The sequence below is a fragment of the Streptomyces sp. NBC_00239 genome, from assembly GCF_036194065.1.
Taxonomy (GTDB): domain Bacteria; phylum Actinomycetota; class Actinomycetes; order Streptomycetales; family Streptomycetaceae; genus Streptomyces.
This window is the reverse complement of record NZ_CP108095.1, coordinates 1601642-1659312: the sequence shown is the minus strand read 5'-3', so window position 1 is coordinate 1659312 and position 57671 is coordinate 1601642. Positions and strand designations below refer to the sequence as shown.

General features: G+C 70.9%; 55 protein-coding genes and 2 pseudogenes (2 of these 57 running past the window's edge). 31 read left to right on the top strand and 26 right to left on the bottom strand.

Going from position 1 to position 57671, the window contains the following annotated elements; genetic code table 11:
- The 5 genes from OG764_RS07220 to OG764_RS07200 form a co-directional block, all read right to left on the bottom strand.
- A protein-coding gene (locus OG764_RS07220) for an SCO6880 family protein (protein ID WP_328967556.1) crosses the window boundary here: on the bottom strand, positions 1–317 show its beginning. Its footprint begins 1141 nt before the window's first position; only the first 317 of its 1458 coding nucleotides appear in the window; the start codon lies at positions 315–317; its stop codon lies beyond the left edge, outside the window.
- Between the two features lie 74 nt (positions 318–391).
- Positions 392–1708 (bottom strand): SCO6881 family protein, encoded by a 1317-nt coding sequence (locus OG764_RS07215; protein ID WP_328967555.1) that lies wholly within the window; start codon positions 1706–1708, stop codon positions 392–394.
- Between the two features lie 33 nt (positions 1709–1741).
- Positions 1742–2422: a hypothetical protein gene (locus OG764_RS07210; RefSeq protein ID WP_328967554.1), complete on the bottom strand. Its 681-nt coding sequence runs from the start codon at positions 2420–2422 to the stop codon at positions 1742–1744.
- Positions 2419–2721 (bottom strand): DUF6112 family protein, encoded by a 303-nt coding sequence (locus OG764_RS07205; RefSeq protein WP_443056188.1) that lies wholly within the window; start codon positions 2719–2721, stop codon positions 2419–2421. Before OG764_RS07205 ends, OG764_RS07210 begins: the two co-directional genes overlap by 4 nt.
- A gap of 170 nt (positions 2722–2891) precedes the next feature.
- Positions 2892–4004, bottom strand: a complete 1113-nt coding sequence (locus OG764_RS07200; RefSeq protein ID WP_328967553.1) for a C40 family peptidase — start codon at positions 4002–4004, stop codon at positions 2892–2894.
- Positions 4005–4844: 840 nt separating this feature from the next.
- On the opposite strand from OG764_RS07200, the gene OG764_RS07195 reads away from it, so the two are divergent.
- The 17 genes from OG764_RS07195 to OG764_RS07115 all read left to right on the top strand — a co-directional run bounded on the left by OG764_RS07195 (position 4845) and on the right by OG764_RS07115 (position 19974).
- Complete coding sequence (locus tag OG764_RS07195; protein WP_328967552.1) at positions 4845–5600, top strand: DNA-methyltransferase; 756 nt, start codon at positions 4845–4847, stop codon at positions 5598–5600.
- A 168-nt stretch (positions 5601–5768) separates the two neighbouring features.
- Positions 5769–6398, top strand: a complete 630-nt coding sequence (locus OG764_RS07190) for a DUF4913 domain-containing protein (protein ID WP_328972908.1) — start codon at positions 5769–5771, stop codon at positions 6396–6398.
- Positions 6395–6898, top strand: a complete 504-nt coding sequence (locus tag OG764_RS07185) for a hypothetical protein (protein WP_033221546.1) — start codon at positions 6395–6397, stop codon at positions 6896–6898. The genes OG764_RS07190 and OG764_RS07185 overlap by 4 nt, the downstream gene beginning before the upstream one ends.
- On the top strand, positions 6895–7533 hold the full coding sequence (locus tag OG764_RS07180; protein ID WP_328967551.1) for a DUF3631 domain-containing protein: 639 nt from the start codon (positions 6895–6897) through the stop codon (positions 7531–7533). The genes OG764_RS07185 and OG764_RS07180 overlap by 4 nt, the downstream gene beginning before the upstream one ends.
- Complete coding sequence (locus OG764_RS07175; protein ID WP_328967550.1) at positions 7530–8204, top strand: hypothetical protein; 675 nt, start codon at positions 7530–7532, stop codon at positions 8202–8204. Before OG764_RS07180 ends, OG764_RS07175 begins: the two co-directional genes overlap by 4 nt.
- Positions 8205–8266: 62 nt before the next feature.
- Positions 8267–9001: a hypothetical protein gene (locus OG764_RS07170; RefSeq protein WP_328967549.1), complete on the top strand. Its 735-nt coding sequence runs from the start codon at positions 8267–8269 to the stop codon at positions 8999–9001.
- Positions 9002–9162: 161 nt separating this feature from the next.
- Entirely contained in the window at positions 9163–9468 is a 306-nt protein-coding gene (locus OG764_RS07165; RefSeq protein WP_328967548.1) for an SH3 domain-containing protein, read from the top strand.
- 40 nt (positions 9469–9508) lie between these two features.
- Positions 9509–9952 (top strand): hypothetical protein, encoded by a 444-nt coding sequence (locus OG764_RS07160; protein WP_252310303.1) that lies wholly within the window; start codon positions 9509–9511, stop codon positions 9950–9952.
- Complete coding sequence (locus tag OG764_RS07155) at positions 9949–10392, top strand: hypothetical protein (protein ID WP_328967547.1); 444 nt, start codon at positions 9949–9951, stop codon at positions 10390–10392. The genes OG764_RS07160 and OG764_RS07155 overlap by 4 nt, the downstream gene beginning before the upstream one ends.
- On the top strand, positions 10393–10815 hold the full coding sequence (locus tag OG764_RS07150) for a hypothetical protein (protein WP_328967546.1): 423 nt from the start codon (positions 10393–10395) through the stop codon (positions 10813–10815).
- 51 nt (positions 10816–10866) lie between these two features.
- Positions 10867–11724 (top strand): winged helix-turn-helix transcriptional regulator, encoded by an 858-nt coding sequence (locus tag OG764_RS07145; RefSeq protein ID WP_328967545.1) that lies wholly within the window; start codon positions 10867–10869, stop codon positions 11722–11724.
- A gap of 93 nt (positions 11725–11817) precedes the next feature.
- Complete coding sequence (locus OG764_RS07140) at positions 11818–13083, top strand: MFS transporter (RefSeq protein ID WP_328967544.1); 1266 nt, start codon at positions 11818–11820, stop codon at positions 13081–13083.
- Positions 13084–13165: 82 nt separating this feature from the next.
- Complete coding sequence (locus OG764_RS07135; protein WP_443055863.1) at positions 13166–14431, top strand: MFS transporter; 1266 nt, start codon at positions 13166–13168, stop codon at positions 14429–14431.
- A gap of 38 nt (positions 14432–14469) precedes the next feature.
- Positions 14470–15678: a hypothetical protein gene (locus OG764_RS07130; protein ID WP_328967543.1), complete on the top strand. Its 1209-nt coding sequence runs from the start codon at positions 14470–14472 to the stop codon at positions 15676–15678.
- Between the two features lie 29 nt (positions 15679–15707).
- Positions 15708–16550, top strand: a complete 843-nt coding sequence (locus tag OG764_RS07125; RefSeq protein WP_328967542.1) for a DUF317 domain-containing protein — start codon at positions 15708–15710, stop codon at positions 16548–16550.
- A gap of 19 nt (positions 16551–16569) precedes the next feature.
- Positions 16570–18846 (top strand): MSCRAMM family protein, encoded by a 2277-nt coding sequence (locus OG764_RS07120; RefSeq protein WP_328967541.1) that lies wholly within the window; start codon positions 16570–16572, stop codon positions 18844–18846.
- A 225-nt stretch (positions 18847–19071) separates the two neighbouring features.
- Positions 19072–19974 (top strand): MSCRAMM family protein, encoded by a 903-nt coding sequence (locus tag OG764_RS07115; RefSeq protein ID WP_328972906.1) that lies wholly within the window; start codon positions 19072–19074, stop codon positions 19972–19974.
- Between the two features lie 144 nt (positions 19975–20118).
- Here OG764_RS07115 and OG764_RS07110 read toward each other — a convergent pair whose 3' ends face one another.
- Entirely contained in the window at positions 20119–21834 is a 1716-nt protein-coding gene (locus OG764_RS07110; RefSeq protein ID WP_328967540.1) for a hypothetical protein, read from the bottom strand.
- A 248-nt stretch (positions 21835–22082) separates the two neighbouring features.
- On the opposite strand from OG764_RS07110, the gene OG764_RS07105 reads away from it, so the two are divergent.
- The 3 genes from OG764_RS07105 (at position 22083) to OG764_RS07095 (ending at position 23706) form a co-directional block, all read left to right on the top strand.
- Positions 22083–22448, top strand: coding sequence for a DUF317 domain-containing protein (locus tag OG764_RS07105; protein ID WP_443055862.1), 366 nt, complete (start codon positions 22083–22085; stop codon positions 22446–22448).
- A 166-nt stretch (positions 22449–22614) separates the two neighbouring features.
- Positions 22615–22911 carry a hypothetical protein gene (locus OG764_RS07100; RefSeq protein WP_328972905.1) on the top strand — a complete coding sequence of 99 codons (297 nt, stop codon included), beginning with the start codon at positions 22615–22617 and terminating at the stop codon, positions 22909–22911.
- A 15-nt stretch (positions 22912–22926) separates the two neighbouring features.
- Complete coding sequence (locus OG764_RS07095) at positions 22927–23706, top strand: DUF317 domain-containing protein (protein WP_328972904.1); 780 nt, start codon at positions 22927–22929, stop codon at positions 23704–23706.
- A 187-nt stretch (positions 23707–23893) separates the two neighbouring features.
- On the opposite strand, the gene OG764_RS07090 is transcribed toward OG764_RS07095, so the two are convergent.
- The 10 genes and pseudogenes from OG764_RS07090 to OG764_RS07045 all read right to left on the bottom strand — a co-directional run bounded on the left by OG764_RS07090 (position 23894) and on the right by OG764_RS07045 (position 32027).
- Positions 23894–24253, bottom strand: a complete 360-nt coding sequence (locus OG764_RS07090) for a hypothetical protein (protein ID WP_328967538.1) — start codon at positions 24251–24253, stop codon at positions 23894–23896.
- A gap of 35 nt (positions 24254–24288) precedes the next feature.
- On the bottom strand, positions 24289–24963 hold the full coding sequence (locus tag OG764_RS07085) for a hypothetical protein (RefSeq protein ID WP_328967537.1): 675 nt from the start codon (positions 24961–24963) through the stop codon (positions 24289–24291).
- A gap of 95 nt (positions 24964–25058) precedes the next feature.
- Positions 25059–25490, bottom strand: a complete 432-nt coding sequence (locus tag OG764_RS07080; protein ID WP_266949433.1) for a hypothetical protein — start codon at positions 25488–25490, stop codon at positions 25059–25061.
- 101 nt (positions 25491–25591) lie between these two features.
- A complete protein-coding gene (locus tag OG764_RS07075) occupies positions 25592–27304 on the bottom strand; it encodes a relaxase/mobilization nuclease domain-containing protein (RefSeq protein ID WP_328967536.1) in 1713 nt (570 codons plus the stop codon).
- A 15-nt stretch (positions 27305–27319) separates the two neighbouring features.
- Positions 27320–27847, bottom strand: coding sequence for a MobC family plasmid mobilization relaxosome protein (locus OG764_RS07070; protein ID WP_328967535.1), 528 nt, complete (start codon positions 27845–27847; stop codon positions 27320–27322).
- A gap of 248 nt (positions 27848–28095) precedes the next feature.
- Complete coding sequence (locus tag OG764_RS07065) at positions 28096–28287, bottom strand: hypothetical protein (RefSeq protein WP_266578827.1); 192 nt, start codon at positions 28285–28287, stop codon at positions 28096–28098.
- Between the two features lie 601 nt (positions 28288–28888).
- A pseudogene (locus OG764_RS41705) lies at positions 28889–29300 on the bottom strand (DUF2637 domain-containing protein); the annotation flags it as partial.
- A gap of 91 nt (positions 29301–29391) precedes the next feature.
- Complete coding sequence (locus OG764_RS07055) at positions 29392–30024, bottom strand: WhiB family transcriptional regulator (RefSeq protein ID WP_328967533.1); 633 nt, start codon at positions 30022–30024, stop codon at positions 29392–29394.
- 111 nt (positions 30025–30135) lie between these two features.
- On the bottom strand, positions 30136–30891 hold the full coding sequence (locus tag OG764_RS07050; protein WP_328967532.1) for an ATP-binding protein: 756 nt from the start codon (positions 30889–30891) through the stop codon (positions 30136–30138).
- Entirely contained in the window at positions 30888–32027 is a 1140-nt protein-coding gene (locus tag OG764_RS07045) for a hypothetical protein (protein ID WP_328967531.1), read from the bottom strand. The genes OG764_RS07050 and OG764_RS07045 overlap by 4 nt, the downstream gene beginning before the upstream one ends.
- 1034 nt (positions 32028–33061) lie before the next feature.
- On the opposite strand from OG764_RS07045, the gene OG764_RS07040 reads away from it, so the two are divergent.
- Both OG764_RS07040 and OG764_RS07035 read left to right on the top strand, forming a co-directional pair.
- Entirely contained in the window at positions 33062–34408 is a 1347-nt protein-coding gene (locus OG764_RS07040) for a helix-turn-helix transcriptional regulator (RefSeq protein WP_328967530.1), read from the top strand.
- Positions 34409–34635: 227 nt separating this feature from the next.
- Entirely contained in the window at positions 34636–35061 is a 426-nt protein-coding gene (locus OG764_RS07035; protein WP_328967529.1) for an acyl-CoA thioesterase, read from the top strand.
- 434 nt (positions 35062–35495) lie between these two features.
- On the opposite strand, the gene OG764_RS07030 is transcribed toward OG764_RS07035, so the two are convergent.
- The 9 genes from OG764_RS07030 to OG764_RS06990 form a co-directional block, all read right to left on the bottom strand.
- Positions 35496–36482: a thiopeptide-type bacteriocin biosynthesis protein gene (locus OG764_RS07030; RefSeq protein ID WP_328967528.1), complete on the bottom strand. Its 987-nt coding sequence runs from the start codon at positions 36480–36482 to the stop codon at positions 35496–35498.
- A gap of 72 nt (positions 36483–36554) precedes the next feature.
- Positions 36555–37751 carry a lanthionine synthetase C family protein gene (locus OG764_RS07025; protein ID WP_328967527.1) on the bottom strand — a complete coding sequence of 399 codons (1197 nt, stop codon included), beginning with the start codon at positions 37749–37751 and terminating at the stop codon, positions 36555–36557.
- Positions 37748–40717 (bottom strand): lantibiotic dehydratase, encoded by a 2970-nt coding sequence (locus OG764_RS07020; protein ID WP_328967526.1) that lies wholly within the window; start codon positions 40715–40717, stop codon positions 37748–37750. Before OG764_RS07020 ends, OG764_RS07025 begins: the two co-directional genes overlap by 4 nt.
- 144 nt (positions 40718–40861) lie before the next feature.
- Positions 40862–41041, bottom strand: coding sequence for an FxLD family lanthipeptide (locus OG764_RS07015; protein WP_328967525.1), 180 nt, complete (start codon positions 41039–41041; stop codon positions 40862–40864).
- Between the two features lie 2 nt (positions 41042–41043).
- Complete coding sequence (gene fxlM / locus OG764_RS07010; protein WP_328967524.1) at positions 41044–42288, bottom strand: methyltransferase, FxLD system; 1245 nt, start codon at positions 42286–42288, stop codon at positions 41044–41046.
- A gap of 184 nt (positions 42289–42472) precedes the next feature.
- On the bottom strand, positions 42473–43579 hold the full coding sequence (locus tag OG764_RS07005) for a hypothetical protein (RefSeq protein ID WP_328967523.1): 1107 nt from the start codon (positions 43577–43579) through the stop codon (positions 42473–42475).
- A complete protein-coding gene (locus OG764_RS07000; protein WP_328967522.1) occupies positions 43576–44484 on the bottom strand; it encodes a lactate/malate family dehydrogenase in 909 nt (302 codons plus the stop codon). The genes OG764_RS07005 and OG764_RS07000 overlap by 4 nt, the downstream gene beginning before the upstream one ends.
- Positions 44481–45632 (bottom strand): phosphotransferase, encoded by a 1152-nt coding sequence (locus tag OG764_RS06995; RefSeq protein WP_328967521.1) that lies wholly within the window; start codon positions 45630–45632, stop codon positions 44481–44483. Before OG764_RS06995 ends, OG764_RS07000 begins: the two co-directional genes overlap by 4 nt.
- A gap of 126 nt (positions 45633–45758) precedes the next feature.
- Complete coding sequence (locus OG764_RS06990) at positions 45759–46163, bottom strand: hypothetical protein (protein ID WP_328967520.1); 405 nt, start codon at positions 46161–46163, stop codon at positions 45759–45761.
- Between the two features lie 163 nt (positions 46164–46326).
- Here OG764_RS06990 and OG764_RS06985 point away from each other — a divergent pair, with 163 nt between their 5' ends.
- The 7 genes and pseudogenes from OG764_RS06985 to OG764_RS06960 all read left to right on the top strand — a co-directional run bounded on the left by OG764_RS06985 (position 46327) and on the right by OG764_RS06960 (position 55117).
- Complete coding sequence (locus tag OG764_RS06985; protein ID WP_328967519.1) at positions 46327–47706, top strand: hypothetical protein; 1380 nt, start codon at positions 46327–46329, stop codon at positions 47704–47706.
- A 262-nt stretch (positions 47707–47968) separates the two neighbouring features.
- Positions 47969–49330 (top strand): tetratricopeptide repeat protein, encoded by a 1362-nt coding sequence (locus OG764_RS06980; protein ID WP_328967518.1) that lies wholly within the window; start codon positions 47969–47971, stop codon positions 49328–49330.
- Positions 49327–50217, top strand: a complete 891-nt coding sequence (locus tag OG764_RS06975) for a glycosyltransferase family 2 protein (RefSeq protein ID WP_328967517.1) — start codon at positions 49327–49329, stop codon at positions 50215–50217. The genes OG764_RS06980 and OG764_RS06975 overlap by 4 nt, the downstream gene beginning before the upstream one ends.
- Before the next feature lie 131 nt (positions 50218–50348).
- Positions 50349–50540 (top strand): annotated as a pseudogene (locus tag OG764_RS41700) (sodium-independent anion transporter); the annotation flags it as partial.
- A 716-nt stretch (positions 50541–51256) separates the two neighbouring features.
- Positions 51257–52612 carry a dsDNA nuclease domain-containing protein gene (locus OG764_RS06970; protein ID WP_328967516.1) on the top strand — a complete coding sequence of 452 codons (1356 nt, stop codon included), beginning with the start codon at positions 51257–51259 and terminating at the stop codon, positions 52610–52612.
- Positions 52609–53181, top strand: coding sequence for a hypothetical protein (locus OG764_RS06965; RefSeq protein ID WP_328967515.1), 573 nt, complete (start codon positions 52609–52611; stop codon positions 53179–53181). Before OG764_RS06970 ends, OG764_RS06965 begins: the two co-directional genes overlap by 4 nt.
- Position 53182: 1 nt before the next feature.
- On the top strand, positions 53183–55117 hold the full coding sequence (locus OG764_RS06960; RefSeq protein WP_328967514.1) for a hypothetical protein: 1935 nt from the start codon (positions 53183–53185) through the stop codon (positions 55115–55117).
- A 697-nt stretch (positions 55118–55814) separates the two neighbouring features.
- On the opposite strand, the gene OG764_RS06955 is transcribed toward OG764_RS06960, so the two are convergent.
- A complete protein-coding gene (locus OG764_RS06955) occupies positions 55815–56750 on the bottom strand; it encodes a hypothetical protein (protein WP_328967513.1) in 936 nt (311 codons plus the stop codon).
- A gap of 188 nt (positions 56751–56938) precedes the next feature.
- Here OG764_RS06955 and OG764_RS06950 point away from each other — a divergent pair, with 188 nt between their 5' ends.
- Both OG764_RS06950 and OG764_RS06945 read left to right on the top strand, forming a co-directional pair.
- Complete coding sequence (locus OG764_RS06950) at positions 56939–57226, top strand: heavy-metal-associated domain-containing protein (RefSeq protein ID WP_328967512.1); 288 nt, start codon at positions 56939–56941, stop codon at positions 57224–57226.
- Positions 57227–57304: 78 nt separating this feature from the next.
- A protein-coding gene (locus OG764_RS06945) for a heavy metal translocating P-type ATPase (RefSeq protein ID WP_328967511.1) crosses the window boundary here: on the top strand, positions 57305–57671 show its start. 1895 nt of this gene lie beyond the right edge of the window; only the first 367 of its 2262 coding nucleotides appear in the window; the start codon lies at positions 57305–57307; the stop codon falls past the right edge of the window.

Genomic DNA, 57671 nt, shown 5'->3' with positions numbered 1-57671 from the left:
CCCTCGACCTGGGGGCGGGAGACGGGCCGGGCCCGCCACATGGTCTGGCCAGTACGGCGGCGGTGGGCGTAGCGGGCCACCAGCGGCGCCCAGTCGATCAGGGACCGCCCTTCCCGGCGCACCCCGACCAGGACGGCGGTGGTGATCCAGACGGGGGCCAGTGCGACGGCGCCCATCAGGCCGACGGTCAGCACGGCGACCAGCAGCAATGCCAGGGTCGAGGAGACGAGAACGAGCTGCGGGAGGGAGAGGCCCAGCAGGATCCCGCGCCGTGACCGGGTGGGGAATTTGACGGTGAGGGGGAGGACTTCGGACAAGGACGGTTCCCGGGGCGGGTCGGCCCGGGGCAGGGAGTGTGGTGGCCCTGCCCCGGGGTGGGCTGGCGGAGGGACTACAGGCCGGTCGGCGAGCCGGACTGGGAGGCGCTGTCACCGGTGGCCGGAGCGCCGTGAGCCGGAGGCATCGGATCGGCGGGCGCACTGGTGCTCCACCCGCTCTGCTGGGACCCGGGGCCGCTCCAGCTCGGCGGACCGTCTGCCTGGCCGGTGTCCTGGCCGCCTCCGGTCCTGGCCTGCGGGGGCGCGGACTGCTCCATCAGGTCGTGGAAACCCCCGCCGGAGCTGCCGCCGGAGTCGCCCTTGCCCATGTCCATGCCGCCGGTCGGGTTGGACGCGATGTCGCCGGGGAAGCCCCCGCCGCTGCCCGCAGCCTCGGCACCACCACCGGCAGCACCGGCTCCGGCCGCCGCACCGCCGGTGGCCGCCGCAGCAGCCTTGCGCGCCGCGTTCTCGGCATGCTGACGGGCAACCGTCGCGCCGGCGCCGCCGGCGCGGTGGAGGGCTTCGCCGTCAGTTCCCTCAGCGGCCCAGTGCACGAACTTGAACGTCATGTACGGGCACAAAAGGATCATGAGCATGATCACCATGCCTGCGGCGACGTCCGCGAGGGCGGCGACGCCGTCCTTGGCTTCGGTCTTGCCCATGGCCGCGATGCCGAGCACGAAGATGATCGTCATCAGCAGCTTGGAGACGACGAGGGTGGCGGTGGCCTCGATCCAGCCGCGGCGCCACCGTCGGGCGACTTCCCACCCGCCGCCGGCTCCGGCGAAAATGGCCAAAGTGACGAGGATCAGGATGCCGACCTTGCGGACCATCATCACGCCCCAGAACAGGAACGCTCCGATCGCGCTGCCGAGGGCCGCGACGACTGCGACGAGCCAGCCCATTCCGGCGATGGAGCTGATCTGCTGGACCTTGACGATCCTGCGCACGGCGGAGGCGATGTCCGTCCCGGAAGCCGCGAACAGCCCGTTGGACAGGGCGTCGACGACTTCGATGGCGACCGTGGTGAAGGCGATGGCGCAGAAGGCGAACAAGACGCCGGAGGCCGTTCCGGTCACCGCCTGGGCGAGGGCTTGGCCGTCGCGTTTGATCGCGGCTCTCACCAACTGCGCACAGAACGTCGCGACGAGCATCAGCAGGCCAATCGGCAGAATCGTCTCGTAGTTGTCGCGGAACCACCCCGCGCCGAGGTCGATGTTGGTGGTGCGGTCGATGGCCTTGGACGCGAGGTCCGCTCCTGCGGCGGCGACGTCACCGGCACTTTCCGCCATCCACTTCCCGATCGCGCCGACGGGATCGGAGGCGAAGTCGATCACATCGCCGGCCTTGCAGAGGTAGCCGGCGACAGGCAGGTCACAAAAGCCCACGTCGGGCGTCCTTTCGGGAGGTACAGGCGGTGGCTACGGGGCGACGCGCGGGGCTATGGCGACCAGGCGGCAGTCCTTGCCGGGTCGGCACTGGACGGCGAGGGTGATCTGGCGGTCTTCGGCACCGCCTCCGCCGCCGTTCCAGGCGAGCTGGGTTTTGCCGCGCACCGTGACGGCGTAGATGTACGCCTCGGTGATGGCTTGCGGATTGTCGGCCAGGGCCTGCTTGAACGCAGACGGAAAGTGCGCCTCCGACGTGGTGGCGCTGGCGTGCTGGCCGTTGTCCTTCAGCCGTGACCACAGCACCGGGTCGGGGATTTGGGCCTGGACGGAGTCCCAGTCCGCGTATGCGGACTCGCGGGTCATCCAGCTGTGCATGCCGGCGAGCTGGGCGTCGCGGCTGGTAGTGCGGGCGTCGAAGGTCCACAGCATTACCGCGCTCGCCCGGGCGAACGCGAGCGGATCAGAGATCGGCGGCGGCCCGGCGACCGTGGACCCTCCTGCGGGCGCTGTCGGCACGGGAGCGGAGGGGGCCTTCGGTGCACCGGTCGGGCTGGTCTGCTTGCCGGATGCCTCGGGGCTCTGGTGGCTCCCGGTCCACCAGGCGACGGCGCCGGCGAGGACCAGCAGCGCGGCCAGTACACCGGCGAAAAGCAGGACGCGCCGGGGTGGCTGCCAGCCCAGGCCGAGCACGTCGAGGGAACGTTTCCTCATCGGACCTGCTGGCCGAGCGCGCTGAAGAACGCCACGATGCCGTTGGCCGCGCCCAGGCCGAGGGCCGAGGCCGCGGCTACGACCGCGCCCTTCTTGCCGTTGGCTTCGGCCTGGTGGCCGCCGGAGTGGTGGCCCCAGGCCCAGACGCCGAGGCTGACGGCCAGGGCGCCGACCACGGCCACGATCCCGAACAGGTTGATGCTGTTGACGACGGTGCGCAGGACGTCGAGGCCGGGCAGGCCGCCGCCCTTGGGCGAGACGCCCGGGTCGTAGGCAAGCAGGGTGAGGCGTTCGGACAGGGGTGGGGTGAGATTGGCGGGGGAGATGGTGGTGCGCTCCTTGCGTGCGCAGGACACGACGGGCCCTGCCGGGGAACAGGAAGGAAAGGGGGGAGGGGGAAGGGGCGCTCTGCGGCGCGAAGGTGGTCCGGTCCGCCCGGTGCCTCAAGGGCTGGCCGGGCGGACCGGTGTCACGGGAGACGGCGTGCGCTGTGGGCGGCGTAGTCGGCGAGGGTGCTGAAGCGGACCGGCTTTGTGGTGCGCGGGGCCTCGATGACGTAGCCGTGGCCGGCGTAGATGCCGACGTGCTCTGGGACCGCCGGGGTGCCGCGGCTGAACACCAGGTCGCCGGGGCGAAGTTGGTTCAGCGGGACGGCGTTGCCTTCCTTGACCTGGGTGTACGTGGTCCGGGTCAGGGTGATCCCGGCCTTCTTGTACGCCTGTTGGGTTAGCGAGCTGCAGTCGCAACGGCCCATCGGGTCCGGACCGTGCGGAGCCAGGCACGAGCCGCCCCACTGGTAGAGGGTGCCGAGCTGGTTCATGGCCCAGGTGATGGCCGTCTTGGCGCGGGGGTCGGCGTCGACGGGGATCGAGTACCCCTTGGGGACCGCCCCTTCGGGGATCGGTCCGGAGCCGCTGCCGTCTTCGCCCGGAGCGCATGGGTCCGTCGTCGGGATGCCCGGGGTGTGGCCTTCGGTGGGCGGCCCGGAGCCCTTCAGCGTCGGGACGATGGCCTGCTGCAGAGCGCGGGCGAGAGGCTCCCACTGGGCGTAGGCGTCGGGGAATCCGCTCAGCTGGACGGCCTGCGCGGCCTGGGTGACCGTCATCTGCTGCCAGCCGGGAACCTTCAGCAGGCCCTGGTAGAACTTCGTGCTGGCGTAGACGGGGTCGCGGACCTGGGCGGGGGTACCCCATCCCTGGCTGGGCCGCTGCTGGAAAAGGCCCAGCGAGTCGCGGTCGCCGTAGCTGAGGTTGCGCAGCCGGGATTCCTGGATGGCGGTGGCCAGGGCCACGATCTGGCCGCGCTCGGGCACTTCGAGCGTGATGCCGGTGGCGACGATGGTCCGGGCGTGGGGAATCTGCTCGGCGGGCAGGTCCAGGCCCTCGACGTGGACGTTCTGAGCACCTGACCCGCCGAGGACGGCGGCGACCTGGCGCCGTACGGCGTCGGTGTCGACCGAGTCGGTGACGCAGGAGGTGCCCGGGCTCGAGGAGTGGCTCGCGGCTGCGGCGAGGACGGCGGTGCCAGCCAGCAGCGCGGGGGAGAGGCAGAGCACGCCGATCGCGGCGGCGATGCCTTTCACTCCCGGGCGGCCTCCGGCCGGCGGGCTGCGGGGATGTCACGTGGCGATGGAGAGGAAGGGGTCACGGGGAGGTCCTCGGGGTGGGCCCCGGCCGCACGGTGTGAAAGGGGAAGGGCCGTGCGGCCGGAGCAGTGGAGGTGGGCGAAGTGCCCCGGCTCGGGTGCGTGTTGCCTCACACACCCGGTGGGACGGGGGAGGTTACGGGCGGAACATGGGTGTGCCTCCTGGGACGTTCAAGGAGTGGCCCGCAGCGGCGGGCTGGTGAAGAGCGGGACGGCGGGGCGTCTTACGGGCGGAACATCAGCGAACTCCTGGAGGGGGGGCCGGGGCGGGAAACCCGGGATCGAACTGGGGTGCCAGATGGGCGTTGCCTCGCCCACCAGAGCGGAAGGGGATTACGGGCGGAACATGAATGGCACCTCCTCGGCCAGCGCAGTTGCGGGGAACACGGGCGAGGTCAGCAGGGGCGGTACATGGGCGGCCTCCCTGTCAGGGTCTGCGGCGGGCGGGCAGGGAACGGCGAGGCAGCGGGCGATGGCTGCGTGCGGGGTCACGGACGGAACACAGGGGCCTCCTGCGGGAGAGGGATAAGCGGGGAAGGGTCGCCATCAGCGGTGTCCGCCGGGCAGTGACAAGACAGTAAGCCCGAATCCCCGGTCACCGAAATCACGGACGGAATCCGCGTGATTTCCGGGGTTCTTGGTCGGCGATGCGTCTCAACCGGGAATCGTCACCTACAGTTTGGGACCTCCCCGCGCCGCCTGCCCGCATGTCTTGCGATGGCCGCCGCACGGTCTGGAGCCTTCCCGTCTGCATCCCTCACCGAATTGGGGTTCCTCTTTGTCGTTTTCCCTTCACCAGGGCGACGCGCTCAGCGTGCTCGCGACTCTGCCCGACGGCTGCGCCGATTCCGTCATCACCGACCCGCCGTACAACAGTGGCGGCCGAACCGCCAAGGAGCGCACGAGCCGCTCTGCCCGCCAGAAGTACGTCTCCGCGGACGCCCAGCACGCGCTGCCGGACTTTGTCGGCGAGAACATGGACCAGCGCTCGTACACGCTCTGGCTGACCCAGATCATGACCGAGGCCCACCGGGCCACCAAGGTCGGGGGCACGGCGCTGCTGTTCACCGACTGGCGGCAGCTGCCGGCGACCACGGACGCGCTCCAGGCCGCCGGATGGCTGTGGCTGGGCGTCCTGACCTGGCACAAGCCGCAGGCCAGGCCGCAGAAGGGTAAGTTCCGGCAGGACTGCGAGTTCATCGTCTGGGGCGCGAAGGGCAAGATCGACGCCGCCGCGAACCCGGTCTACCTGCCCGGCTTGTACAGCGCCTCGCAGCCCTCGGGCAAGGCTCGTCGGCACATCACGCAGAAGCCGGTTGAGGTGATGCGGGAGCTGGTGAAGATCGCCCCTCTCGGCGGCACCGTGCTCGACTTCTGTGCCGGATCGGGCAGCACCGGGGTCGCCGCGCTGCTGGAGGGTCGCGACTTCATCGGCATCGAGAAGACGAAGGAGTACGCGGCTGTTGCCTCCGAGCGCCTCACCGATACGGCCCATCAGGTGCATTCCCAGGACGATTTCGCCCTGACCTCCTGACCGAGCTGCACAACAGCCCGATCCCGTGGCAGGCGGAATATAGCGGCAGATCCCCGGTTTCCGAAACCGGGGATTCTCCGGACCATCAGGGCCATCGAATTCACGGCCCTCGCTGCAAGGAGAACCCCTTTCGTGTCCGAATCTGCCGAGCCCCGCCATGGCGGGGAAATGGAGCCGGTCCGTCTGCCGGACGCTGACCTCGAATCGATCGAGGCGTCCGTCCGCAAGCTGCTCGACCAGTCGGCCGAGCAGGCCCGCATGATCGACACACTGGCCTCCGCGCCGCCTGCGGACCCGATGGCCGCGAGCATGCCCTTCGCCGGGTTCCCCGGCATGCCGTCGTTCACCGCCCCCACCCCGCCGCCGGACCCCAAGCCGATCTTGGAGCTGGAAGGCGAGGAGTACGAGGACGAAATCGCTGCGCTGACCGACTGGGTGGACGACCACCTCATGGACGTCTACGGCGCCGAGATCACCACTGCGGCGCCATGGTGTGAGCAGTGGCAGGAGCACCTCGACGTCGTCGCGTGGCTGCACGCGCTGTGGATGGCCTACCACCAGCACAAGGACCCCGAGGCCGGCCCCAGTGGCGCGTTCGTGTGGCACCGGGACTTCCTCACCCACTGCATGGCTTACGTCCGTGCCCCCGGCGGCCCCCTGAGCGCCTGCCAGACCGACCCGGACCGTGCCGAGCATCGCCTGCTGCGCGGGCCGGGCCCCTCCGCACGGTCCGCCGCCCGCGAGTCGGAGGCCCAGACGACCGGCGGCACCCTGGCCCCGGACGGGGCCGCGTTGTGACGCACCCACCGCAGCCTCCGCCGGCGTTCGGCCTCTCCTTTCACCCCGATGCCCTCAACGACCTGCTCGCCGCTCCGGGCGACATGCGCGACCTCGGGCTTGCCCTCATCCAGGACGTCGTGCGCGCCCAGGTGAGAGGGCCCGAACTCACCGCCGAGCTGACCGGCTACCGCAAGCTCTACCTCGGCTCCCGGGTGCAGTACCGCATCGTCTACGACTACCGCCCGGCCCCGCCCGGCTCCAGCCACCGCACCAACGTCCACATCGTCGCCGTACGCCCCCGCGCCAAGCACGACATCTACGACACCGTCCGGGCCCGCGTCGGCCGCCCCCGTCCTGCGGCCGGGCCCCGCGCGTACGCAGCTCGTTCCCTCTCGCCACAAGTCCGGCCGCGCCCTGCCTTCACGCCGGCGCCTCCAGCCGCGGCGTTCCCGGTCCCCGGACTCCCCGCACCCGCCCGCATCGCCACCACGAATTCCCCGAAGGGTCCTTCGCGATGACCAACCTCACCGTCCAGTCCTCCTCCCTGCTCCAGGCTCTGATGACGGCCCTCCTCGAGCCCCGGCCGGCTCCGCACCCGCGCCACCAGGCCCTGCTGGATGCTCGCGAGCGTCAGCTGGAGGTGGAGGCGGAACTGAGCGCCTGGGCCAGCCGACCGCAGCCCACCACCGAAGCCGCCCAGGATAAGGAACTCGACGACCTGAGCAATCTGCTGGTCGAGCATGCGCAGGCGGGGCGACAGGTCTCGTACCTCCTGGGCGCCGACACCTGCTGCCCGCCGTGCGCCGACTCCGAGCAGCCGCCGACCGTCCTGAGCTGCACCGCCGACAATGCGGTCTCCGCCTTCGCCGCCCCATGCATCCTGGCCGCCTGCCTGGACGCCTTCGCCTTCCACGGCAGCCCGGACGCACTGTCCTCCGCCGACCTCGTCGCGGAGCTGCGCACCCTGCCCGGCATCGCCGAGGGCCGCTGGCCGTACGCCGAACTCACCCAGACCCGCCTGGCCACCCTGCTGCGCCCGTACGAAGTGGCCAGCCGAGACATCACCCACGGCGACGGCCGGCGCCGCAAGTCCTACCGCCGCTCAGCCCTTCTGGCCGCCATCCCGGCCGACTGCGACTGCCGACCGTCGTGACCGCCCGCGAATCCCCGGCAACCGCCCTGGACGCCGCCATTGAGCAAGTCGTCGGCGACCTGACCGTTCTGCATCACGACCATCTCCGCGGGCTGCTCCTAGCGGAGCGGGCCGCGCTCGCTGCCGTGCACCGGGAACTGGTGAATGCCGAGGGCGCGGTCGCGTACCACCGCAACGTACTGAAGCGCCTGTCCTCCGGCAGCTACCCCGTGGATACCCCGCTCCTGGACCGCCTGCGCCGGACTGTGCACGACCTGGCCCAGGCCACGGCCGCCCGCGACCGGCTGCAGGAGGGTGTCGCTGCCGCACTGGACGCGGTCAAAGCCGCGACCCCCGCCTCCGCCCCCGCTGACGACGAGCTGACGGCGCACGACTTCGCCGCACTGCTCTCCCTCGCCGGCGGCGGCACGATGCGCGAACACCTGCTCACCCACCGGGTCTCCGTCCGCACAGTCCAGGGCCGTCTGATTGACCTTCCGGCGTTCCAGCGCCTGGAGGCTCACGGGCTGGTCACCCGGGATACCTCCCGGGCCCTGACCGTCGGCCAGCCGGTCACCCTGACCGACACCGGCCGGACCGCGCTGCTCGGCACGCGCCGCCCGTCCGTCCCGCAGGCCGCCTTGGCCGCCCGCCCGGCAGGTGCGTGGCCGAATCCCGCCCGAGTGCGCTGACTTCGTGGCGCCGGCCTTGCCCACCCATGCAGTCCGCTCCTCCTGACGAAAGCCACCTCCCCGTGCCCTACCCCGACCTCCCTGAATTCGACCTGGACGAATTCGAGCCCGTCGACGCAAGTCATGAGAGGCACTACCACCGGCTTCTCATCCAGGACTTCAAGGTGCTGGGCGAGCACCACACCCCTACCGACACCTACTTCATCGTTCACGACGAGGGCGCAACCTGGGGAGTGCCTGGCACAGCCCAGCTCAGGGCCATCCACGTGTCCCGCGACCTGGACGCCGGCACCTACGAGGTCGACTCCAGTCCTCTCCCGCTCTACCCGATGGCTGAGTCGTATCTGATCGCCCGCGGCTGCCCTGCCGAGGCCCTCGCAGCCTCGGGCGACGTCCACACGCCCGCCGACGACATCACCCGAGCCCTGGAGGCGCGCGTCCGCGGCGACGGTGACCACTTCGCCCTCCTGGCCGGCTATACGGACGACCTACGCGATACCCCGCAGACGGTGGTGATGCTGCGCTCCCTCGACCCCAAGGCAGTCCCGGAATTCCGGATCTTGCTGGAGGAGTTCGACCAGGACACCTACACCCACACCCTGCGGGAGGGTGGATTCGCAACGTACGAGGCGGCCACTGCCTGGTGGGGGGCCTGGGCGGACGGCGAGGCCCCGGCGCTGCCTTCGCCCGCCCTCGCTGCAAGCCCGGGACCCGCCCTCGCTGCAAGCCCGGGACCCGCCCCCGCTGGCCCGGTCTCGCCCGCGCTGGCGACGGCCCGACGGCCGCAGGGCCGCTGAACACGACCTCCGCTCGGACCCGTTCCTGCTGATCGCGGCGCGCAATATAGCCGCCGATCCCCGGTTTCGGAAACCGGGGATTCTCCGGACCCTTTGCAACACCACCGCCCCACTGAGGGCGGTCACTTCCTGTTGTTCTGCCTGGTCTGGAGCCATCCGCTGTGTGCCACACACCCGCGTCCATCACCGCCACCGTCCTGAGCGGCACCCCATCCCGTTCCGCCGCCACCGCGGTAGTCAGCCCCGTCACGCCCCTTTCGGCTCGGCGGGCCGAGCCGGTGCTCGCCGTCGCCGTCCATGCCCGTGCCGACGGTGACTCCACGGCCGTCGGTGTGCTGCGGCGCGGGGAGCCGTTCACGGCTTCGGTCACCGACGGCGCCTGGCTGCACGTCACCACCGCCTCGGGCATCACCGGCTGGGTTGACGACGGTGACCTCCGTCGCGACGGCAGCCTTCGCCCGAACTGACCCGCCCGTACGTTCCCCTTCCTTCCAGGAGCCCCCTTTCGTGTCCGACATCCCCGACGTCTTCGACGGCGACGTGCTCGGCTTGTTCGCCGAGCGGATCGAGGCCCAGTTCAGCCTGGGTCTGCCCGAACTGGCCCAGGCCGTCCAGGCCGCTCCGCACGCCTACCCCAGTGCCACCCAGGTGGTCCGCTGGTACGCGCTGCTCACCGAGGCGCAGCAGGGAGTGGAGACGGCAGAGGATGCTCTGGTCTCCGCGCTGGAGACGGCGCCGGGGGACGTGCTGGACGACCCGGTGATGGAGTTGGCCCACCGTGTGAACTACGCGGTTGCCGCCCGTGACGGTCGGGCGCAGGTCCTCCGGTTCCTCTTGGAGTCCCCCGTCGAGCAGGCCCGCATCCAGCGGCGCTTCGGACCCCGGGTGACAACGACCCTGCCCACTGCCGTCCCGGCACAGCCCGCGCGGATCAGGGGCGGTGCCCGATGAGCGACGCTCGCAAGCCCAGTACCCAAGACGCCCGCCTGGAGCAGGTGTTCGGCGGGCCCTTGGACCAGCTGCACCAGCGCGCGGTCCGCCCCGGCAGCTCGCCCGCCCTGGTACGGGCCCTGGAACTGCGTGCCTTCCTCGCCTTGGCCGAGGCCCAGGTCGTACGCGTCCGCGACCGTGTCCACGCGGCCATGGCCCCCGACGCCGAGCTGGACTCGCTGTCCTCGGACATGCTCCGGTTCGACGCCGAGTGGCTGGAGGCCGCACTGGCCGGCCGCACCGGCTACCGCATCGCGCTGGAGAAGCTGCTCTCCGCGATGCCGCCGCCAGCCGCCCGTCCGCCGGCTGCCCCCTTCCAGGTCCGGTCCGCCGTCGTGGGCAGCGGCCTACGGCCCGCGCCCACCGGCGTCGAGGACGTGGCGGCGGCCCGGGGACGCTGAGTGCCCGATCCGTACGCTGCCTCCCGGGCGGCGGGCGAGCAGATCGAAGCGCTCTACGGCCGCCCGGTGACCGGCCTCGCCGCGGACGCCGTGCCCGGCAGCATGCGCTATGCCCTGGTCAACAGCTTCGACGCCCTGCACTACGCCGACCGCGCCGTCGCCTTCCACACCGAGCAGCTCCACCGGCTGACTCACCCCGACCGCACGATCGAATCCGTGGATGTCGGCCACATCTCCGACGCCACCCGCCGCCTGGCACACGCAGTCACCGTCCGCGACTCCCACGCCCAGGTTCTCGGCGACGTTCTGAACAGCCTGGCTCGTGTCCCCGACACCGAGTCCCCGGTGCCCGCCTCCCAGGCCACGGCCGTCACACCGGCCATGCCGCCGGTCGCGTCTGACGGGCCTGCCCGCTCGCGCTGACCCCCCCTTCTCCTTCTTCTCGTCCACCCCGCGCCGTCTGGAGTTACCGCCTTGGCTGCTGCCCGCCTGCCTTCCAACGACCTGCCCCGCGTTGCCGAAGCGCTGGAGATGATCACGCCGCGCTGGAGCGTGTGGGTGCTGATGACGCTGGCCTCCCAGCCTGGTCCGCTGCGCTACACCAAGCTCAAGGAGCACCTGCCGTGGCTCGGCGACGGCCAGCTCCACCCGCGGCTGCGGGCGCTCTCGGATGCCGGGCTCGTCGAGCGCACCGCGCAGACCCGACTGCACGTCACCTATGGCCTGACTGCCCGCGGACGGGAGTTGATGCCGTCGCTGACCGCCCTGGCGGGCTGGGGCGACGGACAGCTGGAGAAGAACCTCGTCCTCAACCGAGTCACCGGGAAGACGGAGCCGGAGCGGATATCGGCTGCGCAGAACGCCGAGGACACCCTCGCCGTGATCGGTCACCGCCACGCCACCGTGCTGCTGTGGACCCTCAAGGCCCGCGGGACCTCGACCATGGCCGCACTCTCGGCCGAGGCGATGCCCGACCACAGCCCCAGCGCGATCTACCCGCCGATCCGTCGGCTCATCGACGACGGCCTGGTCGCCGTCACCCGCGATGACGCCGCCTTGCTGCAGCTGACCGCCCCGGGCCAGGCCCTCGCCCCGATCTACCTGGCTCTTTCGACCTGGGCCACCGCCCGCCCGCTTCCCGAGGCCCAGGCACACCCCGTCTGGGGCGCACCCCGTATCCCGGCCGCCACCCGTTCCGGGCAGTGGGCCGCCCACCAGGCCCGCAAGACCAGCCCGGCCGTGGCCGTAGCCCAGCCGCCGGCCCCCGCCCCGGCCACCGGGTGGCGGCCCGTGGATCTGTTCTCCGCACCGACCAGCGGACCGAGCCGGTGACGCCCAACCGACCACTGCCATGTTCCGGCCGCCTGCCGCCGGTATCCCCTCGCTCCCGGCGCCCTGGCGCTGAGCCCTGACGGAAAGCCCCCGTTGACCGCTCGCTCGACCGCCACCGCCCCGCCGGCCACGTACGGATCCGTTCTCAGCAGCCGCTACGTTGCCCGCCTGCTTGGTGGCACCCTGATCGGGCGCCTGCCCAACGGCATGGTCCCCGTCTCCCTGGTCTTGTGGATCACTGCGGGCGGCGGGACCCTAGCGTTCGGCGGACTCCTCGCCGCGCTCTACGGCCTGGCCTCGGGCCTCTCCCAGCCAGTCAAGGGCCGGCTGATGGACAGGTACGGGCAGACCCGGATCTCCATCCCGGCCGCCGTGCTCAACTCCTCCTGCTTGCTGGCGCTCCCGTGGGTCGGTGCCGACGGACAACAGGTGGTGGTGACCGCAGTCGTGGGGTTCGCCGGGCTGATCACCCCGCCCCTGGAAGCCGGACTGCGGGCCTTGTGGCCGACGGTCCTGCCGGATCCGAGGCGGCGGCGCGTCGTGCAGGCCCTCGATACCGGCTCGCAGGGACTCCTCTACGTCGTGGGCCCACTGCTCGCCTCGTGGCTGGCGACCACGCACGGCCCCGATACCGCTCTGCTGGCGACCGCGACACTCGGCCTGACGGGCTCGGCGATCGTCCTGACCGCCGGTCCATCGAGGACATGGCGGCCGACCACAGAGGGCGGCGCGGGTACCGGACGGCTGATGAGCAGCGGGCTGGTCATGCTGTTCGCTGGCCTGGCGGGGACCGGGTTCACGCTCGGCGCGATGAACGTCTGGGCCGCAGACATGGCCGCCGTACAGGAGCAGCCGATGCTGTCCGGGCTCCTTCCCGCCATGTTCTCCACCGGCAGTTTCCTGGGCGGCCTGGTCTACGCCCGCAGGACCTGGCCCGGCACCACGACCACGCAACTTCTCTGCACCAGCGTCCTGTTCCTCCTCGGCTGGCTTCCCCTGCTGGCCGACCCGGGCCCCCGAGCGGCCGTCGGCCTCGTGGGGATACCGGGCCTCTTCCTCACCTTGATCATCACCAATGGCTTCCACACAGTGGACGCCCTCGCCCCGGCCTCCCGCACGACCGAGGCGTACGCCTGGCTGATCCTCTCGGTCGGCACCGGGCAGGCCGCCGGCACCGCGCTCGCCGGAGCCCTCTCCACCAGCCCGCAGATCCTCGCCGCGCTGCCCGCGGCCGGCGCCGCAACTGCGCTGACCGTCCTGACCGCCGCCCGCCCCAAACTCGGCCCCGGCCGACGCCTGGGCCGCCACCGCCGCCCACGCCACAGCCACCCGCGTCACTCGGTCTCGACGCCCCGCTAGCCGCTGTTGCCGCCCGCTCGGACCGCCGTCACCGTCCAGCCGGTCTGCTCCCCGAACGTATCCGCCCCACCCCGGAAAGACGATGCCCCCCAAGCACGCTGCCGTCCTTCGGCCACCCACCGGCCGACATGTCCGCACTCCCGACTTCGGACCCGTACGCGGCGTCTACGTCCCGCGCACCGCCGATGCCGGCGCCTTCGCGATGAGCACGTACGGCATCCCGCTGCTCGTCCTGGCCGTCACCGACTCGGCCACCCTGACCGGCTTGGCCTTCATGCTCGAATGGGTTCCCCGCCTCGGCGCGTTCGCCCTCGCGGGCGCCGCCGTGGACCGGTTCGGCAGCACCCGGGTCCTTCGCATCGCCTCGGTCCTGCGCGCTGCGGTCGTCCTCGCCGCAGCCGCAGTCCTGCCCTCCGTGGGCGAGGGAACGAGCGCCGTGATCGCAGTCATGACACTGGCCGCCACGACAGGCGTCCTCACCGAGTTCTCCTACATCGCGGCCGAAACCGCGGGCGGCGCCGCGAGCCGGGACGCCGGAGGCCATGCCCACCGCGTCCAGGCCGTCCTGCTGGGCATCGACCAGGGCGCCACCCTGGCCGGCCCGGCCCTGGCCGGCGTGCTGCTCCAGTACAGCGGCGCCACCGGCATGCTCCTGATCATCGCCGCCTGCTCCCTGCTCGGCGCGGCCCTGGCCCCCCGTCAGCGTCCCGTCTGGCCCCAAGAGGCCCCGGTCCCCGTCGCCCAGGGCCTCAAGATCGGATGGCGGACCCTGCGGTCGCTCCCCGCCCTGGGGTGGTTGTGCGTCGGGCTGGTGCTGTCCAACTGCGCGATCGGCCTCGTGCAGGCCGCCGGCCCCGTCCTGGTCATCAAGCAACTCGGTGGCACGAGCAGCCAGGTCGGCCTCGTCTGGTCTGCCGCCGCCATCGCCTCCCTGGCCATGGTCACCCTCGCCCGCTTCGCGATCGACCGCGCCGGCCTGTGGCCGGTCGGAGCTGCCGCAGCCGCCCTCGCCTCCCTGGCCTGCCTGGCTCTGGCAGCCGCCGACACCTACACCGTCTTCCTGGTCCTGGTGGCGCTGCTGATGGCCGGCGAAGCGGGCATGACCGTGGTGCTGCGCACCCTGCGCGCCCACCTCGTCCCGGCCGAGGTGTTCGGCAGCACCCTCTCGCTGATCATCCTGCTGCTCCTCGCGCCGTTCCCCCTCGCCGGAGCCCTGGTCGCGCTCACACCACCGGACCTGCTCGGCCACGCCATCACCGCCTGCGCCGTCCTGCAGGCCGTCGGCCTGGCCGTGGCCTTCGCGAAACTCCGCACCCATCCGGCCACCCGCCGCCCGCTCCCCGCCTGATCTCTCCCACCCCGTCTGCCATCCCGAACAGGACCACCATGCCCGAGCCCACCGACTCCACCCAGCCGCAGCACCTTCGCCTCCGCCTGCGCGAAGTGGCCGCCCTCGACGACGAGGCGTTCGCCCACTACCTGCAGGAGCGCTTCGAGCACCTGGTGACGGCCGCGATAGCCGATGCCAGCGGCCACCTCCGCCCCGCCCAACACGACCTGCTCCACGCTCCCACTCGCCTGCACGAACTGCGTGACGCCCTCACCTTCGCCGAGGGCGACCTCCAGGTCGCCGTCGAGCGGATGACCTACCACCAGGACCCGCGCACCACCCGCACCGCCCGCCAGCTGAGGCAGGTCCGTACCGCCCGCCACCAAGTCCACCGGGAAACCGCCGCGCTGCGCCGGTCCGAAGACCGCACGCGCGAATCCGAGGAGACTCCTTCGACGGACACGGTCACCACGACCCGGGGATGGCTCTCGCAGGCGTATCCCGTCCTCTTCGCCCAGCTCCTCGCCCAGGCTCACGCCGCCGCAGGGCTGCCCGCGCGCCCGCTGGCCAAGGACATCTTCGACACCGTCGAGGAAGGCTGGGCCGATGGCTACCTCCCCGCGCCCCGCACAGCGGAGGTCGACCGCCTGCTGTCCATGGGAGCCGTGGCCTTCCGCAGCGCTGTCGCCGATGACGCCCGCAATCAGAACGACCGCGATCCGGCGCTGCGCCACCCGCTGCTGCAGCGGCGCTGGAACACGGCACTGGAGGAACTGACCAGCCTGACCGTGCCGGTGGCCCGCGCCTCCAGCTCCTCGGCCCTGGGCTCCCTGCCCAACGGGTTCGCCGATATCCCCGAACCCGACGCCTTCAAGGTCCTCAACGCGCGCCGGTTCCTGGTCGCGGCCTGGCAGCGCCGAGCCGAACACAACCGCCTGATCCACCAGTACGCGATCACGGTGACCGACCGGCGCCGCGCCGCCCCCGGCCACGATCTACGGCGCCAGGCCATCGACGCGGCCCTCGACCGCCTCGTCGCCGCGCAGCCTGCCGCCGCCGCCCGCATCCTGGCCCGGCTTCGCCCGTACGCCACCGCGGACGGAAGGCTCGAGCCGGACACCTTCACCCCGGCCTTGCGCGCCCGTGCCAAGCGCGAGGTCCTCGCCGACCTCGCCGCCATCCGGAGGCTGGACACAGTGTTGCCCTCCGCGCTCCCTCCCCGGCCGGCCCTCGCCGCCCCGGCTGCCCTGACCGCCACGCTCTGACCGCACCCCCTTCGTTCGTGGAGACGCCCTTGCCTTCATCCGCCCCCCAGGCCGCCGCCACCGTGGACGGCGACGTCTACGTCACCCCCCGCTACCTCGCCGGATCGCCCGGCTACGGCGATGCCGGCTTCGCCCCCGTCAAGCATTGGCCCCACCATCACCTCGACGAGGGCCCGCACCAGCTCGTCGTAACCAGCCCGGACCACCGCATCCGGATCGGCTGGGCCGGAGACGACTACGACCTGTGGACGATCAGCGCCGCGCCCGACGCGGTCTCCGGACCGCAGTGGACCGCGATCGTCAACCAGAACACCCCGCCCGAGCTCGTCGCCGCCCTCACCACCGCCCTCGCCCGGGACTGGGCCGACGGCCAGGACCGCTTCCTCGCGGCCCCGTCGGCGTACTGGGCCGACAGCCTGGCACCGCTGGTCGCCGCCGGCTGGCAGCGCACGGGCGCCGAGGTCGGCACCGTGGAGCTGACCGCCCCCGACAGCAACGCGGGTGTCTACATCAACCGCTCCCGCCGCGACCTGCCGGACGGGACGGAACTGTGGGCCGGCCCTCCCGGCTGGGGCACCCGCGCGGAGATCACGTTCAGCTCCCGTACGCCCTCCCACCTCATCGCGGCCACCGCGGAGGCGTTCACCGACACAACTCCCGTGGCTCGCTGGCAGCAGGGCCTCGACCGTCAGCTCGCCGCCCTCGCGCAGCTCACGCCCGTCGTACCGCCCCGCCCTCCGGTGCCGACTCCCCGCGATCTCCGCCCCCGCATCGGGGTCCGCCCGCCCGTCGCGGTCGGCAGCGTGCCGCGCTGGAGCACCGCCACCACCCCCTCCGCTGCCCTTCCCGCCCGCGGCGCTGTACGCCGCTGACCGACAACGAGGAACCCCTTTGGCCCTGTTCACCGAACAGTTCTTCGCCGACCACCTCACGCTGCCCTACCCCGAGGCCGCCGTCGTCGGCCATGCCTACTACGCCGCCCCCGCCCCAGACCTCCCGCTGCGGCTCCGCATCGACTTCGCCCCCACGATCTACGCCGACCGCTACGACGGGCTGCGACTGCAGATCGTGCACCTCGACAAAGGACCGATCGACACCGCCGTGCTGCGCTTCGCCGACCACGGTGCCTTCGACACCCGAGACCGGCGCCTCGGACACAAGCCCGGCCAGGGCGAGTACGGCACCTTCAACGACTGGAACCACAGCGAGCACCCCCCGTGGGTCGGCATCGGCGTTACCCGGCTGCGGGCCGCGATCGACCAGTACGTACGCCTGTGGATCCCCGGCGCTCCACCGGTACGGACCAGCCAGCCCCCGCCGCCGCATCCCGGCAAGTTCGGACCTCTGCCGCCCGGGCGCGGTGACCACCCTCCTGCCGTAAAGCCCCGCCCCTCGGCCGTCATTGGCCCATCGCGCCTACTGACTCACCGCCGCCCGCACCCGACTTCCCCTCTCCACCGACAGGACCCTCTCCTCCTTATGCGCCTTCGCCCCGCCCACCCCGCCCACCTGGCCGTCGCCGTCGCCGCCCTCGCGGCAGGCACCCTGCTGCCCGCGACGGCCATGGCCGCCCCGGAAGCCTCCGTGGTGCTGGGCCCCGGCTACACCATCCCCGACTCCGAGGGACACGCCGCCTCCAGCCACATCGGTGCCTACGGCCCGCCCGGACCGGCCGTCCACGGCGACACCGAGACCTACTGCGCCGACCCTGAACGCAAGGGCCCGGCCGACGCCGGAGGCTACGGCGAGCCGCAGCCGGTCCCGTCCTGGACGTCGTCGGTGACCGGGAAGCCCGTCACCAAGGAGAACCTGGCACAGGCCGCCTATGTGATCGGCAAGTACGGGCAGACCCGCGACAACGCCCAGGCCGCCGCGGTCGACGCCGTGGTGTACGAGTACCTGGCCGGCGGCACCTACGCCCTCGACGGCGACCGCGGCAAGCAGCGCCTGGCGTACCCGGTCGTCTCCCCGACCGCCCGCACCCTCGCCCAGGGCTACGTCGCCGAGGCCAAGAAGCTCGCGGGCCCCTACACCCTCCAGATCACGCCGTCGGTGAAGACCACCACCACCGGGACGAAGGTCACCGTCGCGGTGAAGGTCACCACCACCGCCGGAACGCCGGTACCGAAGGTCGCCGTCACGCTCGCCGAGTCAGGCTCAGGCACCGCCTCCGGCAAGGTCACAACCAACGACAACGGCACGGGCGCCTGGGAGTTCACCGCCGAGAAGCCCGGGACCGCCAGCGTCACCGCGACAGCCGAGGGGCTGCCCGCCATCGGACTACAGGTCCTCACGCCCAAGAACCCGGCCGCCCAGCGGATGCTGCTCGCCGGGGGCACCACCAGCGTCAAGGACTCCGCCGCCATCACCGTCGGCGAGGCCACCGGCGGCGTGACGATCCGCAAGAAGGACCCCGAAGGCACCCGCCTGGTCGGCGCAGCGTTCCAGCTCCTCGACTCCGACGGCAAGCAGGTCGCCGCAGGCAAGACGGACGAACAGGGCAACCTCGTCTTCGACAAGCTCCCCGCCGGCACCTACCGGCTGCGCGAGACCTCCTCCGGCAGCCCCGTCCACGACCTGATCGCCGAGCAGACCATCACGATCACCGCCGGACGCACAGCTCAGGCCAACGCCCTCGACCTCGTCGACCCGCTCAAGAAGGCCCGCCTGTCGGTGAAGAAGACCGACAAGAACACCGGCAAGACCCTGCCGGGCGCGGTCATCGCCATCCGCGCCGATGATACGGACAAGACCGGCAAGCACACCCCCGGCAAGGTGATCACCAGCGTCACCACCGGGACCGACGGCACCGCGACCGTCTCCCTCGACGTCACGCTCAAGGCGGGCACCCGCTACTGGGCCGGCGAGACCAAGGCCCCCGAGGGCTACCAACTCGACGCCTCACCGGTCGCGTTCACCGCCCGACCCGGAGCCGACGTCACCGTCACCCTCGCCGACAAGCCCACCGCGACCACGCCGCCGAGCCCGAGCACCCCGCCCGCGACACCCTCGGCCACCACCCCGCCGACGACGCCGCCTGGATCCCTCGCTCACACCGGCGCCGACGCCACCGCCTGGCTGGCCGGCGGAGCCACCGCCCTGCTCGCCGCAGGCGGCGGTCTCTACCTGATCAACCGCCGCCGCCGTACGGGCGACGCCCCCAGCTGACCCCCCGCGCTGCCGGGCCCCGCTTTCGGAGCCCGTGCCACACCGTCCCGCACCGCACGATCCCGCCCGGAGCACCCCTGATGAAGCACCGCCCCTTCCTTTTCACCGCGCTCGCCGTGACCGCCGCCGTCGCCCTGACCGGCCACCACCGCCACCGCAGCCCCCTCCCCGTCCACCGAAGCCCCCAAGGATCAAGGCGACCCCGCGCCGACGGACAAGGCCGGACTGCGCATCGCCAAGACGGACCCCGAAGGCCAGCCCGCCCCCGGAGCCGCCTTCCAGCTGCTTGACTCCGCGGGTAAGACGCTCGCCGAGGGCAAGACCGGCGCCGACGGCACCCTGGCCTTCTCCGACCTCACCCCTGGCGTCGTACGCCTCAAGGAGACCGATTCCGGCAGCCCGCTGCTGGGCACCGTCCCCGACCAGGACGTTGTCGTCGCCCCCGGCGAGCCCAAGGTCCTGGCGATCACCGACCCGTACAAGTCCGCCGGCCTCACCCTCAAGGTCACCGACAAGGCCACAGGCAAGGGCCTGGCCGGAGCCATCGTCAACATCGCCCCGAAGGACGCCAAGGACGACAAGGGCGCCTTTACCCTCACCACCGGCCCGGACGGAACCGCCAAGGCCCCCCTGCCCGTCGGAAAGAAGACCGGCAGCGCCTACACCGCCACCGAGACCAGGGCCCCGGACGGCTACCGACTGGAGACCACCCCGGTGGAGATCACGGCCAAGCCCGGAGCCGAGACCACCGCGGCCTTCACGAACGCGGCCACGGCCAAGCCCACCGAGGAACCGACGGGGAAGCCGACGGCCAAGCCCACCGGCGATCCCACCTCCCAGCCCACGCCGACCGGGTCGCCCTCGACCGGCACCGGGGAGCCGACCGATGCGGCATCCCCCTCCAGCAGCCCGGAGATCGGCACCGCTACCGCGACCCCCACCGCACCTGACGTCAAGCCCGAAGGCTTCCTCGCCCACACCGGCGCCGACAGCACCAACGGGTGGCTCCTGGCAGCCGGCGGCCTTCTCCTCGCCGCCGGAGGCGGCGCCGTCTACGCCGCCCGCCGCCGTAAGAACGACGAGAGCGACACCGGCACCGGCCAGCACCGGCGTACCGACGACAACTGACCTCACCACCACCGGCCCCGGGAACCAGACAGGTTCCCGGGGTCGACTGCGTTTCGCCCCTGTGGCCGGTGTGGTGCTGCCAGCAACGTCGCCGCCAGTTGAGCATCGTCTATAGGGGCACGGCTGCTCGTGCTTCGGGAGTATTCAGTCGTCTGCGGCCGGGGCGCCAGAGTTAGCAGGGTCCTCCAGCGGCACGAAGAGCAAGGAGAGCGCAGCCTGGATCACCAGGGCAATGTGGTGGCGGGGTGGGGTGTCCACCAGGTCGTGGAGAACGTTGTTGCGCAGGTTCATGCCGTCGGTGGGTCCACCAACGAGCGTCCGGAAGACCGTCGGCCAGGGCTCGGGGTATCCGGCCTTGCCCATGTCCGTGATGAGGGACCCGAGTTGGCTGACCTGGCCCGGCCGGTCGCCCTGGTGGTGCTGGATGAAGGCGACGTCGGCGGCCTGAATCCGGCGACGCAGCAGGCCCTCGACGCGAGGGAGGGCCAGGGTGATCGCGATGTCGTCCTCGTGCTCCCAGAAGGCGCGCAGGGCGCGGGCCAGTCCTCGCATGCGGGTGGCCGGCGCGAGCGGCGGGTTGGATAGCTGGTCGAGCAGCTGTTCCTCGGTAGGGGCGAACCGTTCGTGGAGCTGGTCGAGCTGGGCCTCGATGAGGACGCCGTGGATGCCCAGGGAGAAGACGTGGGCATCGGTCCGGCCGGTCCCCGCGGCGATGCCCTCCTCCGAGAACGCGGTGACCACCGGGCCGTTCAAGTTCAGGTGTGCCGTCGGCAAGCGAAGCAGTCCGTGCTGCTCGGCGTCGATCGGGTCTGCCAGGACGGGGACCGCGGTGGCGATGGTCCGCAGAGCTGCAGGGAGGTCGGCAGCGGAGTCGATGGCCGCGCGTGCGGCGTCGACCAGCGCCGTCGGGAACTGGAACGGAGTGATCGTTCGGGTCAGGCCCAGGTCCTCGGGACGGAGCTTCTGCTGGGTACGCCGGATCTCGTCCAAGGCATCGGTCAACCCGTGGTCGCGTGCGAACACGGCGGCTTCTTCGAGTCGCATCAGCTTGGGGAGCCCGTCGAGCTGCTCGGCGTGGTCGGTGTAGGCAGCGAGGATCCGCTGCTCGATCTGCTGCTGGTCGGCAGGATCGGGCTCGATGCGACGCATCATCTGCAGGGATCCGATGTGGTTATGGGAGTCCGCGCGGAAGCGGTCGACGGCACGCTCCAGCACGGGGCGGATGAGCTGGTGAAGGTTCTTGTCCGCCAAGAGGGGCTCGATCGCAGCGTGGACGATGCCTGGGGAGGGCTCCGGCCAGTCGAGGGCAGTGTCGGCGAGCCCGATCATCTCGGTGGTGACATCCGCCAGCTGCGGCTGGCGGAGCCTGGCGGCAAGCTCGTGCGCGGCTAGCAGGGCATCGACCGCCTCGCACCGAGCACTGACGGCGCGGTCCCCTATATCGGCCAGGAGCACGGGGACGGCCTCGCGGTAGCTGGCGATGGCCGCCGACACGTGGTCGATGGGACGGCCTCCGTGTCGGGCCTCCCATAGAAGGTGGTGCAGGCGGGCGCGCACCATCGGATGGCCAGCCGTGTCCGCGTACGCGGTCCAGACAGCGTGGACCTGGGGAGGAAGCTGGTTCGCTGCGGTCGGCCAGGGCTCAGGCCCCGGCCCCTGGTAGGAGCCCTTCAGTGCACCGTCGGGCTGGTGGAAGAAGAGCATCGCCGCGCACAGCGCATGCAGGTGATCCACCTCAGCCTCGGTGCGCCCCGCCTCGCCGACGGCAGCCGCCAGAGCGGTGACCATCTCCTGGTAGGAGGTGAACGGGTTGCTCGCGCTGTCCAACTTCTTCAGGACTGTTGCCTGTACCTGCGTCACATCGCCCGATCCTTCCTCAAACCTCCCTTCTTGTCAGCGGCCCCGCACTCCTTCGGCCGTGCTGGGGCATCGCTCAGGGCGCGACGGCCGAGGTGGGCCGTGCCCGAAACCGGACGAGTGCACCGCCCCAAGGTCGAGTTCGCCGGTGGCAGACAGGAAAGATCCCGCAAGGACTGGTGCAACGTTGCAGCGCATGTCAACCTAGACGACCTTCCCCCGACTCGGGGTTTTCCCAGGTCAGAGAGGTGATGCTTGTGACCGTGGAGCTGTCGAACGCCGGATTTCGCACCACGATCGAGAAGTTGCGCTTGCATAGCTGGCTTCTGGGGCCCGGTCAGCCGACAGAAGTCATCGACTGCTTCCCCGAGGCGAACGGCGACTTCACCCTCATCGTCGACGACCGGGCCGACACCCATATCTCCTCGGCCGATGGCAGGCTCTATCTCGGCTGGTTTCCCGACGGCCGGCCCGGAGCCGAGGACGAGGGCTGGGTCCTGGCCGTCACCGGCACCGCCAAGGTTCCCGGCTACCGTGTCGTCTTCGATCCACAAACTCCGTCACGGCTCGTGGCGGCTACCGTTTCCGAGGTGCTCGCCACCGCTCGGCGGCAGTAGTGCCAACGCCGCCTTGAGGCCGGGACCGCCGCCTCCCGTCCTTCAGCGGCTCGCCCGTCCCTCCGTGGTCCGTTCCCGGAGGTCGCGCGGCGCACATCCGCACCCACCACAACGCTTTCCACCCGTGAGGAGAACCGTGGCCCCCCAGCCCGAGCCCGGCGCCGAGATGACCGTCGCTGACCTGATGGAACACCTGTCCGCGGCGGACCCTGCCGCCCGCGTTCGGCTCGCGATCAACCCTTTCTTTCCCATGGCCCACAAGATGGGCACCGTGACCGTGGGCGCGGACCAGGACGGGCGACCGGTCGTCTATCTCGCCGAGGACGCGGAGGCGGTGCAATACGGGTACCTCCCCCGGCCAGTCGCCGAGGCCCTTACCTGGATGCCTCCGGTCGAGCCTCCTGCACGGGGACGGCGGCTGCGCGCCGTCTCCGACGACGATACGAGCCGCGACATCCCCTGATGACAAGGAGCACTTCTGCCCCCGGCCCCTGACTTCCCTTCCCTTCCCGCGTACTGGGTCACCCCGCGCCATCTCGCGGGCGACGACGGCCTCCTTGCGGACCAGGTCGGCTCCCACCTCACCGCGGCGGGCTGGACCAGCCTCACCCTCGTCCGAGGTCGGCGTGAGCCCGACGAATCGGACGACGCCCGGCAGGTTCTCCGCAGCACCGTCCTGCACGTCGCTCCGGACTCACTGAGCTGGGCGCAGTGGGTGCTGGCCGACGAGCCCATCCTCCTGGGTGATCAGCCGGTGGCATGGACGGTCTCTGCCCGTGCCACCCCCGCCAGCCTTCCCCAGTGGAGTGCGTACTTCTCCGCCGGCACCCCGCCCGAGGCTGTCACCGACTTCCTGCTCGCCCTGGAGGATCGCCCGGATCCCGCCCACGGCTACGCCGGACCGCAGGCGGTTCTCGATGCGCTGGCCGGCGGCGGCTGGATCCGCGACATCGACACCCCCACCGCCATGTCCGACCCGCGGCTGGCCGCCACCATGGCCTTGACCGCTTTGCCGGACGAGGGCATTCAGGACGGCGACCCGCTCGCCCTCGATCCCGAGGCGGAAGCGGCGGGATGGCAGGCATGGTGCGAACCGACGATGGGCGGCGGGCTCCTGTGGGCCGCCATGTTCTCCGCCAGCACGCCGCACGATCTCGTTGCGGCCTTCGCCGCCTCTCTGGCCTCACCCGCACCGGTGCTGCGCCACACCTTGCCGGAGAGCAGCGAGGGCCAGCTCACTGTGCAACCGACTGTCTGATACGCCGACGGCCGGACCCTCTTGGGTCCGGCCGTCGGCCTTTTGCGTCGCATTCACAGTCATTGATCGATGTGCGCCTCAGGAGGTGGTCGCGATACCTGCCGACGACCGGCACCCCGCCCGGCCTCAGCGTTTGTGCGCGAGTCGGGCGGGGCGCCAAGCGAAGGCGGTCTCCCTTGGCCACCGGTCAGAGGCCGTGGCCCGTGGTGCCTCGGGGCGGCTGGTCGCCGGGCTTGTGCCAGTGCACAGCCGGGAGACCCCCGTCTGCGGTCAGGTTTTCGGTGAGATGGGCAGCACGGGCACGGGTGCCGGAGCGGCGCACCGCCTGGGCGTTGGCTGCGCCGAGCAGGGACTGCAGCTCGGCGAATGCCGCCGTGGCTCGCTCGCTTTCCGGAAGCGCGATTTCATCGCGGCGTCCGGTGGACCTGGCGCCAAGGATCTGCGTCCGGTCTGCTCCGAGGGAAGCGAGAGCCAGCATCAGCCGCACCGGCGGATCGCTGGCGGCGGTGAGACGGGCGAGGGCCTCGGTGGACATGAACTCGGTCACGGAACCTCCATATAGAAGGGTGGGGACAAGGGGGTTCAGCGGGCTGTTGCCTTGGCCAGGGCGGTCTGCCCGTGGACCGTGACTTCCGCTGGGCTGCCGGAGATGACCAGGAGCACGGCTCCGTCGCGAATCACGGTCTGCTGGACGACGGTGCGCCGCCCGCCGGCGGTGACGGTGAGGACCTGCGCCCACTGCTCGTCACCGAGACGTGGCACCGGCACCGTCTGGGTGCGGACCTCCGCCACGGTGGTGGCGGTGACCAGTTGGTACGACGGGCAGGCGCCCATCGCGGTCATGATCCGCCCGACCCCCGCGGAAAGGTCCTTGGGCGGCGCGGAGTACAGCTCCTCGGTCAGTTGGGTGCCGCCGGGGCCGGTGAGGACCCGCTTCCCATGGTTCGGGAACGTCGCGTACGGGTTGTCCGCGGCGCTGCCCAGCTGCTCCAGCTGCGGGCAGCCCTCGACGGACGCCTCGGGCGAAGCCGTGGATGCGGCGGGGCGGGCGGCGTAGCCGGGGCCGAGGTCGTCGGCGGTGAGCAGCCGGTCCGCCAGCCGCTCCGACGGCAGCACTTCGTGGTTGCCGGCGGTGGGCATGGAGGTCTCCGCCCGAGGCGCTGCAGACGCCATGTCGGAGGGCGGGGCGGAACAGCTGGTCAGCGCCCAGAGGGCGAGGCAGGTGCTGGTGAGGACGGTGGATTGGCGCAGGCGCATGCGGGTTCCCTGGGTCGGATGCGGGTGTGCTGACCGTGGCCGCCTCCTAGGAGCGGCAGGGAAGGAACACAGGGGTCCAGGGGCGCGGTACCCGATCAGTGGCCGATGGAGCGCAGGCCCTCCTCGAGCGTGCCGAACTTGCCGTTGCTCGGTCCGCTGTTGCGGTTGTACCAGGCCACGTCCAGCCGCGGCTCCAGGGTCTCGTGGCCGTCGCGGCAGCGCAGCCAGATCCGCCCTTCAGTGCACAGGACGACCCAGTCCCGGTACGCCTCGCACTGTGGGCAGGCACGGACATCGCCTTCGATGACCAGGGGGCGCGGCCATGGCATGAGCCGGCCCGCCAGGTCGTCATCGGTGTCCATGCGGAAGTCCGGCGGCAGGAAGTCGTCCACCACCGGGGCGGCCGGAGCGGGGGCGGGCGTCTGCTGCACCGGGTCGGGCCACTGCGGCTCCGGGTGCGCCAGCCACGGGACACCTGCCGGCCCCAGCTCCGTACGATCCTGCTTGGCCTTCCTGCGACCGAACACTCGGGCTCCCCTCCCAGTCGGCTCCCCGCACACGGCGGTGGGTCAAGAAGCGTGCCCCATGGGCCCCACCTGCGGCAACTCACAAACTCCTGAAAGCCTGATCACCTCCGGCGGCGCTGTGTGCCCTTCGCTGCCGGGTTCTCGGCCTTCGGTCCGGTGGGGCCCGACGAGGCGGTGGCGCCGTCGGGCAAGGGCATCGTCTGGGCGTCGGCTGGCAGGTCCGCGGCGCGGCGCAGTCGCCACACCAGCACGTCGGACACCGACTCGGCGCTCCCCAGCTCCCGTCGGGCGGCGGCGTCGGCCAGCAGGGTGGTGGCGTCGTACCCGGCTGCCTCGGCATCGGCCAGGGTCGTCGCCAGCGCCGCCCATCCGGCTTCGGCCAGGACCCGTTCCGCCAGCGCCGGCGGCAGCGCTTCCCGGACCCGGAGGACCTGGCGGCGCAGCACCGGAAGAGCCAGCGATCGGCCCCGTACGGCCAGCACGCCCATGGGCTGCGCGGCGGCGGCTCGGTAGGCGGTCCGCAGGTGCTCTGCCGCCAGGTGGGCGGCGGCGGCCTGCTGCGCGTGTGCCTTCTTCGCATGCCAGTGCCCGGCCACGGTCACAAGGAAGAACACGGCGTCGATCACCATCGCAGTCGTCGCCCCGTCCTCCCCGCGCCCCAGGGCGGGACCGCTGTAGACGAGATCGCGAGCGGCCTGCCGCAGCGCCCGGTCGTGCCCGCGCTCGGCTCGTACGTGAGAACGGGATGCCCGCTCGAATGCGAAGGCGGCATCACGCAGTTCACGGCGGGTGTGGGCGGCACTCGTCTTCGCGAGCGCGTCAAGGATCTCGCCGGCCGCGGCGATGTACGCGGCCGTCGCCGCGTCGTCCGTCCCGTCCATGACGAGGATCGCCTGCCACACCGCCGCGCTCGCCCGACGTCGGGCCTGCGCCGGCCCCGACGCGGCCACCGGCTCGACGATCGGTTCATCCTGCCTGCGGTCGGACCAGCGCTCGCGGATTCGGGGCAGGGACAGATCTGCGGCGAGCTTCGAGCCCGGGTAGAAGATCGGTTCCCCGTCCTTGTTGAGGTCCCCCGGCAGGGCGACCGTGTAGCCCAGAAGGTCTCCGGAGGGTGCGACGCGCTTGCGGACCAGCACCCCGGAGGCGCCCAGTCGTTCAAAGAACTCCTCCTCACTGGCGACGCCGGCTGCTGCACGTCGTACGGTCTCCCGCAGTTCCTCCCTGGGCGTGCGCTCGCGTCCCATGCGATCGGCCTTATGGCGTTCGGCGCTGGTGGGCCGCTGGGCGGCGGTGCCGTCACCCGGGTTGAGCTGGCGCAGGCCCAGTTCCTTCTCCAGGAGCCGGGCTTCGGCCTGGACGCGGACGGCGTCGAAGTCGAGGTCGGGCCGGTAGCCGTCCTCGCGGACCAGGGTGGCCAGGATGTGGATGTGATCGTCGGCATGCCGGACGGCGACCCAGCGGCAGCCGGAGCCCTGCTCGGGGTCGTCGATGCCGGCGGCGGCGACCATCCGGCGGGCGACGTCGCCCCACTCCTGGTCGGACAGGGTCCGGTCGGTGGGCGCGTTGCGTACCGACAGGTGCCACACATGCTTCGTCGGCCGCTCGCTCTCGTGGAGGTTGGCCAGGGGCTGGTCGAGGAGTTCCTGGAGCTGCTTGTAGGTGACTGCGGGGTCGCGGCCGGGGTCGGGGGCGGCGTGGTCCCAGGAGGCCACCAGGTGCGGGTCGATGTGTTCCTCGGCCTTGCCGGGCCCGTACAGGTAGTACAGAAGGCCGATGGTGCGCGTCCCGCGCTTGTGGATCTTGGGGACCATGACGGGTGGGGGTTCCTAGCGGTGTTCGAGGAGCTGGTCGGTGGCGGTCTGGACTCGGCGGATCGCCCGCTGCACGGCGATCAGCACGGCATGGAGCTGGACGTCCGCAGGCTGGCCACCGGAGTTGACCGCGCGGGCCAGCTGGTTGAGGTTGTTGCCGACGTGGCCGAGGTGCCGGCGGGCGGCGAAGAGCTCCGCGACTACTTCTCGTTCACCGGCGATGGCGGCGGAGGCGCGGTCTGGGTCCCGGGCGGCGGCAAGCCCGCTGCGGGCGAGAAACGCGGGCAGGCTCGTACGGGATGCAGCTGCTGCGGTGGCAAGGCGGTTCTTCTCGTCGTCGTTGAGGCGGACGCTGCAGACGTGCGAGCGCTTGTTGGCGGCGGTCTTCGGCGAGCGCTTGCGCGAGGCGTTCTTCGTGGCGCGGCGCTTGCGGCGCGGCGCGGGCTTCTCCTCCGGCTGCGATCCGCCCTCGGTCGCTGCCTCGTGGACCGGTGCCCCCTGGCTCCGGTCCGCTCCCGCCACCCCTGGGGCGGGATGGGGCAAGACGCGCTTCCCCGACGGGGAAGAGTGTCTTGGCTGATAACTTGCTCCTTCTGGGAGCGAGTTGACGTCGGGAGAACGGTTGTCACGGGCCCAGGATTCGGCCGACTTGACGGTCCTGTTCGGCGCCGGTTCGGGCTGGTTTTCAGCGGACTGCATGGGTGCATTGGCTCCTTCCGGGAGGCCAGGTGGTGGGGGAACGGGACGGCGGCCCGGGTGCTGGTCCGGGCCGCCGTAGGGACAGGGTTCGGTCACCGGCACAGGGGGCAGCGCTCGAAGTGTCGGGCCAGGGCCCTGGCCATGTTCTGCTTCACGCCCCAGGCGTGCCGGGTGCTCGCCTTCGCTGCGGTGCTGCCCTCGTGACGGGCGGCATGGCCGCGCAGGAAGGCGATGTCGCGCTCGTAACCGGCCTTCATGTCGGCGAATCGGGTGCAGGTCTTCATCGGTGGGTGGCTCCTTCGTGGGATTTGGGGGAGGCGGTCGCAGAGCGAAGCGCGGTCAGGACGGGGCCGATGTGCTCGTTGCCGAGGGGGATGCCACGGGCGCGCATGATGCTTCGCAGCTGGGTTCGGGTGATCTGCGCGTTCCCGTCCGCAGCCAGGGCTGCGGGGACGTCCGGGAGGACCAGCTCGACAACCTCTTCCTCGGACAGGCGGCGCGGTCGGGTCCGGCGTTCGGACCGTCCGGCGTGGACCTTCGCCCGGACGGTCCGAGGACGTACCGGTCCCGTCCGAGTCCGCCGCGGTCCGGGTTTGGGGCTGGGCTGGTCCGGTCCGGCGGGGGCGTCGGTCCGGGTTTCGTCGTGGTCCGGGTTCGGTCCGGTCCGGGGCTCCGTCGTGTCCGGCGGTGCGGTGGTCCGGCTTGGGTCCGGGTCCGGTCCGGGTTTGGGGCTGGGCTGGTCCGGTCCGGCGGGGGCGTCGGTCCGGGTTTCGTCGTGGTCCGGGTTCGGTCCGGTCCGGGATTCCGTCGTGTCCGGCGGTGCGGCGGTCCGGCTCGGGCCGGAGCCGGTCCGGGTTTCGGTCGCGCTGTTCCGGAGGGGCCGGGCGATGCGCTGGTGGATCTGCCGCATCAGGACTCCGAAGGCGAGCATGGCGCCCGTCGGCGGGACGGCGGCGACCACGTAGTCCAGGACCGGGACCGGACTGCCGGTGGTGCCGCTGACGCCGGCGACGTTCAGCGCGATTGATCCGGCCGACCCTGCGGCCGTCAGCCCGATTGCCCACCAGTCCGTCACCCGGCGCAGACCCGCTCGCAGCATAAGCAGTTCGCCGGCGACGATGAACATGTCCAGCGTGGCGGGCCAGGCCCACTGCCGGATGGGCGAGCGGTCCAGGCCGTGCCTGCCAGCGACTTCGGCGAGGTGGGCGTAGGAGAGCCAGAATCCGGCGCCAGTCAGGACGATGATCACCGTCCCGGCAGCGATCAGGGCGTATCGGTCGGCGGTCTCCTCGGTCAAGGGCTCCCTTTCTCCGGGCTTGCTGTGGGGCGTGGTGTGTGGCCGCCGGCGGCGCGCATGGTCGACCGGTCGGGAGGCGGCGCCGGGCAGGTCATGCCGCCTTCCGCAGGGCGTCGTTGAGCTCGCGGGTCTGGGCCTGGCGCGGTACCTGGCAGAACGTTTCCTCGGGTGCGCTTCCGTCGCCGCTGTCGGCGGGGCTGGCCTGGCTGTCCGCGGCGGGGACCTTCCAGTACCGGTCGCGGTCTGCCACTGCGTGCGCCGCCCGGCGCAGGAGGTCGCGGGCGTGGTCGAAATCGACCCCGAGGACGTAGGCCAGCCGCGAGGTGCTCCAGCCGCGTACGTGGGCGGCGCGGGTGACGGCGTCGCGTTCGGCGGCGGAAAGGTGGACGTCCCGGCCCATGAGGGCGGCGCGGACCCGCTCGTAGTCGAGTCGCTTGGCGACCTTGGCGCGCCAGGGCTTGCGCTCCGACTCGGTCAGTCCGCCCCACAGGCCCCAGCGGATGTCGTTGTCCATGGCGTGGGTGAAGCAGTCCTGCCGCACGGGGCAGGCGCCGCACAGGGTCTTGGCTTCGGCGATGTCGGCGTGGGCCCGCGGCGCGGGGAAGAACATCCGGTCGGCTTCGGCAGTGTCCAGGTCGTGGCAGTTCCCTCGGTCGTGCCACGAGATGTCGGCGATGCCACGCAGGTCGGGCACGGGCTGGGTGTTGGTGGTGATTTCGCGCATGGGATGGGTCTCCAGGGCATGCCGGATAGCGGCGAGCGGGTGCGGCACGCAGCGGTGGTACCGGCTGACCGGCTCGCTGGCCGGGCGGTGGAAGGTGGTGGGCGCAGGTGGTCAGGCGGCGCGGAAGCGGCGGTCGGGGCCGTCGAGGTGGACCGGGGTACACATGCCGGACAGGCGGGAGATCACTCGGTCGCCGACCTTGTCCCGAAGCACCGGCTGCTCGGTCGCCATCCCAGGGGTACGCACCGGCGGCAGGTTCGAGGTGACGATCGTCGGCAGCTGGTTCTGCGCACGCCAGTTCAGCAGCCGGAAGGTGATCTCTTCGTTCCACTCGGACGCCTTCGCAGCCCCGAGGTCGTCCAGGAGCAGCAGCGGTATCCGCACGATCCGCCGCAGCAGGTACTCCGGATCGCCACCGCCCCGGGCCCGCATCTCGCCGTACAGGTCGGCGGCGGTCGTGGCGTGCCAGCGCACCCCGCACCCGGAGGCGGTCAAGGCGCGGATCGCGGCGTACGCCTGGTGCGTCTTGCCGGCGCCGGTGGAGCCCCACAGCAGCAGGCTGCGGCCGTGGGTGATCTCTCGCTGCCCGGCAGCCCCGAAGTGCGGGTTCAGCGGGCTCGCCGCGTAGCCGACGGCGCTGCCGGCGATGGTGCGGACCCACTCGGCTACGGCCGGGTGCTCGACGCGAGCCTCGCGGTAATCGCGCGGGATTCGCAGCTGAGCGGCCTCAAGCGCGGGGATCGCTTCCGGGGTGTCCGCGATGGGGGCGGTGGGGTCGATGCCGCGCTCGGCGAGCTTGCGCCGCATCCAGGCCATCGCAGCGTTGTCCGCGGTGGTCTGAGGGTCGGCGAGGCTGGTGCGGTTCACAGGGCGACTCCGAAGATTCCGGCGGGCTCGGTGGGGTTGCGGTACGGCGTGTAGGCGGGGGAGGCGCTGGCCCAGGGCCCCGCGCCGGAGGCGGAGGGCGGGCTCGAGCTCGACGACGGCGCTGGCCCGGAGTTGAGGAACTCGTTGACCAGGCTCGGCAGGACGCTGGGGTTAAGCCCCTTGGCGCGCAGCCGCTCCAGCGCCGGCCTCAGCACGTCGGGGCCGTAGCCCTCGTCCAGCAGCGTGCGGATTTCCTTGCCCAGGTGCCCGAGCACCTTCTTCGGCGGACGTCCTCCGGGGCAGCCGCGCAGGTACTCGGCCATCAAGGCCTTCGCCGACCACTCGGTCGCGTCGGCCGCTTCCAGCACCGTTTCCGGGGAGGAGCCGAGTGCGGGCGCCTCGCGCCCCCTACGGGGAGATCCAGGATCCAAGATCCTAGATCCAGACCGTGAGTCCTCACTGAATGTGGCGCCCATCACGTCGTCTGCTCGGGCTGCACCGCCCTGACCTGCAGATTCCCTCGCGGGGGTTGCGGGAGGCGGGCAGTGGGGTGATGTGGCCTCGGTCTCACCCCCCTGGGTGGGAGTGGCGTGAGTCACGGTGGGGGTGAAAGCGGGTGAATCGGACGGAACGGTTCGCGTGAGTGCTCCGTGAGCGTTCGCGGAATCGCCTCCGCCGACGGTGCCGGCGGGCGCCCCGTGGACTTCGGAGGACGCCTGTCGGGGGCTGGCCGCCGCATGGGTCTGGGTGTGGCACTGGGGACGGTCGCACTCGCCGCACGCCTTCGCCGCCTCGTGGGCCGGGCAGCGGGGCAGTCGGGAGTCCGAAGCGCGGTTGATCTTCTGGTGCCGGTCCCAGGTCACGATGTGCAGCCAGGACTTGCCGTCGCAGCCGGTGTACCGGCACACCAGGCCGACCTCGGCCAGCTGCTCCAGGTCGCGGGCGACGTGGGCGGGGGTGTGTTCCGGGCGCAGCGCCCACAGCCGTCCCGCGATGATGGCCGCGTGGTCGCGGAACCGGCCGGAGTCGTCCGCCTGGGTCAGCAGCCCGAAGAACGTGAGCACCGCGGTGACACCGACGGCGGCAAGGTCCTCGGATTCGAACGCCTCGGGCTTGATGGTGCGAATGCGTGCCATCAGGCGTCACCCCCGCGCCAGAGGCCCGAAATGGGCGGATGAGCGGTGTCCGCTGCACAGTCCGCAGCGGCGGCCCGAGGGTCCGGCCTTTCGCGCAGGGGTGTGCCCATGCAAAACTCTCCCTGAGTGATGCCGCAGCCGGTGTGCCCGTAGGAAGGGCCGGCGCGGTGATGACGGGTCTCTCCGGCCGTTGCCTCGGCTGGAGATAAGACTCTTCGCGTCTGGCGCCCGGGAGTTGCCTTCTCCCGGGCGCCGACTGCTTTTACGGACTAGCCGCTTGGTGTGTCCTGCATGCGTTCCTTTCGTCGGTCACCGGGTTGCCTCCCGGTGGGGACGACGAACATACGCAGACGCCCGCGCAAGATCCAGACCTGGCTCTACAGGCCGTGAAAAGTTGTATATGCCAAGCATTTCTTCGATGCGTCGGAGCGTGCAGATGTGAGCCGTTGCGCGGCAGTGCTGTCCAGGCGCACTCCGAGCACGCCAAAAAGGATCTTCAAAAGAGCCCCCACGTTCATGAACCGGCAGGCTGTCGCTCTGTACCGGCTGGTCAGGTCTGGATTTAAGCCCGCAGGCAAAGGCTTCGTCAACGGCCCCTCAAGAGCGAATCCACGCGCGTAGATGGATGTGTGGGATATGTGGAGGCTGGGTGGGGATTCGGGTAACACCCTTCATTGGCAAGGGGGTTGGATGGCTGGAGCCGACTTCCTGGGGTGATCGTCGGTGGCGTGAATGATCATTCGGTCCCTTGCAAGAAAAACCGGCAAGGATTTGCCGCTTTCCCGATCATGGAAAGCTGCAGGTGAGGGAATGCCCGGATTCGTCATGGAAGGCGGCTGGGCGCCGACGGGCGTGGTTGCGTGTTTAACCAACTGTCCTGTGGTCGAGGCCACAAATTACTGGTCGGTACTAATTGGGCGTATCGTCCTTGTGGGAGACACCAGGCCGGGGGGCCAGCATTCATGCTGGCCCCCGTTTTTCATGCCCTCAGGCAGGTGCCTCCCGTGTAGAACACGGAGACAAGGAAGAGCCTCATGGTTGCTCAGGGGATAGTCCCCTTCGGCGATGACCACGCCGAGAACAAGGGCGCACACGGCGGAGAAATCGCCGGTCAGTTCATGGGGTTCGGCGGCTGGCTGAAGAGATGGCGCCAGGCGGCGGGGATCACCCAGGCCCCGGTGGCCAAGGCCCTCGGTATGGGGGTACGGACCTACCGCAACGTGGAGAAGGGGGCCGTTCCGCCCCGGTTCACCAAGTCCCAGTGCGAGGCGCTCGCGGATCTGCTCGGGCTCGACAAGAGCGAGCGCCACGCCCTGCTGCTCTACAACATCGGCACCACGCTCGATGGTGACCCGCAGATCGACGCCAGTCCGGAGCTGCGCCGGGCGCTTCGCCTTCTGATCGACAGGCAGATGCCCTCGCCTACGTACCTGACCGACCGCAACTGGAACATCCTCGCGTACAACGCGGCGATGGCCGAGTGGTGGCCCTGGGTTATGGAGCCGGGCGGCAACCTTATGCGCTGGGCCCTGACGAACCCCGAGGCTCGCACTCAGTACCACGGCTGGGAAATGCACGCCGCGGCCTACATCCGTTTGTTGAAGTTCGCCCAGGCCACCCACAAGGACAACGTCGAGCTTGTCGACCTGATCGCCGAGGTTCGCCGGAACCCGGACGTCGAGCGGATATGGCGCACCGAGGCCGATCTGGAGGCCGACAGGGATGGCCATGTCTTCCGGATGATCATCCCTGCCCTGGGCTGGGAGACCGTCGAAGTTGTCTCCCACGTCCTGTACCCGGCGTCGATGCCCCACTGCCGGTTCGTAGTGATCACCTGGGTCGAGGCCGAGTCCTCCGACGACGATACTGACGCCCTGGGAGGCAAGCGCAATGCCTGGGCACATGCTGAGCCCAGCACGCCCACTCCGCAGCCCCCTGCCCAGGCCGAAGCCGATGCCGCCCGCCGCCGTGCGGCCCGCGCGCTCACCGCCCGCCTCGTCGTCGACAGCGCCGACGAAGCCGCAGCGCTCGCCGGCCCCGACGGGGTTCCGCTCCCAGCACTCAGCGCGCTGGCCGGGCCGGAGTGCCGACTCACCCTGTCGCCCGAGAACCACTCCGTGGTGTGGGCCATCCAGGAAGTTCCTGGGGAGTGGGGCATCACGCAGCTGGGTGCTGGAGCCGTCGTCGACCGCATCCACCAGCCGATCGTGGAACCCCAGGCCAGAGCGGAGCTGAAGCTACTCCTGCGCGCCTCGCTGCCGGACTCCGACCAGGCGGCCATCAGCCGGCTCCACGGGCAACTGCCCCAGGTCGACCTCCGGGCCGCCCTCCTTCGCGAGATCTTCAACGACCTCCAAGAGGGCGAGGGCCTGCCCCGCTAGCTGGTGTGGTTAGCCCGCTGACCAAGAAAAGTCACTTACTGTCACGGCTGATGCTGTCTCCGTTTGGGGGCCTGAGGTCGGGGGCGGCCGTCCGGACAACAGAGAACGTCCGGACGGCTGATCCCCGCAGCCTCTGGGCCATAGCCGACGGAGGGTGCGCCAGTCCGTCCTCGGATCGGCCGAGCGCCTCGAAGGTACGGCAGATCCCACAATTCTCAGGAGTCACTGTGTCCCGACACATCTACGACTGCCCCGTTCGCTGGTCCGACCTCGACGCGAACGGACACCTCAACAGCTCTTGTTACGGCGTCCTTCTGGAAGAGACCCGCATGCGCATGTTCAGCATGCTGGTCCCCAAGGACCCCGCCGAGCGCCTGGCCCGCAACTTCCTGCTGCGCGAGCAGACCATCCGCTACCAGCACCCACTGGAGACCTGGGAGACGCCGGTCCGCATCGAAGCCTGGGTGACCGACGTCAAGCGCGTCTCCCTCACCTTCCACTTCGAGGTCAAGGACGACGAGCATGTCTACGCCACGGCGACCTCCGTCGTGGCCGGCTACGACTCCATCCGGGGCGGTATCCGCCGCTTCGAGCAGGACGAACTCGAGGTGTTCAACAGCTACGCCGACACCACCCAGGCCGCGGACAGCTGAACCGGCAAGCGCCGGCCTGGGCGCGCGGGCTCAAAGGCATGGAGGCACCGCGTGGTTGCTCACCGCTTTGGAGGTCAGCGTGCTCGGACGAAGGCTCTGATCTCGGCTGTCCCAGGCATGTAGACGTAGGACTTGTCCACGAGCAGGGTAGGCGCGTCGAGGGAGATGTCGACGAACCCCTCGGGGCTGTAGGCGCCGCCGGCGATGTCGGTAAGGAGCTGGCGGTCGCCGTGGGTGGCGCGATGCCTGTCCGAGCGCTCGATGATGGTCGGTGTTGGAGTGGCGCACCGGGTGATCCGAGGTCGGCGATCTTCGTGAGCGGCTCGGCGCCGGGGCGCCAGAGTCGGTCCTGAGGCGCCGCCGGCGAGGTGCTGCCCGGCACCTGTCCTCGATGGCAGGCCGCCCGGATCTGGCGGGCGGGAACCCGTCCCGTGTCACTGTTCCTGGCCGGCGGAAGCCGGGTTCATGATGACGGCTCGGGTGGCGTGCGCGAGGGTGGCCTGCGCGCGTGCGGTGAGGCCGTGACGGTTCCAGTGGAAGATCACGTGGTGGGCGAGGATGTCGCGGGGTCCGCGTTGCAGGATGCCGCTCTGGGCGGCGTTGCTGATGGCCTGCCCGGCAGTCGTGAACGCGGCGAGCCACGGGGCGGCGGCTTCCATCGTGCCGCCGGGGCCGGTCAGGGTGCGGGTGTCGAGGGACAGCAGCCTCCGTAGTCCGCCGCCCATGCCGTTCAGGTGGTCGGGGGAGATGTCCTCGGGCAGGGGCCGCATCCGGGCCACCCGGTCCCACACGTCGCCCTGTTCGTACCAGTCCAGCCCGGCCGATCGGAACAGGGCGGTGCACAGCAGCATCGACATCTCGCGCCGCCCCAGCCCCGGGGGCTGGTGGGTGCGGGCGAGGAAGTGGCGGCTGTCGGCGTGGAAGAGGCCGTGGGCGGTGTCGATGCCCTCCAGGCCGCCGAAGGCGAGGACTTCCGGCTCGTAGACGGTCGGCCACCAGCGGATGATCTCTGCGGATTGGACGAGTGCCCCGAGCAGTTCGGAGGTAGCGAGGTGGAGGCGGGCGGGGTCGGCGCCCGGCGCGGGCAACAGCCGCAGCCGCCAGCACGGCGCCTTGCGGATGTGCCACCACGCGGCCAGGAGTCCGCTGTCCTCCAGCATTCGCAGGCGGGGGGCGAGGTGGGTTGCGGCGGCGTCTTCGGCGCGGTCGAAGTCGGCGAACTCGATGCGGACCTGGTGCCAGTCGCGGCGGGCGGCCTGCTCGGCGAGCACGGCTTGCCCGGCTGCCCGGTAGAGCGTGACGGCGTCGCCAAGTTCCTCGGTGTCGATGCCCGCACGGGTGGCGGTGGCGGCGAGCGACTGCCCGGACAGGACGGCGAGGACGGCGTGTTCAGTCGTCTGGGGGGCGTGCGGGGCGTTCATCAGGAGTGGTTCCTCTCCGCAGAAGGTGACGGGAAGCGCGTGGGCGCTGGAGCACCTGTGCCGGTGCGCGGGTCAGGTGATGAGGAGGCAGGCGTCCCAGCCGGAGGCGGGCGGCCGGTCGCAGAAGGCGGTGGCCTGGGCGAGTGCCTGTCCGGCGGCGCCTTCGAGGAACCCGGTGTCCTCAGGCGCGTGCTGGCCGGTGAACGTGTCCGCGAGACTGCGAGCGATGCAACCAAGGCCCGGGGTGCGGGCATCGCGGGCTGCCCGCCACACGGTCTGGAACAGTCCGGCCGCGCCGTGGCACAGGCCCGGGTCGGTGACCTTGGCGAGCTGGCGGGGGTCGGCGAGGCAGGCGAGCAGTGCGTGTTCGGCTGCATCCTGGCGGTGGGTGTCGGCGGTGGCGATGGCGGCGAGCTGGAGAGCGCGGGCGATGCCTGGGGTGCCGTAGCACCACGACGGCCGCCCCGGCCCGGTCGAGTTGGGGCATCCGGCCGTCGCCTCTTCGCGGGTGACCGTCTCCGGCCACCACGGGCCGCTCTCGCCGTCCTGGCGCCACTGGTCGAACCAGGCGGTGACGGTGGCGATGGCCTCGCTCTGCCCGTCCACGGCCACGCCCCGCCTTTGGGCCTGGGCGAGGAGGGCGAAGGGGCCGGTGATGCCGTGGGCCATGCCGAAGTTGCCGTGCCCGCCCGGAGTGTAGAAGCGGTGCGGGTCGTGGGCGCACCACCAGCCCGGCAGCGTCTGCCCATGGACGGTCAGGGGCCGGGTGAGGGCGACGAGGTAGGTGAGGACGGCGGCGAGGGCGTCGCTGCCGGGGGTGTGGTGCAGCAGGTGCACGCCGATGCCGGTCAGGCCGTGCAGCAGGTCGTACTCGGCGAACGCGGGCAGCTCGCCGCGCCGGATGCGGGCGTGGGCGGCTTCGGCGCGGCGGTGCGTGAGGGCGGCGGTGGCCGCATCGAGCCGGTCCCGGGCGTTGCGGTAGCGGTCGTGGCCGTCGGCTCCGGCCGCGTGCAGGACGAACGCCAGGCCGGGGGCGCCGTAGCTGAGGCAGGCGGTGTCGGCGGCGGTCACATCCGCGCGGGTCGCGGCAGCCAGCCATGCTCTGACCGGCTCCCACGTACCGGACCCGGTCAGGGCGCGCTCGATGTGCCACAGAACGACCCCGGTCGCGCCGGTCACGAGGGACTGCCCGAGCGCGGTGTCCCCGGACGGGTCGGGAGCGGCCAGACGCGGGCCGAAGCGGGTCTCGAGGATGGTGGCGGCGTTCACGGGCGGGCCTTGCGGCGGTGGGTGTGCGGGAGGGCTGCGGTGCGGGCGAGGCGATGGGTGACCCGCTCGGCGTCCGGGCCGCCTCCCAGGGCGCGAACGTGGTGGAGGTGGAGGAGGGAGCGGAGCACGGTCATCGGGTCCCGCTGCTCGGCAAGGGTGTCCCGGTAGGCGGCGAGGGCGTCGGCACGGGCCGCCCACGCCCCGGCCACAGCGGAGGCGTCCGGGTCGTCGCGCCACACGGCGCCGGGGGCGGTGAGGGCGCTTGTGTGCCGGGTCAGGGCGGCATCGACGGGTCCGCTCTCGCGCGGCAGGGTTGCGGCGAGCCACGCCCAGCCGTCGGCCGGACAGGGGGCGAACGCGGTTGCGAGGTCGAGGAGCGAAGCGGCGGTGACCGCTTGGGCCGGAAGGTCGGTACGGGCCGCGTACGCGATCTGTGCGAGCGCGGCCGCGCTGTCGGCGGCGAACACCCTCTCGGCGGCCTCGCGGGCCGCCCCGTGCCCGTAGCGGCCGTCCTGCGGCCGGTAGGAGACCAGGTCCAGTCGGGAGGCGCGATGGAGGCTTCGCAGCTCTTCGGCCCAGGTACCGAGCCGTTCGGCGGCCTGCCCATAAGCGGCGGCGCCGTCCAGGTGGAGGGTGAGGACCAGGGGTCGGTCGCGGTCGGGGCGGGAGGCGTCGTGGTGGCGGGTGAACCACCAGCCCGGGGCCGGGCTCCATCCGTCGAGCAGGCGGGGCAGGTGCTCGGTCAGGATCTCGTCCTGCCGGGCGGGGTGCCCGTGCAGGTGCGCGCACACCATGCGGGAGACACCCGGCATCTGCGGTATGGCCGCTGGGACGGCGGGCCCGACGGGGGTGGGGGTGGGGGTGGTGGCGTGCAGGACGGTCAGGAACTCGTGGGCGCGGCCCATGAACCCGCCCGCGGAAGGTGACGTGGAGCCTGCGGCCGGCGAAGGTGCTTCACGCACTTCCACCTCCCCGGCCCGATCCAGGCGGGCCCGGAGGAGTTCGCGGTGTAGCGGCACGTCCAGATCGAGGGGCAGTCGCATCTCGGTCTCGGCCAGGACCACCTGTGCCGGGACGCGCTGCCGGTTCCGCCACCGGGCGAATGCCTCCTCCCACTCGGAGCGCGCGGCGGCCGGGCCGGGTAAGGCGCTTGCGGCCAGCAGCCAGCGGGCCGGGGCCAGGACGGTCCGGCCGTGGCGGAGCCGCGGCAGGAACGGGAGACGGGAGGCGGCGCCCCAGTCGGGCAGCCGCCAGACGGTACGGCGGGCGCCTGCGACTTCGGCGAGGAACCGGGCCAGCGGCGACGTCTGTACGCGCGGCTCCAGCGCGTGCAGCACGCGGGGCTCCAGGACTTGTCCGGTGGTGGCGCGGATCAGGTACAGGTGGTGGGCGTCGCAGGTGACGGCGAGATCATCGAGCGGGATGCTGCCGGGCCCGGGTTCGGGCCAGCCGAGGGAGATTGTGTGCTCCAGCAGGCGCGGGGTCCGGATGACGTTGGAGCTGCGCCGTCTGCGGGCCGGGAAGACAAGCTGGGCGGGCAGCGGCCCGTCCGGGCCCGCCAGGGCGGCGGCGAGTGCGTCGGCATCCTGCTCGGGCAGGAGGTCGGCGAACCGTCCGGCCATGGACGACGAGGGCCGGGCCGCTGAGGTCAGCCACAGCTCGAACCGGCCCCGCCGCACGGAGTCCGCATCGTCGGCGTAGAGCTGGAAGGCAAGCTCCACCGAGGGCGGCAGCACCAGCTCGTCGGCGTCGACCACGGCCAGCGAGGCGAGCAGGGGTTCGGTGAGGTCCACCTCGCGGGCCCCGTCGAGGACGGCCTGCTGGGCGAGCGCGAGGAACGCTTCGTCACGGGCGGACAGCATCCGGGCCGGTGCCGGGCGGTCAGCCCCCAGGAACCCGGGCGGGAAGCCGAGCCCCCCATCCCCCACCAACTCCACGACGGGCACGGCAGCACCGGCCCCGTACGTCTGACGGAATCGCTGGTGGAAGTCACGCCAGGCCGGATTCCCGAACGGGTACGGCGAGAGCCGGGCCAGCACCGACGCCGCCGACTCGGCCTCGGACAGCACGCCGGCGGGAATGGTGACCTGGGCGTCGAGGACCGTGTCCGGCCAAGACGGCGAGGTGCTGCCCGTCACCTCCGCGGTGGGGGCCAGGAGAGGACCGGGCGTGACGGTGGGGTCGGTGAGGGTACGGAGCTGGGCGAGCGGGTCGGCGGCCGTGGCCATGGCATCCAGGACGGACAGCAGCACGCCATGCTCCAAGAGCTGGACGAGGAGGCCGTGGATGCTTTCGTTGCCGGCGTGCGGGTAGTCGGCGGCGACGGCCTTGGCGACGTCCGGGAACGAGGCGGGGGCGGTGGCGGCGGCCAGGGCGGTACTGACGGGCCCGTTGGCCGCCACGGACACCTCCAACGGCGCGAGGCCGTCGGCGGGCGTACGGCCGGGCCCCACGATCCGGCCTCCCCGGACACACGCGGCCGGGTTCGCCACGACGAGCAGGCGTTCGCGGATGCCGGCGTGTGCGGCGAGCTGGTCGGTCACGGCGCCCAGCCAGGCGGCGTCCGGTCGCAGCACGGCCCGGTGCCCGCTACCCCACAGGGCCTGCGGGGTGGGCCCGGTGCGGGCGGGCGCGACTCCGGCGAAGTGCCCGAACGGGGTGGCCCGTCCCTGCCAGCGCAGCAGGTAGGCGGCGGTGGAATGCACCAGCCGCCGAACCTCCTTCCCGTACGGCACGGGAGCGGTGAGCAGGGCCGTGGTCTGCGCGGCCAGGACAGGGCTTGCGGCCTCCAGCGCCTGCCGGGCCTGGGGATGCTCCCAGACGGTCGCCAGCCAGGCCCGGCCGCGTTCGGGCCCGCCGGGCCCGGACAGGTCCACGTCGGGCGCGGGAACGCCCGTGACGGGGTGCGTGGTGGCCCGCACCATCAGGGCCTGCGTGTGCCGGTACAGCCGTGCTCCGCGCGCCATATCTCTTCGCCCCCTGGTAGCTGTCGTGGTGTGGTCGTGGTGCCGCCGGGCACAGGCGTGTGTGCCCGGCGGCGGGGATGGTGCAGGTGACGCGGAGCACGGCGGCCGGCCGCCGTGCTCCGCGTCACCTTCGCGGCGGTCCGGTCAGGAGGGGTCGTTGACGGAGGACGCGCACGCGGTGGAGCCGTTGGAGCAGGTCGAGCCGCAGCCGTCGTCGGTGCTGCGCAGGAGGCTCGCGACGGGCGCCCCGGCCTCGACCACGCGCACGTCCAGGTTGAATTCGGTGCTCAGGCCGGTGATGGCCGTGGCGATCTGCTTCGTCATGATCAGTTCTCCTTCTTCGCGGTGGTGCTCTGGTTGGCCTGGTCCTCGGGGGGCCAGGAGATGACGATGCGGCGGTGCCGCTTGGTGATGACCCGACCGGTGGGCAGCTCGGTCTCGGGGGTCGTGGCGGGGTAGGCGTAGATCACCGGCTCGCTGCGGCGGTGGTCGCGGTCCCAGACGCGGATCTCCTCCACGAGGGCCTGGGCCACGGCCTTGGCGTCGGGGCCGTAGCCGTGCGCCCCGAACTCGGCCCGGTCGCCGTTGCGTCGGATGGTCATGTAGGCGAGGGAAGCCCCGTCGAGGAGGGACAGGCAGGCCGACTTGTTCTGCGGGGCGACGAGACCGGTGTCCAGGTCCCCGTCCACGGACATGAGGCAGAAGCCGTCCAGGGCGGTCGCCAGCCACATTTGCAGGCCGGTGAACGGCTCGCTCATGGCCACGGTGACCGCGGACCAGACTTCGGTCCGCTCGGTGTCGAACACCCCGTTCAGGGCATCCGGGTCCTCGGGCCAGCCCTCGTCGAAGCGCAGGGCGATCTCCTTGCCCCGCAGCAGGAGCAGGCGTTCCTGGTGTTCTCCGGCGCCCTGCATCGTGACGAAGCCGCACATCTGGGCGGACCGGGAGACGAGCCGGTCGCCGTCGCGGTCGAAGGCCACCGACCGGCTCAGGCCCCGCATCCGCAGCGGGACGACGAGGCGCCCGCCGTCGCTCAACTGGTCGGTCCAGGCGGGCGGGATGTCCCAGGCCCCGGCGGTGACGATCAGCCGGTCGAGGGCTCCGGTGTCCGGGATGCCGCCCTCAGCATCGACGGTGTGGACCTTGACCCGGGCGTAGCCGTTCTCGTCCAGGAGCTTGCGGGCCCGCGCGGTGACGTCGGCGTCGATGTCGACGGTGGTGACCACCCCGTCGTCGCCGACGAGTTCGGCCATGAGCGCGGCGTTGCAGCCGCCCGATCCGACTTCGGCCACGTCCTGGCCGGGCTTCAGCTCGGCCTGCTCCAGCATCATGGCTTGAATGCGCGGCGCCGATACCGAGCTGACGGCGATGCCGTGCTGGTCCCTCTTGGTGGGGACCGCCGACTCCACCTCGTATGCCTTCTCGGGCGTCGCTTCGGGCGCGAACCGGTGACGGGCGACCGTCAGGAACGCGGCCTCGACCCGCTCGCTCGTGATCATTCCGGCCTTGACCATCTTGCTGGCCATCGCCTGGCGCAGCGCGGTCGCGTTGTCATCCGTCGTGTCGGTCAACGTCTCTCTTCCTTCTTGTCGGTCTCCGTGGCGGGTCTTGCCACGTCCCGCCCCGGGAGCCCGTGGCGGGGGTTCAGCTCACACCACCGGCTGTACCTGGGTGTGGTGTTGGTGGAGACGCGCCCGGCGGAGGTGACCGGGAGCACGCGCGGCGGCGAGGTGCTGTTGAGCACCTGCCGCGGGTTCAGGTGGTGGCGAGTTCGGCGAGGAATTCGGCGTTCGCCTTGACGTCGTGGCCGAGGACCACGTTGTGGCGGGGCAGGTCGGCGAGGCGGGTGGCCAGGAGTTCGCGGGTGACCCGGCTGGCTTCGCCGGTGGGGGCGAGGCCGAAGACGTCGGGGTAGCGGTCCTCGGTGGCCCCGGTGAAGAAGTCGCCCTCGCTCAAGGCCCGGCCCTCGCCGAGGACGGCCGGGCCTGCGTCGGGGTCGATACGCGGGAAGACGATCTGGGCGGCGGTGCCCTCGGTGGCCAGGGTCAGCCCGAGCCAGGTCACGAGCTGGTCGGGGAAGAACTGGGGCTTGAGCTCCTTGCCGGAGGAGGAGCGGATGGGCAGGCGGCGGCCGTCCAGAAGGGCGCGGGTGACGGACTCGTGCTGGGTGGGGTGGAGCTGTTCCCCGGACAGGACGCGGGCGCGTACGTCGTCGTAGAGGCCGATGGCGTCGAGGAAGCCGAGGCCGATCGCGGCGGCCGACGGCCACGGCAGCACGGCGACCCCGCCGTCTTCGTCGGGGCGGACGAACACACGGTCGTTGGCCAGCAGCTGCCATCCGGCGCGGGCCAGGAGGAACCCGACGGTGGACTTCCCGGCGCCCTTCTCGCCGAGGGCCAGCACGGTACGCCCGTCGCGGACGGCGGCGGAGGCGTGCAGGATGCGCCAGCCGTCCGCGAGGAGCCTGGAGCGCAGGACCTCGCGGGCCAGGCGGGCGGCGGCGAGTGCGACGGGCACCTCGTCGCAGCCGACGATCCGCAGGAGGCCGGGCTCGTACCGGTAGGCCAGGCGCTCGCCCGGCTGGACGGCGGCCACGACACCGTCCTTGCCCCGGGCGTAGAGCATGGACTCGTTGGCGTACACGCACTCCTGGTGCGGGCCCTCGCCAATCTGCTGCGCGAGGGCGGCGACCTCGACCGCCTCGACGTCGGCGGCCACGACCGGACCCGTGTGCGGGGCGCCGGCGTCCACGGCGTTCCACCACGGGCCGAAGTAGCGCATGGACCAGTCGGTGATCACCGCCGTACTGCTGATCACGGTGACGTGGGCTTGGGCGGCGCTGATGCGGGTCGCGAGGGTCATCGGGCTCCTTCGAAGTGGTGGGAGATCGTCTTGCACGCGAGGTGGATCTTGTGGTCGGCGGCGGCGAGGAGACGCCGTTCGGCCGGGTCCAGGCGGGGCAGGCGGACGGCCGGGCGTCCGGCGGTGAAGTGGACGGGCAGGCCGAGCTGGGCGCCGTCGTGGTCCACGGACAGCTCGACCGGCCCGTCCTTAAGGCCCAGGGCGTGGGTGAGGGCGTGGAGCACAGCGCCGGCCGGACCGCAGCGGCCCCGACCGATCCCGGCGTTGATGCGGCGCGGGCGGGCGCCAAGCTCGGCCCGTACGGCCCGGACAGGGACACGAACGTGGTGGCCGTCGACGCGGGTGGTGGAGGTGCACAGAACGGCGGCGTCGCCGTGCTCACCGATCACATGCCCGCTCACGCTCCCGACGGGGACGGCAAGTTCGGCGGCCAGCGCGAGGCGGTAGCGGGCGGTGTCGGTGGCGGAGCCGACCCCGTACACGCGGGCCGCGCCGGAGGCGCGGGCGAACAGCCACGTCAGCGGGTCGACGGGGTTGGTGACGACCACGGCCGTCCCCTCGTACCCGGTCAGGGAGCGGGCCAGGGCGGCGATCAGCGGGGCGTTGGCCTCAAGACCGGCCATCCGGACGTCGGCGGTCGCGGTGTTGGTGAACTTCGCCCGGGGGGCGACGACCACGGCCGCGCAGCCGCGCATGTCGGCGGGCTGGGCGGTCTGGGCCCGGACGGGCGAGCCGACGATCTGGGCCATGTCCTGGAGGTCGGTGACCAGAGCGGCGGCCGAGCGGTCGCTGCCGGAGGCGATCAGGACTCCCTCGCACCATCCGGCGGCCACCAGGAGGGCGGCGACGGTCTGGCCGACGGCCCCGGCCCCGATGACCCCGACCGGGCCCGTTTGCGTGCTCATCGTCCGGCCGCCGTTGCCGCGTGGTCCAGGGCCAGGCGCCACACGGTGCGGCCGTCCATCGACACGGCCGCCAGGAGCGCGGAGACCCGGTCGAGGAACGTGCACACGGCGGGGGCCTGGGCGATCAGCGTGCGGGCCGACTCCGGCAGGGGCAGGCCGGTGGGGGCGGTCAGGTAGGTGGTGAAGATGTTGACGGTGTCCATCAGCCACAGGACGACCAGCTGCCTCAGCCACGCCGCCCGCTCCGCCGGGGTCAGCCGGTAGGTGGCCAGGTCGGTGAACTGGCCGATGCCCTGGAGGACTGCGGTGGCGCCGGGCCCGGCCGGCGGCTGGACGATGAGCCCGAGGACCATGCGGGAAACGAGCTTGGCGACGTCGGATGCCGGGTGGCCCAAGGCCAGGCCCGGGTCGATGAACGTCGGCCGCCGCTCCGGCCCGTCCGGGAAGACGACGTGCTCCGGCTTCAAGTCGCCGTAGACGATCCCGCTGCCGTAGGGGCCGGACAGCCGCATCTTCCGCAGCCGTGCCACGACGGCCCCCAGTACCGGCGCAGACGGCCCGGTCAGTGACACGTACGTGTCCCCGGAGATCCCGTTGAACTTGCGGGCGAACGTGCCCTGGACGGACCGCTCCCGGATCGCAGCACCCTCCACCAGCGCGGCCACCGCAGGCTTCTGGAGTGCGCCCAGCTCCTCCGCCACACCCGCCAAAACGTCGAACGTGCGGTGCGGGTCCTTCGCCAGGATTTCGCCGAGCGTCACACCGTCCACGGGTTCGGTGAACAGCACCCCGCTGACCAGCCCGGCCACCGTCGCCGTCCCGAGTCCGGCTCCGGCCAGTGCCCCGTACTGGGCGGCCTCCCGCTCCAGCAGCGCGCCGGGCGACGATAAGTACGCGGCCTGTTTGGCCCTCACCTCCGCCCAGTCCCCGTGCGTGCCGCGCAGCACCGACGCCAGCGACACCCCCAGCAGGGACACCTTCGCGAACAGCGGCCGCCCGGCAGCCTCCACCCGGCGGACGTACCCGGTCACCGACGGGATGTGCGGGCCGACCACCACCGGGCCGTCCGGCCACAGGGCGGCGGCGGCCTGGGCGATCTGCTCGTCCGCATAGGCGAAGACGTTGTCCGGGCTGACGGTGGTGTTCACGGTGGGCTCCTCGATGACGGTCGGAGGTGGTGCGGAGCAGTGCGCCGGCGAAGGTGCTGTGGAGTACTTGCCGCGGGTGGAGGGCCCCGGCCGCGGCCGCCAAGGTCAGGCCACGGCCGGGGCCGGTCAGGCGGCCCGCCGTCTGGCGGGCGAGTGGTTGTCGGCGGCGTACCGGGCCAGGTGCTGGGCCAGCTTGGCCAGCAGCCGCAGCGAGGCGACCGGGTCCCCGCCCTGCGTGGCGGCCATGTTGCGGGCGTGGTGGACCGTGGCGAGAGCTATGTCGCGGCCCCTGCCGTCCGGCATCCAGTCGGCGAACTCCTGGGCGGGCACGGCGAGGTTGGTGATGTGCTGCCGCAGCCGCTCCCGAAGCTGGGCGGCGGCCGTGCCGTGAGGGGCGTGGTCGGCGAGAGCGAGGGCGGTGTCGATGTCGCAGGCGACGTCCACGGAAGAGGTGGCCGGCAGCACCTGCGCCGGCGGTGTGATGCCGGTCCTGGGGCGGGCGGGGAGGATCGGTGCGCTCGTGCGTGACATCTCCATAGCTCCTGTTCACGGCTGATCCGGATGAGAGCAGCACCGAGAAGGCCGCCGGGCGGCCGGTCCCTCGGGCATGACGACTATTCAACTCACGGTGATCGGGGCGGGGTACCGTGTCGGCGAGGGCAAGCGGTATATCGGGTATACGGGCAGGTGCTTCATGGCCACACGCACACCGAACGACCGTCTCCGCGATGTGATCGCGGAGTCCGGCTTAACGTACGAGGCCGTCGCGAAAGCGGTTCGGTCCGTCGCGGCCGAGTGCGGGACGGCCTTGCGGACAAACAAGTCGGCCGTGGACCACTGGGTGCAGGGCGCCCGACCGCAGCCCGACACGGCCCGCTATCTGGCCGTCGCGCTCTCCCGCCGCCTGGGTCGCCTCCTGACTCCCGTGGAGTTGGGCCTCGCCGACGGCGACCCGGACGGCCATGACAGCATCGGTCTCACGCTGGGGGGCGACCCGATCGACTCCCTGATCCCGATGTGGAGGGCCGAGTTGGACCGCAGACGCTTCCTGTCGGCCTCCGCCTACTCGGTGGCCGCCGCAGCCCTGCCCCTGGCGTACGTACGCGACATCGCGGAGAGGGCCGCAGCCGCCCGCACCGGTCAGGTCATCGGGATGGCCGAGGTCAACGCCGTGCGCGACATGATCGGCATGTTCTCCGACATGGACGAACGCCATGGCGGCCAGCACGGCCGCTCCGCCTTGGTGACCTACCTCCGCGACGACGTCGCGCCGCTGTGCCGGGGCCGGTTCCGCACGGACGAGATCCGCGCCCAGATGCTGTCCGCCGCGAGCCGGGGCGTCCATTTGCTGGGCTGGAAGTCCTACGACGCCGGACAGCAGGGCCTCGCCCAGCGCTACTACCTCCAGTCCTACGGGCTCGCCGTAGAGTCCGGGCTGCCCGGCCATGACGGGTTCGTGATGCGGACCATGGCCATGCAGGGGCTCAAGCTGCACCGTCCCGAGCACTGCCAGGGCCTCGCCGAGACCGGCCTCACCCGGGCCAAGGGCCGCGTGGACTCCCAGACCGAAGCCCTTTTCCGAGTCGTCCACGCCCACACCCTGGCCAAGACGGGACTGTCGGCCGCTGCCCTCGCCGAAGTCGGCCGGGCCCGCGCCCTGCTGGAACAGGGCAGCCAGCGGGGCGACGAGGTGCCGTTCTGGGGCCTGGCGTGGGGGCCTGTGGCGCCGTCGGTGTTCTCCCGGACGGCGAAGGTATTCGAAACCCTCGGGGACCACCGGGCCGCCGCCGCCGAGTACCTGCACGCCGCCGCCACAAGGCCCGCCGGAACCTACGCCCGGATCGTGGCCCTCGACCTGGTCGCGGGAGCGGAGCTCCACCTCAAGCGTGGCCGGATCGAGCAGGCGTGCGCCACGTTCGGGCAGGCCATGGACCACATGGAAGGCGTCCGCTCCGTGCGGACCCGCAAGGCCGTCAAGACCATGCGGGCCGACCTCGCACCCTTCCGGGCCCGGGGGCTTCGCTGTGCGGCCGAGCTGGACGAGCGGGCCGTGTCGTTCCTCGCCACCGCGTAGGAGGTGACCGGGAGCACGAGTGCCGGCGGAGGTGACGCCGGTCCTGGGGTGGAGCGGTGCTGTCGTACGAGACATCTCCCTGGCTCCTGTTCGCGGTGGTCCGTGCAGGGCGAAGCGTCGGCGTGGGGCCGGGTTTCCGGACAGGTTCCGGGCCGATCGCGTTTGGCGTTACGGCTATTGAACTCACGGTGATCGGGCGGGGGTACCGTGGGCGGCGGGGCACGTTGTTCAATCTGTTCAAGATCGCTGCGGGGAGTTCGAGTTGACGGAGCGCCGTAGTCCGAACACCGCGCTGGCGGACGTCATCGCCGAGGCCGGATGCACCTACGAGGTCCTGGCCAGGGACGTCCGTACGGTGGCCGCTGAGTCCGGGGTGACGCTGCATACCTCCCGCTCGGCCGTTCACTCCTGGGTCATGGGCGGTACACCAAGCGGTCAGACCCGCTCGTACATCGCCGAAGCCCTCACCAGAAGGATGAAGCGGAAGGTCACGCACGCAGAGATCGGTCTAGGCTGCGCAGGCATCGGCGAGGCCCTGGGGTCCGATCCACTGGCCAACGCCACCGACCTCGGGAGATTTGTGATGCTCCGTCGCAGGAACTTCCTCAACGCCGCGTTCGCCACAGCCGCCGTCGCCCTGCCGCTCGGCTACGACCACCAGGCAGTTGCCGCGACCCTGCGGGCAGCCGAACGCGGCGGCGCCGTCGGCACCGAGGAAGTCGCCACCGTGCGGGAGCTCACCGAGACGTTCCGGAGCATGGATGAACGCTTGGGCGGCGGCCACGGCCTGACGATGGTGACCGCCTACCTCACCGACACCGTGGTCCCCATGCTGGAGGGCCGCTTCCCCTCGGAGCCGGTACGGCGCAGCGCGTTCGGGGCGGCGGCGACTCTGGCGTGCTTGGTGGGCTGGAAGCACCACGACTTGGGCCGCGAGGGCGCTGCCCAGCGCTACTACCTCCTCGGCTTCCAGCTGGCCTGCGAGTCAGACCCGTACGGGCACGCCGCGTGGATGATGCGGGCTCTGACCCACCAGGCACTCGACCTCGGTCACCCGCAGGCGTGCATCGGCCTGGCGGAGGAGGCGCTGCAGCGCGCGACGGGCAAGGTCGACCGGCAGACCGAGGCCCTGCTGCTGGTCACCTGCGCCAGGGCGTACGGGGCCGGTGGACAGAGCGGGAAGGCGGCGGCGGCCCTGCTGTCGGCCGAAGACGCGATGCTCACCGCAGGCGACCCGGTGCCTGGCTACGCCGCTGCGTCGGGTCCGGTCGCGGCCACCGTCGCCTCCCACACCGGCAAGACCCTGACCGAAATGCGCGACCACCGGGCTGCCGAGAAGCACTACCGGGCGGCGCTCAAGGGACGGACGCCGGGGACCTATCAGCGGGTTCACGGCCTGACCATGGTCAACATCGGGCGGTCGGTCGCCGCACAGCAGCGGCACGAGGAGGCCGTGGCCGTGTGGGGTCGGTCGCTGGACTTCATGGATGGCCTGGTCTCGGACCGGACCGTGAAGGAAATCAGGGCGATCCAGTCCACGGCTGCCAGCTACCGCACGCGCCGTATTCCCGGAGCCGGGGCCTTGCACGAACGCGCCGTCGACCTGCTGCGAGCCCAGGCATGAACCGCGTCCGGACCGGTCCGCCGACGGTCGGCGTCGTGATCATCACCATGGGAGATCGGGAGGCTGAACTCCGTGCTCTCCTCGAGTCGGTGGCAGCCCAGGAAGGCGAGCCCGCCACGGTCGTCGTGCTCGGGCAGGGAGCGAAGCTCCCCGCGCTGCCGGACCCGGTGGCGGCCGTCGAACTGCCGGAGAACCTGGGAATCCCCGGCGGCCGGAACGCCGGGGTGCGGTGGCTGCGCGAACACGGCGGCGCTGACATCGTCCTCGTCCTCGACGACGACGGCCTCCTCCCTCGAACCGACACCCTCCACCTGGTCCGGGAAGCGTTCACGGCGAATCCGAAGCTGGGGATCGTGGGGTTCCGCATCGCCGACGAGAACGGCGTCTCCCAGCGCAGGCACGTCCCCCGCCTCGGGGGCGCCGACCCGCTCATCTCTGGGCCGGTCACGACGTTCCTGGGCGGCGCCCACGCCATCCGCATGGACGTCATCGACCAGGTCGGTGACTTCCCCGACAAGTTCTTCTACGCCCATGAGGAGACCGACTTCGCCTGGCGGGCCCTGGATGCCGGGTGGGAGATCGACTACCGGGCCGACCTGGTCCTGGCCCACCCCCGTACCCCGGCCTCCCGGCACGCGGTCTACTACCGCAACACCGGCCGCAACCGGGTCTGGCTCGCAAAGCGGCACTTGCCCGCCGTCCTCGTCCCGGTCTACCTCGCCACCTGGGCCGCGTACACGCTGGCCCAGCGGCCGCCGCTGGCCGGGTTGAAGTCGTGGTGGGCTGGATTCTTCGAGGGAGTGCGGGTGCCGTGCCCACCCCGGCGTCCGATGCGGTGGCGGACGGTGTGGCGCATGACCCGACTCGGCCGACCCCCGGTGATCTGACCTTCCCCGGTTTCTGGTCTGTGAGGTGACGGGGAGCGCGGGCGCTGGCCGCGTGCTCCCCGTCACCTCACCGCGAATCAGGTCAGCTACCGCCAGGGGCATCGGTGTCGTTGGGGGCGCCCAGATCGACACTGCGCGCCGAACTCGTCCAGAGGGACATTGTGTTCGCCCTCGCCCGTGTCAAGCAGGAACTTCGCGAACCCCTCGACGCCTACGGCCTCACGGCGGCGGTCGGGGCGAACCGTATTTACCCGACCCTGCCGACAGCCATCGCTGCTTTCCACGCCTGGCAGCGGGCCGCCGACCGTGATACGGGCCCATGACGAGGGAACGGAACTGTGGCTTCTTCACGCGAGAGCTTGGCTGCGGCGCCTGTGCGCCGGGTGAAGCCAGGACGATTCCGGCGACCCCAGATCTGGGGACCAGATTTGGGGACCAGTGCCGAGTACATGCATCTGGGCAAGGAGTAAGGAGGAAGGGTCGACACCTCCAGTCTCGTGCGACCACCCGCGACCACCACGACCCCATGCGCCCCTGTGACCTGCGCTTTCCCCTTGTCTTTGCGCAAGGACTCTGGCTCGTGACGGCGCCATTAGGTTCTTCGTCTGCTGGTGGTACAGCAGCTGCACTCATGCTGACCAGGCAAAACGATTGTTGGCGCGGCCCTCTGGCGGGGCCTGGTCCGGAAATGGTCCGGATCTTGGTGCGGCGGGCGCCCACCCAGGTCACGTCTCGGCTGCAGTGGGAGTGATGGGAGTGATTGGGGGCGATCGGGACCGGACGGGCCAGGTGGGAGGGCCGCCCTGGCGTCGGCCATGCAGGATCGACGCGCGGTCGCGAGCCTGTGGGCTGCTCCAAGGGCAGGGGGAGTCGGAAGTCCCGTGCGCCGGCGTCGACCGAGACGAAGCGGGCCTCACGTCTTCCGTGGCATCGAATGTGATCGACCGGTTACGGAGTGCATGGGTGCTGTGGTAATTGTGGTGATCTTCCGCCGTCGGCCCTGGGGGCGTAGCTCCAACGGCGGGGTGGGGGGTGCGCAGTGGCAGTTGAGGCTGAGGCGGCAGAGGACGCAGAGTCTGATGAAGGGTTCGTGCACCCGATCTTCCGCGTGGCACCTCAGGAGGACAGCGGGTCGGACACCCTGGGCAACTACCGGTATCAGGCAGAGGTCGCCGCCCAAATATGCGTGGCGCTACTGACACAGGAGTCTGTCGAATCGGTGGTCTGCGAGTGGCACGAAGACTTCGTGGTCTCGTACGCCGGCGGTTCGGTCGAACTCGTATCAGTGAAGCACCGCGGAAAGCGGCGGAACCCCTGGAACGTGGCGGACCTGTGCAAGGACGGAGGTCTGGCGCACCTCTTCGACCGATGGCGTGCGTGCGATGGCCGTAGCAACGTCCGGCTTCGTCTTGCCACGAACGCCGGCCTCACAACAGGCAAGGGGGGCGCTACCACCCTGAAAGCGATGTGCGGGCCCGACCCACGTATCACTCTTGGGGTGGACGACATGGCCAGCGCCGTCGCCCAGTACCTCTTGAAAGTTCGATGGAAGCAGCCCTACGCCACCATCCCCGAAGTCCCCCAGGTTTCGAGGCTCGCCGACATCGCCATCCCGGACGGTTTCACCGACTTGGTGAAGCTCTTCTTCGCCGCGCTGCATATCGACGATGAACTGCCGTCCCGCCGGCACATCACTGACGTCAATCTCCAGAGTCTCCTCATTCCTGCGATCGCGACCCTGCAGCGGGAACACGTGGATGTCGAGGCCACCTATCGCGCACTGATCGAGCGAATCGAGCAGTCGAACCGCGACGAGAGCGATCGCGGACAGCTCGCTGTCTACATCGCCGACCCGACGAGGGTCCTGCACAGCGTGCAGATCCAGCAGCGCATCGCGAGGCGCCGGCTGACCAAGGCCACGGTCCTCGACACGTTCGTCTCCAGCCGTTCCATAGTGCCCACCTTCGCCCGCGGCCAGCTGCCGATCGTCGCTCCGGGTGGGGGCAACCTGCGCAAGAAGATGGCCCGCGGGCATGTTCCGGCGGATGAGGCTGCCCACGCCGAACGCCTTCGATCAGCCTGGTATGTCGCCTGGTCCCAGCACCGGTCGGGATTGGCGGGAGACACCACGGAGCTGGCCAACGCGAGCTACGAGGTCTTGGACACCGTCTTCGCCTGCCGCGAGCAGGCCGAAGAGGAAGCGCCCGACGGCGCACCCTACGGGCGCCGCATGAACCAGCTGATGACGCGGCTCCTGACACCAGACCTACTTGGTGCCGGGCTTCCGTTTCCCGTCAACGGGCGTCATCTGCGGGGCTTGGCCTACCAGCTCTGTGACGACTGCGACTTCTACTTCTCCGACGTGTTCGACCCCTCTGAGGAGGAGGCGTCGTGACAAGCGCCGGCGACCGTCTGGTGGCGACCACGCGCCTCAGGGACCGGGCCCGTCGACAGGAGCAGTATGAGGCTCACTATCACGAGGCCCGTGTGCTGCTGCTGATCGACCGTTTCACCGGAGTGAAGAAGGGCCTGGAAGGGCTGACCAAACTTGCCAAGCTCGACTTCCTGCTGCGCTACCCGGCCATGCTGGAGCGCCTCCTGGCCGAGGACGGAATTCCGTGGCCGGACGGAGCCCAACCCACCTCCGCTGAACGCCTATCCGTCGAGAGCCGCATGACCCGCTACAAGTACGGGCCCTGGGACCACCGCTACTACACCGTCCTGGGATCCCTGGCTGCCCGCGACCTGATCACCTACGGCGGCACTGACCGGGCCGAGTTCCGCATCACAGCATCCGGCGCAGTCGCCGCGGCAATGCTGGCCGAGACGGACGAGTGGTCCGTGGTGGCGAAACGCATCACTCTTCTCAAGAAGCACTTCAACAAGTCAGGTACGACCCTGAAGACCCTCATCTACGACCGTCTGCCGGACGCGGTCGACAGGCCCTGGCGGACGGAGATCTGAAATGGCAGTCCACCTTCGCTTCCGCTCCCTCACCGTCACCACCGCCGACGCCGAGAAGACCTACCGTTTTGACGGGCCGGCCACCGTCGTCAGCGGCCCCAGCGGCACAGGCAAGTCCAGCCTCCTGATGCTGCTCAAGCATGTGGTGGGTGGCAAAGCCGTACTGACCCCGGCCGTCCGCGATCACGTCATCTCTGCCCGTGCCGAGGTCTTCATCGGCGAGCAGCACGTGATCCTCAAGAGGACCGTGAACGACGCCCGCTCCGGCCAGGTCGAGGTCCTGGACCCAGGGACCCTGGCCACTCGCAACACCTACGCGGTACAAGCGGACGGCGACCTGCCACCCTTGTCGGACTACCTTCTGGCGGCCCTCGACTTCCCCCGCGAGACGATCCCCGCCAGCCGCGACGGCAAAGCCACAACGCGGGACCTCACGTTCACCGACCTCTTTGCCTACGTGTACCGGGAAGCCCGCAACATTGACCGCGAAGTCGTGGGACACCTCGACACATGGTTCAAGACCAAACGCACCGCCCTCTTCAAGCTGATGTTCGCGCTTACCGACAGCACCGTGCTGGAACTCAGCCGGAAGCTGGGCGAGCTCAAGGAGGAGCTCCGCAAGAAGACGGACCAATATGAGAACGTCAAGAACTTCCTCGGTGCGACTGACCCCCGCACCGAGGACCAACTGCGGGCCGAGCTCACCAGTCTGCGGGACATGCTGCAGCGAGCCGATGCAGCGCTGGCCTCCCTGCGCCATGGCCTGGAGGAGAGCACCGCAGCCGACGCCGTCCTTCGCCAAGACCTGCGTGCGGCAGTGGACAGTGCCCGCGACGCCGAGCAGGACGTCCTTGCGGCACTAGAGCTCGTGGAGGCCCGTGCCGCGGTCGTCGCCCAGGTCGAGCTCGACCTGGCCCGACTCGACCGCTCCACCACCGCCATTGAGAAGCTGTCACCCTTCGACTTCGTTGTCTGTCCACGTTGCATGCAGCGGCTCAGCACCCGCCCCGTTCCCGAGGACCACTGCGTGGTCTGCCTGCAGGACGACCCGCACGACCAAGACGTCGATCCCGCCGCTATCGCACAGACCCGAAGGAACCTTGACCTTCAGCTTCAGGACGCCCGAGCCGTGCTCGAAGCCGATAGTGGAGTCCTGGAAGTCGCACAACAACGAGCCCAGCAAACCGATTTCCTCGCCCACAGTCTGCGCCGTCAACTCGACGCACAGACCCGCGACCTCGTGGCACCCCGCTTCGACGCCATCGCAGACGCCAGTGCCCGCGCGGCCTCGCTCAGGGCAGCCATCGACTCCGTTACCCAGCTACGAGACTCCTGGACGCGGGTACACGCGATCGCACGAGATGTCCGAGCCATCAAGGAGCAGCGAACCCGCGCAACCGCTGAGAAGAAGGCCCGCACAGCCGAACTCGCTGCGCGACAAACCCTCGTGAGCGACCTTGGCCGAGACTTCAACACGGTGATCTCGCAGCTGCGCCCTGCACCGTGGATCCAGTCCGCGACCATCGACCCGTCGTCCTATTTGCCGGTAGTGGACAACGTCTCGTTCGAGAGTCTTCAGGCCGACGGCGGGGGCATCGTGACCTGCATCAACGTCGCGTACAGCCTCTCCCTGCTGGAGTTCGGCATCACACACCCAGACGTTCGGGTGCCGTCGCTGCTGATCATCGACTCGCCTCGAAAGGCGTCCGGGACCAATCTGGACGACCAGGCGCGCGGGCACCGGACCTACCAGCGCTTTCAAACACTCGCCGAGCTCCACGACTCGCAGGTCCAGCTGATCATCGCCGACAACGACTCGGCCCCGACCCCGGGCACAGCGTTCGGCAAGATCGAACTTGACTACGACAATCCTCTCGTCCCAGGCGTAGCCCACCCCGGACCCGAGCACACCCACCGAGCCGAAGACGAATCCTGATCAGGCTCTGCGGACTGGCACGAGCTCGCCACGTCCCTCCGCTCGAGCCCAGACAGAGGACAACCGCGACGAGGAACCGCCGGCGACGACCTGGTGTTCGCCGAGCCCCGGAAGGACGATGCTGGACGTCGACATCAATCGCCGGCGCGGTGAAACGCTGGCCGGGAATCCGGTTCGTGACTGGTCCGAGCCAACAGGCCGAGCGAGGCCTGGCCACTCAGCGCAGCTGATCTATGCCGATCGGCTTCCGATCGGAGAGGGCTCGGGGAAAGCATTCGCCTGTTCAGGAGCCCAAATCCAGGTTCTGGAGGAGGCCGAGCTTCTTGGGGGGTGTCGCTGACCAATACGTCTTTTCGGTCTCCTGGAGATAGAGGCGCTCACCCACGCCGATCAGGGAATATGGCAGTTGGGTAGGGCTCTGGAGGGGGCTGCTCTAGATCCTGGTAGGCGCACTCCGGGGGCGGCGGGGATGGGAAGTTCCGGATTGACCGCAGCTTGGTCCGCAGCTGGTCCGGATCTTGGTCCGCTTGGGCGGAGGATGGGCTGCCGGGCACCTGATGCCGAGGCCGTACGTCGAAGGAGCCGTCGTTCTCGCTGCAGTGGTGCAGGCGTCCGGCGGCACGAGGAGGCCGTGAAAGTCAGGGCCGCTGTCTCCCCGATCGCCGCGCCCGACGGTTCGTGCGGCTGTCGAAGGAAGTCAGTGCCCCGCGCTGTGGTCGGTGTGGGCGCCGGGGTTGTCGGCGCCTGCCGTAGCGGCGGTGGTGTGGACGGTGAAGGCGGCGGTGCGGACGGTGCCCTGGTGCTTGAAGTCGAGGAAGAGGCGATAGGCGCCGTCGGTGGGAGCCGTTGCCATGAAGGAGACGGCGGGGCCGGGCTTGGTGGTGCCGTCGCCAGGTTCGCCTTCGGGGTGGACGTGGAGGTAGGCGAGGTCGCCGGCGCGGAGGGCGACGAGGTGGCCGTATGCGCCGAGGTAGGGCTCGAGGTCAGTGATGGGCTTGCCGTCCTTGGTGACCTTCAGGGTCAGGTTGCTCATCTTGCCGGTGGTGAGGTTGCCGTCGAGGGTGACGGTGTAGCCGTCGATGTCGGCGGTGGCCTGCTGGGCGGGCAGCTCGCGCGGCTGGTAGGCCCCGGAGACTGCGAGATCGGTGCCGAGGGTCAGGGCGGTGGCGCCCTTCTTGGTGGGGGTGAAGTCGGCGAAGACGCGGTAGTCGCCGGCTGCGGGCAGGTTGACGGGGGTGTTCCAGGTGCCGTCGCTGGCTCGGGTCGGGTGCAGGTGGCGGAAGGTGTTCAGGTCCCGTGAAGCGACGATGAGGTGCAGCTCCTTGTCGTGGGCCGTGGTGAAGTCGGTGACGGCCTTGCCCACATTGTTTTTGATCGTGAAGCGCAAGGGCGACTCCTGTCCAGCCGCCAGGCGGGGGGTCTGGAGGTCGAGGGTGTAGCCGTCCTGGGAGACCTGCAGTCCGCTGGGCAGGGCCGTCGCTTTTGGGGCGGCTTCCGTTTCGGTGTGTGTGGCGTGTTGCGCTGTGGCGGTTCGGTCCGTCAGCGGTTCGGTGACCGACCCGAGTGCGTAGGCGCCGGTGAAGGTTGCCGCGAGGGCGGCGCCGAAGAGTCCGACCTTGCCTGCGGTGTTCATGGTGTTCTCCCTGTCGGGCGATGAATCGGGTTTACGGCGTGCTGCCGGAGCACCCAACAATACCCCCCAGGGGTATTGATGCAACCGCAGGGAGTGGGGGTTGCATCGAATACGGGGTGGGGGTATACATGACCACATCGTCGATACCCCCCAGGGGTATCATCCGCCTGAGGTTGCTGGAGAATCCCATGTCCTCGTCCTGCTGCTCCCCGAACAACACCTGCTCCTCCGGCTCCGCCGAAGGCACCGTCGCCCTGGAGGGCTTCCGCACCGTCTACACGGTCGCCGGAATGACCTGCGGCCACTGCAAGGCCACCCTCGCCGACGCGATCGGCGCGATCGACGGCGTGAGCAACGTCGAGGTCGACCTCGCCTCTGGTCAGGTCGCCGTGACCAGCGCGAACGCCCTGGACGACCAGGTGATCGCCGGCGTCGTCGACGACGCCGGCTACGAGGTGACCGGCCGCGCGGCCTGACCTCCTCCTCCCGTTCCGCCCGTCTCCCGCGGTAGGCCTTCCCGAGCCCCGGCCGTCCGCCCGCACGAGGAGTTACGCATGACCACCACCGCAACCGGCGCCGCCGAGGTCGAGCTCGCCATCGGCGGCATGACCTGCGCCTCGTGCGCGGCCCGGATCGAGAAGAAGCTCAACCGGATGGACGGCGTGACCGCCACGGTCAACTACGCCACCGAAAAGGCGAAGGTCACCTACGAGGGTGACGTCACCGTCGCAGACCTCATAGGCACCGTCGAGGCCACCGGCTACACCGCCCGCGAACCCGAGCCGCCCAGAAGCACGACTCCCGACGGCGGCGGCGGGGCTGCTGAGGCCTCGGCGGCGGACGAGCTGAGGCCCCTTCGGCAGCGGCTGATCACCGCGCTGGTGCTGTCGGTGCCGGTGATCGCTATGGCGATGGTCCCGG

Bases quoted from the DNA above. Each gene is read 5' to 3' on its own strand.
- OG764_RS07030 (WP_328967528.1), bottom strand. From the start codon at position 36,482: ATGAACGCCCCGCACGCCCCCCAGACGACTGAACACGCCGTCCTCGCC.
- OG764_RS07135 (WP_443055863.1), top strand. From the start codon at position 13,166: ATGCCCCCCAAGCACGCTGCCGTCCTTCGGCCACCCACCGGCCGACAT.
- OG764_RS07015 (WP_328967525.1), bottom strand. From the start codon at position 41,041: ATGACGAAGCAGATCGCCACGGCCATCACCGGCCTGAGCACCGAATTC.
- OG764_RS07040 (WP_328967530.1), top strand. From the start codon at position 33,062: ATGGTTGCTCAGGGGATAGTCCCCTTCGGCGATGACCACGCCGAGAAC.
- OG764_RS07105 (WP_443055862.1), top strand. From the start codon at position 22,083: ATGCTTGTGACCGTGGAGCTGTCGAACGCCGGATTTCGCACCACGATC.
- OG764_RS07065 (WP_266578827.1), bottom strand. From the start codon at position 28,287: ATGAAGACCTGCACCCGATTCGCCGACATGAAGGCCGGTTACGAGCGC.
- OG764_RS07190 (WP_328972908.1), top strand. From the start codon at position 5,769: ATGGAGCCGGTCCGTCTGCCGGACGCTGACCTCGAATCGATCGAGGCG.
- OG764_RS07210 (WP_328967554.1), bottom strand. From the start codon at position 2,422: ATGAGGAAACGTTCCCTCGACGTGCTCGGCCTGGGCTGGCAGCCACCC.
- OG764_RS07100 (WP_328972905.1), top strand. From the start codon at position 22,615: ATGACCGTCGCTGACCTGATGGAACACCTGTCCGCGGCGGACCCTGCC.
- OG764_RS07180 (WP_328967551.1), top strand. From the start codon at position 6,895: ATGACCAACCTCACCGTCCAGTCCTCCTCCCTGCTCCAGGCTCTGATG.
- OG764_RS07020 (WP_328967526.1), bottom strand. From the start codon at position 40,717: ATGGCGCGCGGAGCACGGCTGTACCGGCACACGCAGGCCCTGATGGTG.
- OG764_RS06955 (WP_328967513.1), bottom strand. From the start codon at position 56,750: ATGAACACCGCAGGCAAGGTCGGACTCTTCGGCGCCGCCCTCGCGGCA.
- OG764_RS06960 (WP_328967514.1), top strand. From the start codon at position 53,183: ATGGCAGTCCACCTTCGCTTCCGCTCCCTCACCGTCACCACCGCCGAC.
- OG764_RS06990 (WP_328967520.1), bottom strand. From the start codon at position 46,163: ATGTCACGCACGAGCGCACCGATCCTCCCCGCCCGCCCCAGGACCGGC.
- OG764_RS07075 (WP_328967536.1), bottom strand. From the start codon at position 27,304: ATGGTCCCCAAGATCCACAAGCGCGGGACGCGCACCATCGGCCTTCTG.
- OG764_RS07005 (WP_328967523.1), bottom strand. From the start codon at position 43,579: ATGACCCTCGCGACCCGCATCAGCGCCGCCCAAGCCCACGTCACCGTG.
- OG764_RS07000 (WP_328967522.1), bottom strand. From the start codon at position 44,484: ATGAGCACGCAAACGGGCCCGGTCGGGGTCATCGGGGCCGGGGCCGTC.
- OG764_RS07045 (WP_328967531.1), bottom strand. From the start codon at position 32,027: ATGGCACGCATTCGCACCATCAAGCCCGAGGCGTTCGAATCCGAGGAC.
- OG764_RS07130 (WP_328967543.1), top strand. From the start codon at position 14,470: ATGCCCGAGCCCACCGACTCCACCCAGCCGCAGCACCTTCGCCTCCGC.
- OG764_RS07055 (WP_328967533.1), bottom strand. From the start codon at position 30,024: ATGCGCGAAATCACCACCAACACCCAGCCCGTGCCCGACCTGCGTGGC.
- OG764_RS07085 (WP_328967537.1), bottom strand. From the start codon at position 24,963: ATGCGCCTGCGCCAATCCACCGTCCTCACCAGCACCTGCCTCGCCCTC.
- OG764_RS06985 (WP_328967519.1), top strand. From the start codon at position 46,327: ATGGCCACACGCACACCGAACGACCGTCTCCGCGATGTGATCGCGGAG.
- OG764_RS07155 (WP_328967547.1), top strand. From the start codon at position 9,949: ATGAGCGACGCTCGCAAGCCCAGTACCCAAGACGCCCGCCTGGAGCAG.
- OG764_RS06975 (WP_328967517.1), top strand. From the start codon at position 49,327: ATGAACCGCGTCCGGACCGGTCCGCCGACGGTCGGCGTCGTGATCATC.
- OG764_RS06950 (WP_328967512.1), top strand. From the start codon at position 56,939: ATGTCCTCGTCCTGCTGCTCCCCGAACAACACCTGCTCCTCCGGCTCC.